At 59.7% G+C, this 56,761-nt stretch carries 54 protein-coding genes, 1 pseudogene and 1 other annotated feature (1 of these 56 cut by a window edge); of the genes and pseudogenes, 29 read left to right on the forward strand and 26 right to left on the reverse strand.

Features of this window, described 5'->3' with window-relative positions:
- Positions 1 to 41 precede the first annotated feature (41 nt).
- The 6 genes from PMI03_RS05240 to PMI03_RS05265 are packed head-to-tail and all read right to left on the reverse strand — an operon-like array spanning position 42 to position 5,908.
- Positions 42 to 1,250, reverse strand: coding sequence for an aspartate transaminase (locus PMI03_RS05240; RefSeq protein WP_007690616.1), 1,209 nt, complete (start codon positions 1,248 to 1,250; stop codon positions 42 to 44).
- A 42-nt stretch (positions 1,251 to 1,292) separates the two neighbouring features.
- Positions 1,293 to 2,036, reverse strand: a complete 744-nt coding sequence (locus tag PMI03_RS05245; protein ID WP_007690620.1) for an ABC transporter ATP-binding protein — start codon at positions 2,034 to 2,036, stop codon at positions 1,293 to 1,295.
- Positions 2,026 to 2,796 (reverse strand): ABC transporter ATP-binding protein, encoded by a 771-nt coding sequence (locus tag PMI03_RS05250; RefSeq protein ID WP_007690622.1) that lies wholly within the window; start codon positions 2,794 to 2,796, stop codon positions 2,026 to 2,028. The genes PMI03_RS05245 and PMI03_RS05250 overlap by 11 nt, the downstream gene beginning before the upstream one ends.
- Positions 2,793 to 3,779 (reverse strand): branched-chain amino acid ABC transporter permease, encoded by a 987-nt coding sequence (locus PMI03_RS05255; protein ID WP_007690624.1) that lies wholly within the window; start codon positions 3,777 to 3,779, stop codon positions 2,793 to 2,795. The genes PMI03_RS05250 and PMI03_RS05255 overlap by 4 nt, the downstream gene beginning before the upstream one ends.
- A 41-nt stretch (positions 3,780 to 3,820) precedes the next feature.
- The gene (locus tag PMI03_RS05260) at positions 3,821 to 4,693 is read right to left on the reverse strand and encodes a branched-chain amino acid ABC transporter permease (protein WP_007690626.1); all 873 of its coding nucleotides are present in this window, start codon (positions 4,691 to 4,693) and stop codon (positions 3,821 to 3,823) included.
- A 21-nt stretch (positions 4,694 to 4,714) separates the two neighbouring features.
- Positions 4,715 to 5,908, reverse strand: coding sequence for an ABC transporter substrate-binding protein (locus tag PMI03_RS05265; RefSeq protein ID WP_007690629.1), 1,194 nt, complete (start codon positions 5,906 to 5,908; stop codon positions 4,715 to 4,717).
- A 222-nt stretch (positions 5,909 to 6,130) separates the two neighbouring features.
- Between PMI03_RS05265 and PMI03_RS05270 the strand changes: the two genes are divergently transcribed.
- From PMI03_RS05270 to PMI03_RS05290, 5 genes are all read left to right on the forward strand, one after another.
- On the forward strand, positions 6,131 to 6,424 hold the full coding sequence (locus tag PMI03_RS05270; RefSeq protein WP_007690631.1) for a hypothetical protein: 294 nt from the start codon (positions 6,131 to 6,133) through the stop codon (positions 6,422 to 6,424).
- Positions 6,425 to 7,037: 613 nt separating this feature from the next.
- Positions 7,038 to 7,235, forward strand: coding sequence for a hypothetical protein (locus PMI03_RS05275; RefSeq protein ID WP_007690633.1), 198 nt, complete (start codon positions 7,038 to 7,040; stop codon positions 7,233 to 7,235).
- 13 nt (positions 7,236 to 7,248) lie between these two features.
- On the forward strand, positions 7,249 to 7,440 hold the full coding sequence (locus tag PMI03_RS05280; RefSeq protein ID WP_007690634.1) for a hypothetical protein: 192 nt from the start codon (positions 7,249 to 7,251) through the stop codon (positions 7,438 to 7,440).
- 87 nt (positions 7,441 to 7,527) lie between these two features.
- Entirely contained in the window at positions 7,528 to 8,403 is an 876-nt protein-coding gene (locus tag PMI03_RS05285; RefSeq protein ID WP_007690636.1) for a hypothetical protein, read from the forward strand.
- An 86-nt stretch (positions 8,404 to 8,489) separates the two neighbouring features.
- Positions 8,490 to 9,335: a VOC family protein gene (locus PMI03_RS05290; RefSeq protein ID WP_007690638.1), complete on the forward strand. Its 846-nt coding sequence runs from the start codon at positions 8,490 to 8,492 to the stop codon at positions 9,333 to 9,335.
- A 447-nt stretch (positions 9,336 to 9,782) separates the two neighbouring features.
- Here the strand turns inward: PMI03_RS05290 and PMI03_RS30890 are convergent, their stop codons facing one another.
- Complete coding sequence (locus PMI03_RS30890; RefSeq protein WP_007690640.1) at positions 9,783 to 9,929, reverse strand: DUF1127 domain-containing protein; 147 nt, start codon at positions 9,927 to 9,929, stop codon at positions 9,783 to 9,785.
- 285 nt (positions 9,930 to 10,214) lie between these two features.
- Positions 10,215 to 10,270 (forward strand) — a sequence feature (sul1 is cis-regulatory element that is thought to sense ions involved in sulfur or methionine metabolism; They are found in Alphaproteobacteria).
- Positions 10,271 to 10,340: 70 nt separating this feature from the next.
- Here PMI03_RS30890 and PMI03_RS05295 point away from each other — a divergent pair.
- Positions 10,341 to 11,807: a SulP family inorganic anion transporter gene (locus tag PMI03_RS05295; RefSeq protein WP_007690642.1), complete on the forward strand. Its 1,467-nt coding sequence runs from the start codon at positions 10,341 to 10,343 to the stop codon at positions 11,805 to 11,807.
- A gap of 193 nt (positions 11,808 to 12,000) precedes the next feature.
- Complete coding sequence (locus PMI03_RS05300; protein WP_007690644.1) at positions 12,001 to 12,771, forward strand: pyrroline-5-carboxylate reductase; 771 nt, start codon at positions 12,001 to 12,003, stop codon at positions 12,769 to 12,771.
- Positions 12,772 to 12,888: 117 nt separating this feature from the next.
- Here PMI03_RS05300 and PMI03_RS05305 read toward each other — a convergent pair whose 3' ends face one another.
- The 12 genes from PMI03_RS05305 to PMI03_RS05360 form a co-directional block, all read right to left on the reverse strand.
- Entirely contained in the window at positions 12,889 to 13,920 is a 1,032-nt protein-coding gene (locus PMI03_RS05305; RefSeq protein ID WP_007690645.1) for an ABC transporter substrate-binding protein, read from the reverse strand.
- Positions 13,921 to 13,951: 31 nt separating this feature from the next.
- Positions 13,952 to 14,719 (reverse strand): ABC transporter permease, encoded by a 768-nt coding sequence (locus tag PMI03_RS05310; protein ID WP_007690647.1) that lies wholly within the window; start codon positions 14,717 to 14,719, stop codon positions 13,952 to 13,954.
- Positions 14,716 to 15,579: an ABC transporter ATP-binding protein gene (locus PMI03_RS05315; RefSeq protein ID WP_052034259.1), complete on the reverse strand. Its 864-nt coding sequence runs from the start codon at positions 15,577 to 15,579 to the stop codon at positions 14,716 to 14,718. The genes PMI03_RS05310 and PMI03_RS05315 overlap by 4 nt, the downstream gene beginning before the upstream one ends.
- Positions 15,580 to 15,893: 314 nt before the next feature.
- The gene (locus tag PMI03_RS05320) at positions 15,894 to 16,760 is read right to left on the reverse strand and encodes a Pnap_2097 family protein (RefSeq protein WP_007690651.1); all 867 of its coding nucleotides are present in this window, start codon (positions 16,758 to 16,760) and stop codon (positions 15,894 to 15,896) included.
- Positions 16,757 to 18,025, reverse strand: coding sequence for an MSMEG_0569 family flavin-dependent oxidoreductase (locus tag PMI03_RS05325; RefSeq protein ID WP_007690657.1), 1,269 nt, complete (start codon positions 18,023 to 18,025; stop codon positions 16,757 to 16,759). The genes PMI03_RS05320 and PMI03_RS05325 overlap by 4 nt, the downstream gene beginning before the upstream one ends.
- An 11-nt stretch (positions 18,026 to 18,036) precedes the next feature.
- Positions 18,037 to 18,324, reverse strand: a complete 288-nt coding sequence (locus PMI03_RS05330) for an MSMEG_0570 family nitrogen starvation response protein (RefSeq protein ID WP_007690659.1) — start codon at positions 18,322 to 18,324, stop codon at positions 18,037 to 18,039.
- Positions 18,317 to 19,474 (reverse strand): MSMEG_0565 family glycosyltransferase, encoded by a 1,158-nt coding sequence (locus tag PMI03_RS05335; protein WP_007690661.1) that lies wholly within the window; start codon positions 19,472 to 19,474, stop codon positions 18,317 to 18,319. Before PMI03_RS05335 ends, PMI03_RS05330 begins: the two co-directional genes overlap by 8 nt.
- The gene (locus tag PMI03_RS05340) at positions 19,471 to 20,448 is read right to left on the reverse strand and encodes a sll0787 family AIR synthase-like protein (RefSeq protein ID WP_007690663.1); all 978 of its coding nucleotides are present in this window, start codon (positions 20,446 to 20,448) and stop codon (positions 19,471 to 19,473) included. Before PMI03_RS05340 ends, PMI03_RS05335 begins: the two co-directional genes overlap by 4 nt.
- Positions 20,448 to 20,990 (reverse strand): MSMEG_0567/Sll0786 family nitrogen starvation N-acetyltransferase, encoded by a 543-nt coding sequence (locus PMI03_RS05345; RefSeq protein WP_007690665.1) that lies wholly within the window; start codon positions 20,988 to 20,990, stop codon positions 20,448 to 20,450. Before PMI03_RS05345 ends, PMI03_RS05340 begins: the two co-directional genes overlap by 1 nt.
- Positions 20,987 to 22,105: an MSMEG_0568 family radical SAM protein gene (locus tag PMI03_RS05350; RefSeq protein ID WP_039973636.1), complete on the reverse strand. Its 1,119-nt coding sequence runs from the start codon at positions 22,103 to 22,105 to the stop codon at positions 20,987 to 20,989. The genes PMI03_RS05345 and PMI03_RS05350 overlap by 4 nt, the downstream gene beginning before the upstream one ends.
- A complete protein-coding gene (locus PMI03_RS05355; protein WP_007690672.1) occupies positions 22,032 to 23,084 on the reverse strand; it encodes a Nit6803 family nitrilase in 1,053 nt (350 codons plus the stop codon). Before PMI03_RS05355 ends, PMI03_RS05350 begins: the two co-directional genes overlap by 74 nt.
- Before the next feature lie 59 nt (positions 23,085 to 23,143).
- A complete protein-coding gene (locus PMI03_RS05360; RefSeq protein WP_007690674.1) occupies positions 23,144 to 23,626 on the reverse strand; it encodes an MSMEG_0572/Sll0783 family nitrogen starvation response protein in 483 nt (160 codons plus the stop codon).
- A 355-nt stretch (positions 23,627 to 23,981) separates the two neighbouring features.
- Here PMI03_RS05360 and PMI03_RS05365 point away from each other — a divergent pair, with 355 nt between their 5' ends.
- Together PMI03_RS05365 and PMI03_RS05370 are read left to right on the forward strand one after the other, a co-directional pair.
- Complete coding sequence (locus PMI03_RS05365) at positions 23,982 to 25,385, forward strand: PLP-dependent aminotransferase family protein (protein WP_007690677.1); 1,404 nt, start codon at positions 23,982 to 23,984, stop codon at positions 25,383 to 25,385.
- 159 nt (positions 25,386 to 25,544) lie between these two features.
- A complete protein-coding gene (locus PMI03_RS05370) occupies positions 25,545 to 25,928 on the forward strand; it encodes a DUF983 domain-containing protein (RefSeq protein ID WP_007690679.1) in 384 nt (127 codons plus the stop codon).
- A gap of 85 nt (positions 25,929 to 26,013) precedes the next feature.
- On the opposite strand, the gene PMI03_RS05375 is transcribed toward PMI03_RS05370, so the two are convergent.
- Complete coding sequence (locus PMI03_RS05375) at positions 26,014 to 26,793, reverse strand: SDR family NAD(P)-dependent oxidoreductase (protein WP_007690680.1); 780 nt, start codon at positions 26,791 to 26,793, stop codon at positions 26,014 to 26,016.
- A gap of 233 nt (positions 26,794 to 27,026) precedes the next feature.
- On the reverse strand, positions 27,027 to 28,034 hold the full coding sequence (locus PMI03_RS05380; protein ID WP_007690681.1) for a LacI family DNA-binding transcriptional regulator: 1,008 nt from the start codon (positions 28,032 to 28,034) through the stop codon (positions 27,027 to 27,029).
- A 204-nt stretch (positions 28,035 to 28,238) separates the two neighbouring features.
- Here PMI03_RS05380 and PMI03_RS05385 point away from each other — a divergent pair, with 204 nt between their 5' ends.
- The 7 genes from PMI03_RS05385 (at position 28,239) to fdhA (ending at position 36,130) form a co-directional block, all read left to right on the forward strand.
- Positions 28,239 to 29,561 (forward strand): alpha-L-fucosidase, encoded by a 1,323-nt coding sequence (locus tag PMI03_RS05385; RefSeq protein ID WP_007690682.1) that lies wholly within the window; start codon positions 28,239 to 28,241, stop codon positions 29,559 to 29,561.
- 22 nt (positions 29,562 to 29,583) lie between these two features.
- A complete protein-coding gene (locus PMI03_RS05390; RefSeq protein WP_007690683.1) occupies positions 29,584 to 30,369 on the forward strand; it encodes a DUF4037 domain-containing protein in 786 nt (261 codons plus the stop codon).
- 85 nt (positions 30,370 to 30,454) lie between these two features.
- Complete coding sequence (locus PMI03_RS05395) at positions 30,455 to 31,669, forward strand: sugar ABC transporter substrate-binding protein (RefSeq protein ID WP_007690684.1); 1,215 nt, start codon at positions 30,455 to 30,457, stop codon at positions 31,667 to 31,669.
- A 77-nt stretch (positions 31,670 to 31,746) separates the two neighbouring features.
- Entirely contained in the window at positions 31,747 to 32,673 is a 927-nt protein-coding gene (locus PMI03_RS05400; protein ID WP_007690686.1) for a carbohydrate ABC transporter permease, read from the forward strand.
- Positions 32,663 to 33,517, forward strand: coding sequence for a carbohydrate ABC transporter permease (locus PMI03_RS05405; protein ID WP_007690688.1), 855 nt, complete (start codon positions 32,663 to 32,665; stop codon positions 33,515 to 33,517). Before PMI03_RS05400 ends, PMI03_RS05405 begins: the two co-directional genes overlap by 11 nt.
- Positions 33,518 to 33,545: 28 nt before the next feature.
- Positions 33,546 to 34,613: an ABC transporter ATP-binding protein gene (locus PMI03_RS05410; RefSeq protein WP_007690690.1), complete on the forward strand. Its 1,068-nt coding sequence runs from the start codon at positions 33,546 to 33,548 to the stop codon at positions 34,611 to 34,613.
- Positions 34,614 to 34,939: 326 nt separating this feature from the next.
- Positions 34,940 to 36,130, forward strand: a complete 1,191-nt coding sequence (gene fdhA / locus PMI03_RS05415; RefSeq protein ID WP_007690696.1) for a formaldehyde dehydrogenase, glutathione-independent — start codon at positions 34,940 to 34,942, stop codon at positions 36,128 to 36,130.
- A gap of 104 nt (positions 36,131 to 36,234) precedes the next feature.
- On the opposite strand, the gene PMI03_RS05420 is transcribed toward fdhA, so the two are convergent.
- On the reverse strand, positions 36,235 to 37,572 hold the full coding sequence (locus PMI03_RS05420) for an MFS transporter (protein ID WP_007690697.1): 1,338 nt from the start codon (positions 37,570 to 37,572) through the stop codon (positions 36,235 to 36,237).
- A gap of 572 nt (positions 37,573 to 38,144) precedes the next feature.
- On the opposite strand from PMI03_RS05420, the gene PMI03_RS05425 reads away from it, so the two are divergent.
- The 6 genes from PMI03_RS05425 to rpsU all read left to right on the forward strand — a co-directional run bounded on the left by PMI03_RS05425 (position 38,145) and on the right by rpsU (position 44,733).
- On the forward strand, positions 38,145 to 39,026 hold the full coding sequence (locus PMI03_RS05425) for an AraC family transcriptional regulator (RefSeq protein WP_007690700.1): 882 nt from the start codon (positions 38,145 to 38,147) through the stop codon (positions 39,024 to 39,026).
- A gap of 172 nt (positions 39,027 to 39,198) precedes the next feature.
- Positions 39,199 to 41,382, forward strand: a complete 2,184-nt coding sequence (locus PMI03_RS05430; protein WP_007690702.1) for a TonB-dependent siderophore receptor — start codon at positions 39,199 to 39,201, stop codon at positions 41,380 to 41,382.
- Positions 41,383 to 41,496: 114 nt separating this feature from the next.
- The gene (locus PMI03_RS05435; RefSeq protein WP_007690707.1) at positions 41,497 to 42,546 is read left to right on the forward strand and encodes a siderophore-interacting protein; all 1,050 of its coding nucleotides are present in this window, start codon (positions 41,497 to 41,499) and stop codon (positions 42,544 to 42,546) included.
- A gap of 254 nt (positions 42,547 to 42,800) precedes the next feature.
- On the forward strand, positions 42,801 to 43,106 hold the full coding sequence (locus PMI03_RS05440; RefSeq protein WP_007690709.1) for a hypothetical protein: 306 nt from the start codon (positions 42,801 to 42,803) through the stop codon (positions 43,104 to 43,106).
- Positions 43,107 to 43,217: 111 nt separating this feature from the next.
- Positions 43,218 to 44,213 (forward strand): Tim44 domain-containing protein, encoded by a 996-nt coding sequence (locus PMI03_RS05445; protein WP_007690711.1) that lies wholly within the window; start codon positions 43,218 to 43,220, stop codon positions 44,211 to 44,213.
- A 274-nt stretch (positions 44,214 to 44,487) separates the two neighbouring features.
- Positions 44,488 to 44,733 (forward strand): 30S ribosomal protein S21, encoded by a 246-nt coding sequence (rpsU, locus tag PMI03_RS05450; protein ID WP_007690712.1) that lies wholly within the window; start codon positions 44,488 to 44,490, stop codon positions 44,731 to 44,733.
- 244 nt (positions 44,734 to 44,977) lie between these two features.
- On the opposite strand, the pseudogene PMI03_RS05455 reads toward rpsU, so the two are convergent.
- Positions 44,978 to 45,642: pseudogene (locus PMI03_RS05455) on the reverse strand (flavin reductase family protein).
- Positions 45,643 to 45,708: 66 nt separating this feature from the next.
- Positions 45,709 to 46,395 carry a GntR family transcriptional regulator gene (locus PMI03_RS05460; RefSeq protein WP_007690715.1) on the reverse strand — a complete coding sequence of 229 codons (687 nt, stop codon included), beginning with the start codon at positions 46,393 to 46,395 and terminating at the stop codon, positions 45,709 to 45,711.
- A gap of 264 nt (positions 46,396 to 46,659) precedes the next feature.
- On the opposite strand from PMI03_RS05460, the gene PMI03_RS05465 reads away from it, so the two are divergent.
- The 7 genes from PMI03_RS05465 (at position 46,660) to PMI03_RS05495 (ending at position 54,886) form a co-directional block, all read left to right on the forward strand.
- A complete protein-coding gene (locus tag PMI03_RS05465; protein ID WP_007690716.1) occupies positions 46,660 to 48,216 on the forward strand; it encodes an ABC transporter substrate-binding protein in 1,557 nt (518 codons plus the stop codon).
- An 87-nt stretch (positions 48,217 to 48,303) separates the two neighbouring features.
- Positions 48,304 to 49,269 (forward strand): ABC transporter permease, encoded by a 966-nt coding sequence (locus PMI03_RS05470; RefSeq protein WP_007690718.1) that lies wholly within the window; start codon positions 48,304 to 48,306, stop codon positions 49,267 to 49,269.
- A 16-nt stretch (positions 49,270 to 49,285) separates the two neighbouring features.
- Positions 49,286 to 50,245, forward strand: coding sequence for an ABC transporter permease (locus PMI03_RS05475; RefSeq protein ID WP_007690720.1), 960 nt, complete (start codon positions 49,286 to 49,288; stop codon positions 50,243 to 50,245).
- 9 nt (positions 50,246 to 50,254) lie between these two features.
- Positions 50,255 to 51,448: an amidohydrolase family protein gene (locus PMI03_RS05480; RefSeq protein ID WP_007690722.1), complete on the forward strand. Its 1,194-nt coding sequence runs from the start codon at positions 50,255 to 50,257 to the stop codon at positions 51,446 to 51,448.
- Positions 51,445 to 52,923 carry an amidohydrolase family protein gene (locus PMI03_RS05485; RefSeq protein ID WP_007690724.1) on the forward strand — a complete coding sequence of 493 codons (1,479 nt, stop codon included), beginning with the start codon at positions 51,445 to 51,447 and terminating at the stop codon, positions 52,921 to 52,923. The genes PMI03_RS05480 and PMI03_RS05485 overlap by 4 nt, the downstream gene beginning before the upstream one ends.
- Positions 52,920 to 53,924: an ABC transporter ATP-binding protein gene (locus PMI03_RS05490; protein WP_007690726.1), complete on the forward strand. Its 1,005-nt coding sequence runs from the start codon at positions 52,920 to 52,922 to the stop codon at positions 53,922 to 53,924. Before PMI03_RS05485 ends, PMI03_RS05490 begins: the two co-directional genes overlap by 4 nt.
- A complete protein-coding gene (locus PMI03_RS05495; protein WP_007690728.1) occupies positions 53,921 to 54,886 on the forward strand; it encodes an ABC transporter ATP-binding protein in 966 nt (321 codons plus the stop codon). Before PMI03_RS05490 ends, PMI03_RS05495 begins: the two co-directional genes overlap by 4 nt.
- Positions 54,887 to 55,065: 179 nt before the next feature.
- Here the strand turns inward: PMI03_RS05495 and PMI03_RS05500 are convergent, their stop codons facing one another.
- The gene (locus PMI03_RS05500) at positions 55,066 to 55,497 is read right to left on the reverse strand and encodes a hypothetical protein (RefSeq protein WP_007690730.1); all 432 of its coding nucleotides are present in this window, start codon (positions 55,495 to 55,497) and stop codon (positions 55,066 to 55,068) included.
- Between the two features lie 362 nt (positions 55,498 to 55,859).
- A protein-coding gene (locus tag PMI03_RS05505) for a LysR family transcriptional regulator (RefSeq protein WP_007690732.1) crosses the window boundary here: on the reverse strand, positions 55,860 to 56,761 show its 3' portion. Its footprint extends 79 nt past the window's final position; 902 of the gene's 981 nt are visible here — the last part of the coding sequence; its start codon lies off the right edge, out of view — the gene reads right to left on this strand; its stop codon occupies positions 55,860 to 55,862.

Here is a 56,761-nt window from a genome sequence, read left to right on the forward strand (position 1 = left end):
TGGCAGGAGCGGCAAAAGCCCCTCCTGCATGGTGCGAATTGTTACCGAAGAGCCGTCACCGCATTCTCGATGCGATCGCAGGCTGCCCTGATCGCATCCATCGATGTCGCGATGGACAGACGGAAATATGGCGACAGGCCATAGGCAGTGCCCTGGAGCGCGGCCACGCCAACACCATCCAATAGATAGAGCACGAAATCGAGATCGGTTTCGATCGTCTTCCCATCCGGCGTCTTCTTGCCGATGACACCGGCGCAATTCGGAAACAGATAGAAGGCTCCATCCGGCACAAGGCACGACAAGCCGGGGATGGCGTTCAATCGCGCGCAGGCATAGTCGCGACGCTCCTTGTAGACCTTCACGCTTTCGCTGACGAAGGACTGATCGGCTGTCAGTGCGTGTGCCGCAGCTGCCTGGCTCACCGAGGATGGGCAGGACGACATTTGCGACTGCAGCTTGTTGATCGCGGCAATGATCGGCGCCGGGCCGGCGGCATAGCCGATGCGCCAACCGGTCATCGCGTAGGATTTCGATACGCCATTGGCGAGCAGAACACGATCCTTCAGCGCCGGCACGGCCGCCACCAAAGTCGTCATCGGCTCATCACGGAACCAGACCTGATCATAGATGTCGTCGGAGAGAACGAAGACATGGGGATAACGCAGGAGCACCGCGCCGAGTGCCTCCAATTCGGCCCGTGTGTAAGCAGCGCCTGTCGGATTGGATGGAGCGTTCAGGATCAGCCAGAGCGTCTTCGGCGTGATGGCCGCTTCGAGCGCTTCGGGAGTCAGCTTGAAGCCCTGCTCCTGCGGGCATTGCACGATGACCGGTTTGCCATCATTGGCGATGACCATATCGGGATAGGAGACCCAGTAGGGCGCGGGAATGATGACCTCCGCATCGCCTTCGACGCTGGCCATCAGTGCCAGGAACAGGATCTGCTTTGCACCGCCGCCGACGCAGATCTCGTTATCGGCATAACGCAGGCCGAGACGACGTTCGAAGTCACTGATGATCGCCTTGCGAAGCGCCGGCGTGCCGTTCACGGCGGTGTATTTCGTCTCGCCGCGATCGATGGCCGCATGTGCGGCGGCCTTCACATTCTCCGGGGTATCGAAATCGGGCTCGCCCACCGTCATGTCGATGATATCGCGGCCGACTGCCTTCAGTTCGCGGGCGCGCGCCGCCGCCGCCGTGCTGGGCGACACTTTGATTCTCGACACGCGCGATGCAGGCACAAAAGTGCTCATGGGAGTTTCCTCAGTTCTGGTTGTGAGCTGTTCAACGCGGCATTAATGAACGGCGTCGGTTTCACCGCGCATCTTTCCGGTCAGGAAGAGTTCGCCAAGCTCATCATGCGTGATGTCCTTCGGCAGGCCGTCCCAGATGACTTTGCCGAGACGCAGGATAACGGCGCGCTCGGCGACCTCCATTGCCTTCTTCGTGTTCTGCTCGACAAGAAGGATCGTCTGGCCTGCGGCGTGAAGACGGAGAAGCTCATCGAACACCACGCCGATGGCCGCTGGCGACAGGCCGACGGAAGGCTCGTCGACCAAAAGAACTTTCGGCCGCTGGAGGACCGCCATGGCCACTTCAAGCAGTTGCTGTTCCCCACCCGACATGTTGCCGGCAAGCGTCGAGCGGCGCGTTTTCAGGATCGGAAACAGATCATAGACATAGTCCCGATCTGCCTTCACTTTGGCATCACGGATCGTATAGGCCGCCATCTGCAGGTTTTCGTCGACGGTCATCACCGGAAAGTTGCAGCGCCCCTGGGGCACAAAGGAAATACCCTCCCCCAGAATGGCGCGCGACTTGTAGCCGGCTATGTTCTTGCCGCGCCAGCCGATGCTGCCGCCCTTGATGGTGGTCATGCCGTAGAGCGTCTTGAGCAGCGTCGACTTGCCCGCTCCGTTTGGCCCCATCAGCGCGACGAACTGGCCGGCGGGTACATCGAGGTCGACGCCGTTGAGGATATCGAGATTGCCATAGCCTGCCTTCAGGCCCTGGATCGAAAGGTTGGAATCAGCCTCCAAGATAGGCCTCCCTGACGCGCTGGTCCTGAATGATGTCTTGCGGCAAGCCCTCGACGAGCTTCGTTCCCTGATCGAGAACGATCACGCGTTGGCAAATGCTGGTCACGACATCGATGTTGTGCTCAATCACCAGGAAGCTGACGCCGAGCGACTTGTTCGCATAGAGGATCGTCTCGACCACCCGCTCGATGATCTTCGGATTGATGCCGGCCATCGGCTCGTCGAGCAGAATGATCTTCGGTTCCGGCATCAGCATCGACGCGAACTGAATCAGCTTCTGCTGGCCGCCGGAGAGATTACCCGCCGGCTGGTGGCGCACATCCCACAGGCCCGCCATCTTGATGAGATCGCGTGCTCTTTCCCGCAGTCCGGCGATCCGCTGGCGCGACAGCCTGCCAAGCCCGAATGTCGACAGCAGCGACGGAAAGGTGAACATCTGGCCGGCAATGACGAGGTTCTCCTCCACATCGAGCGACTTGAACGTCACGGTCTTCTGAAACGAGCGGAGCATGCGGCCCTCGCGGGCAATGCGGTTCAGCGACCAGCCGGTAATGTCCTGACCATCGAGGATGACGGTTCCTGAATCTGGCTTGGCGAGGCCCGTGCTGCAGTCGAAGAAGGTCGACTTGCCGGAGCCGTTCGGCCCGATCAGCCCGGCGATCTCACCGCGGTCGATATGGATGCTGACGTCGTTGACGGCCTTGACCGCACCATAGGACTTGCTGAGGTTCTTGATCTCGAGAATGGGGAGATGGCTCACTTCGCACCTCCGATCGCATTCCAGAAGCGATTGATGAGTGGAGCAAAACCCTTCTTGAACCAGAAGACGAGCACCAGAAGACAAAGCCCGTAGGCGATCATCCGAAGTTCCGGCGTGACGCGCAGCGCTTCCGTCAGGCCGACGAAGAGGAGGCTACCGAAGACGGTTCCCGAGATCATCCCCGCGCCGCCGCCGAGCACGATGATCAGCATTGTCGTCGAATAATACATCTGGAACGTCAGCGGGCTGACGACGGTCAGATAGTGAGCGTAGAGACTGCCACCCACCCCGGCGAAAACGGCGCTGATCATGAAGACGATCAGCTTGTAACGCCACGTCGGAATACCGACGGACTCCGCAAGCGTTTCGTTCTCGCGGATGGCAATCATGTTACGGCCAGCCGGCGAGCGGACGATCGCCCAGACGACAAGGGTTGCGAGCGCACCGACGGCCAGAGCCAGATAATAGAAGTTCGTGGTCCCCGAGACAGTGAAGGACCACGGGCCGAGCGCGAAATGCGGCTTCGGTATTCCCGACAATCCCATGTCGCCGCGGGTCACGGAGATCCAGTTCTTGGCGATCGCCTGGCCGATGATGACGAAGCCGAGCGTACACATTACGAAGGATGTCGAACGCAAGCGTAACGCTGGAATACCAAGCGGAAGCGCAATCGCTCCGGCAACGAGCCCCGCGGCGACCGCGTTCACATAGAATGGCGTCCCATAGGTGACCGCGAGAAGTCCGGCTGTGTATGCGCCAATGCCGAAGAAGGCGGCCTGGGCGAGGGAAAGCAGTCCCGTATAGCCGACGAGCAGGTTCAGCCCATGAGCCGGAAGCATGAAGATGAGCGCGATGATCAGCGCGTGCGTGACGTAACGGCTGCCGATGAAGGGAGCAGCAAGCGCAAGCACGAGCAGGATGGCGGCAAGCGGAACACGAAAATCGCGCCGGCGCAGCTGTTCAGTCGTTTCCGCGAGAGACATATCGAGTCCTCAAAATTCGAGAAAGTTTCGGCGGGATGCGCTTAGAAGCGCGCCTGCGTCGAGAAGAGCCCATGCGGTCGCCACATCAGCATCAGAATGAGCGTTGCAAAGCCGACCGTGTCGCGGAATTGAAGCCCCACATAGGTCGCCACCAGGCTTTCCGCGATGCCCAGGATCATGGCCGCGAAGAATGTGCCGCGAACGTTTCCAAGGCCGCCCATGATGATGATCGGCAGCGTCTTGAACGTGATAAGTTCTCCCATGCCGCCATAGACGCTGACGTTGACCGGCGCGGTCAGCACGCCGGAGAGCGCGGCCAGTGCCGCCCCCAGGACGAAGGTCCGCAGCACCACCTGCGGCACGTCGATGCCGACGACTTCACAGCACTCGACATTCTGGGACACGGCGCGCATGGACTTGCCCATGCGGCTGTAGGTGACCATCAACTCAAGGCCGATGAAGACCAGCAGACAGACGACCAGAATGATGATGCGCTGCTCCGCCAGACTGAATCCGAGGATCGAGACCGGCTCGATATATCCGCCGGAAAAGAATTTGTATCCGCCGCCGAAGACGAGGATCACCGTGTTCTGCAGAACGAGTGCGATACCAAGCGTGGCAAGCACCCCGGACTCTGCCGGAGCGCCGACCATGCGTTGCATGACAAGCTTTCCCACGACATAAGCGACGACGATCGTCGAGAGGACGCCCACTATGATGGACGCTTCATAGGACAAGCCGAGATAGTCGATCGCGAACCATGCCCCGAAGGTCCCGAGCATGTAATATTCGCCATGGGCGAAATTGATAGCCCTGAGCACGCCGAAGATCATCGTCATACCAACAGCGACGATCGCATAGACCGAGCCCGTCACGATACCGTTGATGACCTGCTCGAGGATGGTCGAGAACATGGTGATATTCCTCGCGCTCGGTTATTGGGCAGGGTACTGGATGTCCGCCGTATAGGCGCCCTTGATGCTCGGCTTGCCGTTCTCGATCTGGAGAAGGATCATCGGCAGGCGCGCCTGGTTGTGATCGTCGAAGGTGACCTCACCGACGGGGCTGTTGTATTTTATCTTGGAGAGCGCCGCGCGCACCTTGTCCTGTTCGATGCTGCCCGCCTCGTGGATAGCCTCGGCAAGCAGATGAACGGTGTCCCAATGGACGTAGGCGTGGTTGTTGGGCGCTTCTTTATAGGTGGCGGTGAACTTTTCGACAAAGGCCTTGCTGGCCGGTGAATCCCATGCCGGTATCCAGGCGGCGGCCTCGACAGCACCTTCGAGCGCCGTCGGAGCGGATTTAATGGTCTTCTCGGTGTTGAACTCGCCGTTGCCGATCAGGGTTACCTTGCCAGCAAGACCAAGCTCGATCATCTGCCGCGCAATGATCGGCGTTGTATCGGCAAGGCCGTACAGGATGATCGCCTGCGCGCCATTGTCCCGGATCTTCGCCAGCACGCTGCGGAAGTCGACTTCGCCTTCCTTGTAATAATCCTCGCTAAGGATCTCACCCTTGAACTGCGGCAGGTATTTCTTGGTGAACTCGATGGCAGAGCGACCATAGTCGCTGTCGACGGAAAGGACTGCAAATTTGGTAAAGCCGCGCTGTTCGGCGGCATACTTCGCAACGATAAGCGCGCGGTTTTCATCCGTGGGGTAATTGCGGTAGGTCCACTTGAAACCGCCGACGCCCGCTCCGTATGTGATCTTCGGATTTGACGAGGCGGCGTTCAGCAGCAGGACTTCGGCGTCCTCCACGACGGGCTGCATCGCAAGCGTCACCGAGCTGGAGACGTCGCCAATGACGAAGCCGACTTCGTCTTCATCGATCAGGCGGCGAGTGGCAGAGACCCCTTCGACAGGCGTACCCTGGCTGTCGGCATTGTAGAGCTCGATCTTATGCCCGTCGACGCCGCCGGCATCGTTGATTTCCTTCACGGCGAGCTCCGCGCCATGCATCGAAAATGCACCATATCGGGCGTTCGGGCCGCTCATCGGCGCGACGATCCCGAGCTTGATGGGAGCGCCTTCGGCTCTCGCCGCGCTCGAAATATTCGGCGCGAGCGTCACCAGTGCCAGCAAGGCGGTAGAAATACAAAGTGCTCTGCGGGTTATCGTATGCATCATGTTCCCACTCCGTTTTCGGATGCGATCGCCCGGCTTTTGCCGTGACGTGCCTGGTGCCGCTTTTGCGGTTCTTCCTCGTCACAGTAGGTTCATAGACGCGTATCTGGCCAACACAACTCCATTCTGCCGCCATAGCGTTTCTTTATGGCGAAGCGCCATTTCCGACCGGCGGTTTTGTGCGCGAAGGCTGGAATTGCGACATTGCTCGTGTAGGATCACACGATGACGAACACCTCAGATCCGCATCATGACGATGCAGAAATCCACCTCAGCGCTGACGAGGCTATCGTGCTCTTCGAGCTTCTGTCTCGCTGGTGCGATTCGAAGGCAATTCATACCCCTACCCCCGACAGCAAGTGTTTCGAAAGCACGGCGGAATGCGCCGTGCTCCACGGCGTTCTCGCAAGTCTTGAGAAACAACTCGTCGCTCCGTTTAAGGAAGACTACCATCAGATCGTAAAAGAGGCGCGGCGGCGGCTGGTGGACCTTTGGGATTATCCGACCCTTAAAGGCTGATCGGCGGCAATGAGTGGAGACGTGGCGCTGTGACAAAGCTTTGAAAGTAGTTGTTGGCAGCCCATTCCGAAAGCGACCGCACCTGGCATTCGAGATTGAAATCGAACGCCAAATTATGTGTCCTTACATTGACACCTACACTACCGCACCTACCCGTTTGGGCGTCTATACGCAGGGTAGAGACGGTTGTATTGATAGGTCGTTCACTACCCGGTGAACCATACTGCGCCAGGCGTTAACGCCCCCAACCTACGCCTGGCGCCCCCTCCGCCAATGGATACTCCTCGCTGCGCCAGCATGATGGCGTCGGGATTTCAGGCAAGCTTCATCGTCCAAACACACGGGACATGAGCCGAGGGAACTATCAACAGCGCCAGGAATACGCCCCCACCAATATCGCAAACAACTCCGCCGGTTCGCTCGCAAGGTCACCTGCGCGCGCCCTGCATATTAGAAATCTTTTCTACGATCATGCGGGTTATTTGGCATCAACCGGAATGGTCATCCAGATGCTCGCGCCATATAGTCTATTAAATTAGTAGATTATAAACGCTGCCCCGCCGAATACACTCGGTAATCCAGTCGGCAGGGCAGATTTTAGCGGGTGATCGCAATGGCAAAACAAGTGATCGAATATGCCGGCGTGCCGGTGGGAATCGTCGTTCCGGACAGGGACCTGCTGAAGTTCATCGCCGTCAAGTTTCATGTGCATGATCTTGACGGCCAGCACTTTGCCTCCGCCTCCGACGTGCAGCGGGCAATCCACAAGCTGATCTCGGCCTCTGGCAACCGCGTCGATCGCGCCGCCTGATCGGAGGGATGTCATGGGCAGGCTGCGCCACTTCTTCCGTCTCTCCGCCCAGCGCGACGATCTTGAAACGAGGCTGCTTGCTCAGGAGTATCGCTTCCTGCTCCTGGACGATCATTTCGACGACGGCATCGACAGGGAACTGCAATCGAGATGCGACGAGCTCTCCGCTGAAATCTCGGCGCGCCGCTACCGGCATCATCGTTGACAGTCCGCCTCGCCTCCCTTTGCGACGATCGGCCTCTGCCATGATCGACAACAAAAGCACTGTAGCGCTCAACCAGGAACAGAATGCATGCCAAACGGATTTTTCGCCAAAAGAGCCCTCGTGTTGCGAACCACATTGAGAGCAGCAGTTCTCGCTGCCGTCATCCCGTTTGCCTTCCAGAATACGGCCCTTGCAGACCAAAAAGTGCTTCTGTCCTATGAGGCGACGCCTTCCGCAGGGTTCCATCTGCCACGGCTCGCCCAGGCGAGTTATGGCGACCGGGCGGCCTTCTCGGCCGAAGTGCCGAAAGACATCGTACCGAAGATCATAGTGGCCAATGGCATCGACCCCGGGACCCTGGAGACGGAGGTAACGCCCGGCGGGTATCTTCTGAAAACCAACGCCTCGCTTCAGACCGAAGGAGCACTTGATGATGCCGTGGCAGATCGCCTGGCCGGCTCTCTTGGTTATATCTTCCGCCAGTATAGCGTCCTCGTCTCTCGCCTGGACGACACAGCTGGCAGCACCGGTTTCGTTGTCGTGCGGTTCCCCAAGGATAGCCTCAACGCCGCCGTCGCGCAGAAATTCTTCGAGACGGCAGAGGCGTCGAAAAAGGGCTTGGGCGGCGGCTACACGGCATTCGGGGACGAGCAAATCTTCCTCAACGTCACGAATTCCGAAGGAAAACCCTATAGCGGCCTCGACGACACAACCTTCCTTGACGGCCTGAAGCAAGCTGCCGCATCGTTTGGCGCACCGGCGCCGGAAGTATCTGCCTCCGGCAGGGCAACGGCACGCTTTATCGGGAATGATTGGGACAAGTCCAAAGAAGGCGAAGACTATATCAACCGGCTCGGCGGGCCGGATTCCGAGCTGATGAAAAAACTGGACGAAATCAGCAAGGACTATGCATCCCTCGTCGCGAAGACAGCCGAAAGCAAAGGTTGGAACAAGGGTGAATGAGGGCTCGCACCCGGCACGAAAGCACGAGTCGGGTTCAGCGAGAACAGGCGATCCAATACTATAGCCAATATTCGAAGGCCCCATCCATGTCCGTTACAGTCCAGCCACTCGGTCTTGATCACGCTGTCATTGGCGTTCTCGACCAACTCGATGCCGCAGCGGCGGTTTACCGCAAGCTTGGCTTCACGCTGACCCGGCGGGGCTATCACACGCTCGGCTCCATCAACCATCTTGCCGTCTTCGGCGAGACCTATCTCGAGCTTCTGGGATTTCCGCCGGGGGACGATAAGAAACGGAGCGATCTCTGGTCCTATCCGGTCGGCCTGAATGGTCTTGCCTTTCGCACGACCGACGCTGCAACCTTGCGAGGCGAACTGGCCACCGCCGGCAAACCGGTAACCGACTGGAAAGACTTCTCCCGCCCCGTTGACGTGGATGGCGTACAGAAACCTGCCAGTTTCCGGACCTTCCAACTCGGCCAGGACGCGATTTCCAATGGCCGCTTCTTCTTTTGTCAGCACAATACGCCGGAGCTGGTGTGGCGCCCGGTCGATCAGGACCATCCGAACAGCGTTTTGGATATCAGTGACGTCTTTATCGTCAGCCGTAAGCCTCAAACGATTACCGAACTCTTCGACGGGCTCCCAGCGACGACGGCGCCCCGGATCGACAAGGATGGTATTGTCATCCAAGCTGGCGGCGTCACGATCCATATCCTTTCTGAGGACAAGGCCGTCGCCCGTTTCGGATCAGCCATTCCGCAGAGCTTTGAGGGCAATGAGCGAAAGGTCGCCCTCGGACTAAAAGTCCGCTCACTCAAGACCGCAGCAGATGCCCTCGCGCTCGGCGGTTTTTCGCCTCTAGCCTTCGAGAGCGGCTGGCTTGTCGATGCTGTCGCCGCCAATGGCGTCGCGCTTTGGTTCAGGGAATAGCAAGGACTCACACCGACATCATGAAGCTCGAGTCACGTCCCTCCAGGACGATTGGCTCGATCTGCGGTTCGGCCGTTAAGAGGAACACCGCCCAGAAACGAAAAAGCCTGCCGCGGGAGGAGGTGCGGCAGGCTTTTCGAAAAGAACCGAACAGCGACTGGGAGGAGGAGTGTCGCTGTTCCTACAGACGTCCCTGGGAGGAGGAGTGGGCCGTCTGAAATTCGAAGCTCTGCGGGAGGAGGTGCATCGCTTCGATGGTTTGAAGATACTCCGAATATAAATCATTACCATGCCTTATGCTGCACTGCAGCTATGCAAGAAATACATGCCGGAAAGAATTCGCGATGGAAGGCCCGCCTGACAGGCTTCGGCCATGGAAGACCGACGCAAAAACGCCCGCGTCATGCGCGGGCGTCGAGCAGTCTTGGAGGCGATAAGTCCGTGCGGTTAGCGCGCGACCGATGCGCGGGCAACGCTGCGGATGTCGGCGCGATCGATGCCGAGGTCCTGCAGTTCGCGGCTGGACATGCGGCCGAGTTCGTTAACGGTCTGACGGAACTTGCGCCAATTGTTGAAAGAGCGTGCTACGTTCATGATAATCCCCTTTCCTGAGGGCTGATGACGTCAGCAACCTTGCTCGGCTCCGGCGTCGTTTCGATGGTTGGAACATAGGCGTTTCAATCGGTTTAAAACAGACACAATCTCTCACGGCACCTATGCATGTAACGCAACGGTTTCGTGGATTCCACAAAGGATGATTGTTTTTTAGGCCTTGAAGAGATCGAAACCATCAACGGGTCGACATCCGGGTAGCCACGGACGACGGGCGATTTCATGTTGCGCCGCGGCAAACATGCGGATTATAAACGATGCACTCACCACGGACCCGGTGAAACTCCGGGTGGCTCTTCTGGCCGCCGATCCGCCAGATAACGCAAAACCTGCATGCCATCCAAACAACCGCTCAACAGAGCGTGTTCGCCATGCTTTGCGAGAACTCATCATATGCAGCTTTCATCCATCCGTCGGGATTGGTCTGCCAATCCCATGCGCGAAATGCTCGCTGGAGCCGTCGCAACATTCGCGCTGATCCCCGAGGTCATCGCCTTTTCCTTCGTTGCGGGTGTCGACCCGCAGGTCGGCCTGTTCTCGTCTTTCGTCATCGGCATCGTCATCGCCTTTACGGGCGGGCGCCCCGCGATGATCTCGGCGGCGGCTGGATCGGTCGCACTCGTTGCCGCCCCCCTGGTCCACGCACACGGGCTGCCTTACCTCTTCGCTGCCGGATTGCTGGCGGGCCTTTTTCAGATCCTGTTCGGGCTCTTGCGTCTCGGCGTCCTCATGCGGTTCGTTTCAAAGTCGGTCCGCACCGGTTTCGTCAACGCGCTGGCGATTCTGATCTTCGCGGCCCAGCTTCCGCATATCATCGGGGGAGACTGGATCGCCTACGCCATGCTGGCGGCCGGCCTAGCGATCATCTACCTGGCTCCGAGGATCACGACGGCGATCCCGTCGCCATTGATCTGCATTCTCATTCTGACCATCGCCTCGATGGGCCTCCAGCTTCCGGTCATGACCATCGCCGACCTCGGGAAACTACCGGACTCTCTTCCGGTCTTTGGCTGGCCCGCGGTTCCGCTGACCTTGGAAACGCTGAGGATCATCGCTGGCCCAGCGCTCGCCATCGCCATGGTGGGCCTGCTCGAATCCATGATGACGGCCAGCGTCGTTGACGATCTTACCGACACTCCGAGTTCGAAGAACAGGGAATGTACCGGCCTCGGCATCGCCAATGCGGCCGCGAGCCTGTTCGGCGGGATCGCCGGCTGCGGCATGATCGGCCAGACCGTCAGCAATGTGAAATACGGCGGACGCGGACGTCTCTCCACCCTGTTTGCAGGTGCCTTCCTGCTGGTTCTGATGGTCCTCTTGAAGCCATGGGTTTCTCAGGTTCCCGTAGCGGCACTCGTGGCCATCATGGTGATGGTGTCGATCGATACTTTCGACTGGTCGTCATTGCGCGCGGTCGTCATTCATCCCAAGATGTCGAGTGCAGTCATGGTCGCGACCGTTCTCGTTACGGTGTTCAGCGCCAATCTGGCGCTGGGCGTAACTGTGGGCGTCCTCCTGAGCGGCGTTTTCTTCACCTTCAAGGTCGCCCGCCTATTGCGGGTGGAAACCGAGACGGACGCTTCAGCCGGTCGTTTGACATATCGCGTCTCGGGCCAAGTCTTTTTCGCATCCGCCGATGTCTTCGTCGAGGCCTTCGACATTCAGGATGCGAGCGATATGGCGGTCCTCATCGACGTGTCGCAAGCACACTTCTGGGACATTACCGCTGTCGCGGCGCTGGAGAAGGTGGTGCAGCGGTTCAAGGCGCATGGCATTCCAGTGGATGTTGCGGGTCTCAATCAGGCCAGTTCCACGCTCATCAGAAGCCTCGACGGGTCGATGAAGCTGAAGGAGACCTGATTGAAATTGGCGGCCACCAGTTTCAGATGACCCCGTTCAACCATATAGGCCCGGAAAACAACATTGTTTCGGCATGTGGCGCTCCCCGGTCCGCGTGGTGTCTATCCGCCTTGCCGGCGAGGATCTCGTCGTGACATTGTCGAACCGCAGCACCATTGTCGCTCCGCGCGGCGGAATAATCAGGATATCAGCCATGAAAGTCGGATTTGTCGGAACGGGCGCGATCACCGAGGCGATGGTGACCGGTATGCTGACGGGGTCACCTCTTGCAAGCGAAGTCATCATCTCGCCTCGCAACGCCGATGTTGCGGCAAGACTGGCGGAAAAATTTCCGGCAGTGCGAATTGCCGCCGATAACCAGGCGGTCGTCGATGCCTGCGAGATTCTGTTCCTGGCGATCCGGCCACAGGTCGCCGAGGATGTCGTCAGGGGCCTCAACTTCCCCGAAGGCCAGGTTGTGGTGAGCGTGATCGCCGCCGTGGATCGCGGCACGCTCACCGAATGGATCGGTCAGAACGTTCGCCTGACGCAGGCGGTTCCCCTGCCGTTTGTTGCCCAGCGCGAAGGTGTGACCACAATCTATCCGCCGGACCGCGACGTCGCTTCGCTATTCTCTTCTTTGGGAACTGCCGTCGAATGCGACACCAAAGAGGAATATGACCTGCTGGCGGCGGCAAGCGCGATGATGGCTACATATTTTGGCATCATGGATCGCGCCACAGGCTGGCTCACTGATAAGGGAATGCCGGAACGCACGGCACGCGCTTACCTGGCTCCGCTTTTCGCCAGCCTCTCACAGACCGCGCTCAAGTCCAGCGAGATTCCATTCGAGGAGATGAGCCGCGAGTTTGCGACGAAGGGCGGTCTCAACGAGCAGGTCCTGTCCGACTTCGACCGCAACGGCGGCATGACAGCACTGACGGCAGCGCTCGACCGCGTGCTCATACGGATCACCAATGGCTGATGCCATGGAATGGTGTCCTCGGCGAGGTCGACATTCATCCATGATCCTTAAATGATTGCCCACTGAAACTCCGGCGCGAAACACTGAGCCGGAGCCAAAGTCGAGGGCATCATGACATCATAGCTTGGCCGCCTTGATGAAACGCGGATCGAAAGTCTTGTCGTAGGGCACGTCGGCATCGGCCAATTCCGGGTCAAGCGTCTTCAGGACGCTCATCATCGATTTGTAGCCTTCCTCGCTGATCATGCCGTCAGGTGAATACATTTCCTTCGAATTCTTGAAGGCCTGTATGTAAAGGTCGCGGTTTCCGAGAAGGTAGTCTTCAGGCACGGTATCTGCCACGTCTTCCGGCTTTGCCTGCTCGATCCATTTCAAGGCCTTCAGGAAGGCATTGGTCACCCGTTGCGTCGTCACCGGATTGGCCTCGGCGAAGCTGCGCTGGATATAGACCGTTGCGGCCGGGTTCGGGCCGCCGAACAGCGCGCGTGTTCCAGCCTCCGTCCGCGTATCGATCAGGACAGAAACCTGGTCCTCATACTGAAGCTGGGCGATTACCGGATCGAGATGCGACAGGCCATCGACCTCGCCGTTCTTGATCGCCGCAACGGCGCTTGCGCCGCCGCCTATGCCGATCAGTGCGACATCGGTGGGCGCCAGCCCGTTCTTCTGCAACGCATATTGCAGCATCAGCGCGGTCGATGAACCGGGCGCCGTCACCCCGATTTTGCGGCCCTTGAGGTCGGCCACGGACTTGATCTCGCCCGCGAGTTCCTTGCGTACGGCAATCACGATCCCGGGGAACCGGCCCAGGCCGCAGATGGCGACGATATCCTGCCCCTTGTTCTGCATGCGGATCGTGTGCTCGTAGGCGCCGGCGACGACATCGACCGAACCGCCGATCAGCGCCTGCAGCGATTTCGCGCCCCCGGCAAAATCGTTGATCGTGACGTTCAGCCCCTCTTCCTTGAAGAAGCCCTTCTTTTCGGCAATCGTCAGCGGCAGGTAATAGAGCAGCGGCTTGCCGCCGACGGCGAGCGTCAGATCCGGCTTTTCCGGCTTCGCGTCATCGGCGATGGCCGGCACGCTTGCCTGAAAGAAGGCGGCAGCACCGATGCTGGCTGTGCCGATCAAGAATGTCCTGCGTTCCATGTTTTCCTCCACTCATCGAAATTGAAATCGCTTAATGCCGCCACCGCAGCATGTGCCGCTCGACCTTCGTCATCAGCCAATCGACGATGAGGACGAAGGCCATCAGCACGAACATGCCGGCAAAGACGCCGGTCACATCGAACACGCCTTCGGCCTGCTGGATGAGATAGCCGAGGCCTGCGGCCGAACCCAGATATTCGCCGACCACCGCGCCGACGACGGCAAATCCCACCGAGGTATGGAGGCTCGAAAACATCCAGGACAAGGCCGAGGGAATATAGACGTGGCGCAGCAGCTGCCTCTCGTTCATGCCGAGCATGCGGGCATTGGCAAGCACGGTCGGGCTGACTTCCTTGACGCCCTGATAGACGTTGAAAAAGACGATGAAGAAAACGAGCGTGACGCCGAGCGCCACCTTCGACCAAATGCCGAGACCGAACCATAGGGCAAATATCGGTGCCAGGACGACGCGCGGCAAGGCATTGGCGGCCTTCACATAGGGGTCGAAGACAGCGGCCACCACGGGCCGCCGCGCAAACCAGAAACCGAAGGCCACCCCGCCGATCGCACCGATAAAAAATGCCAGAAGGGATTCCGACAGCGTTACCCAGAGATGATACCAGATCGATCCGTCGGCGAACCATTTCACGATGCGCGCGGCAACCTTGAGCGGATCGGCAAAGAAGAATGCGGCAGTTCGCGGGTTGCCGAAGACATGCGTTGCCGTTGCGAGATACCACGCACCGACGATGACGATCGCCACCAGCAATTGGCAGGCCAGGAGCTTCGTTCTGGTCATTGGGCGGCCACGTTGGTCTGCTGATAGGCGGTCATGACTTCTTCTCGCAGCGCATGCCAGATGCTTTTATGCAGTTCGGTAAAGGCTGGGTCGTGGCGGATTTCGGCGATATCGCGCGGCCGGGGGATCGAGACGCGGAAATCGCCGATGATCCGGGATTTCGGCCCAGCCGACATGATGACGATGCGATCCGCAAGCGCAATCGCCTCATCGAGATCATGTGTGACGAACATCACCGCCTTCTTGTCCTCCGACCAGAGGTTCAGGAGAAGGTCGCCCATGATGAGGCGGGTCTGTGCGTCGAGCGGACCGAACGGTTCGTCCATCAGCAACAGCTTCGGATTGCGGATGAGCACCTGGGCCAATCCGACCCGCTTGCGCTGACCACCTGACAACATGCGCGGATAACGATCGGCAAAGCCGCCGAGACCAACGCGCTCAAGCCATTCCATCGCCAATTTGCGCGCTTCATTCGCTGGCACGCCGGATACTTCCAGGCCGATGGCGACGTTTTCGAGCACGGTTTTCCATGGCATCAGCGAATCCTGCTGAAACAGGTAGCCGGCTTGCCTGTTCAGCCCCTTCAGAGGCCGCCCAAAAATCTCGACCGACCCGGATGCCGGTTCTAGCAGCCCAGCCGCCACGTTGAGAAGCGTGGATTTGCCGCAGCCGGTCGGCCCGACAATGGCTAGAAATTCGTCGCCCGCCACATCGAGATCGGTGTCAGCCACCGCATCGAAGCGCTTGCCGCCAGCAATCCCGAAAGAAATCGACACATTATTCAGGCGAACAGCCCGAGGAGCCGCAATCGTCACGGCTTCCGCTTTCGATTGAAATTTTTCCAACTCTCCCGAACCCATCATTCAACAAGCGACACCACAAAGAGCTAGGCCTATCGGACACCAGGCAATTGCGATCCAACCCATTGCATTATCATTCGGAGCGCACAAACTTGAGCGGCGGACCTATCCAATGCCGCTGAACTGCGTTCATCGATGAAATGACATAAGTTGCCTCGCCTCGCTGTCTCCTCCAGGCAGCGCTCCACCCGCCCAATCTGGCATCATGCAGCGTATTTTCCATAACATTTTCATTATGAAGCGGCCAGCATGTCGTTTGTCTTTTAATCTCAAGGGACCGTGATTGCTACCGACAAAAGCACTTCACACTGCGCTTAGTGCGCCGCCGTTAGAAACACGCGCCCAATGAGGTCGCCATCGGAGCGACGGAGGTTGCAAGCCACCGACATTGTTCGGCGGTCCATGGCCGTCAGCTCCACGCTGAGCGGTTCGCCGATGCCCGCATTGCCCAGGAAGAAGCTATCCCTTTGGGTTATGTTGCGGAATGCGCCGTCGGGAAACCAGCTTTCTAAGGCTCGCGCGACGAAAGCCTGGAAGTGGGCGAAATAGAGCAAGCCGGCTCCATTGAATTCCTGGGTTGTGGCAGGTTGAAAACGAAAATCCCGCAGAACATTCCGATCCGCCACCGCCATGCCGAGATGGGTTTCGCAACGACCGTTGCGGACGTCCGATGCAATCCGGGCAAGCGTGTTTTCCAGCCGCACCGGAAAACAATGTGTACCGGGCAACTCGACGCGAGCGATCGACACATTGTCGTTCTCGCGCGTCCGACGAACAAAGGCCGAGAGGAGCTCGACATCGCTGATTGGCTCTCCATCGACGAGAAGCCGGTGTCGTGAGGAAACCTGGGTCTTCGACACCGGTTCAAGCACGGACTGAATACACAGCACCTGATTGGCGCGCGCCCGATCGAGCTGCGCATTTGTCAGCGATGTCGCGCAGATCGCCGCATAGGTTTCGGTCCCGTCGGCGGTGCGAAAGTCCGCATCGTCCATGCCCATGCGCCTTGCCAACAGCAGCCAATGACGGTGTCCGAGTTCCTTCATCAGCCAGGTCTCGGAGAGGCCGAAGGGCGTCAGCTGTGGCATGCCGAGCAGAATATGCGGTTCGAGCGCTTGTTCCATCAGCGCGCGCCGGGAGGGCTGGCGGAACATCTCGACATTGCGGATCGCGAGGCTCATCCGTTCGCTGCCTGCTTGAGCACCGATCGGTCGTTGGCCAGCCGTTCCACAAGTTGACCCACCACATATTCCGCATCCTTTCCGACGCTGAGGAAGCGGCCGGAGCCCCATGTCCAAAGCCAGGGCATGCCAAGGACATAACTTCCTTCTACGCTGGTGACGCCACGCCGATGAACGGGATAACCGGTGCCGTCGAAAATCGGCAAGCCGACAAAGGACCAGTCCGGCCGGAAACCCGTCGCCCAGATGACCGCGCCGATACCTTCAGCCACAAGGTCGATTTCCGCAGGTTCGATCTCCGGCTCCCACAGCGGAACATAGGGCGAGCCAGCCGGTGCATCGATGTTGTTTGCGGCTATGTGCTTGTCGATCAGCGCGTTGATGCCATTATAAACCCGGTCGGCGTCGTCGAGATTGGCCCTGAGGTTCGGCTCGAACAGCATCTTGCCATTCGAGACGCCGGACATCCGGCCGTAAAGCGCCATGCCCTCCAGCGCGAATTTCCGCAGGTCGATATCCCGGCCGCCATCCCGACCTGTCAGATAATGGTTGGTGTCATGCTTCTTCTTGCCCATGCCGTCATGTTCGACCGTTATGTCATACTGGCCGACATCGGAAAGCCAGTCGACCACGTCGCGGCCTCGATAGAAGCGCGCGCAACGCGGTGCATTGCCGGTCGCCATATGCACCTTGCGACCGGCGAGATGCAGGTCCTCGGCAATCTGGCAACCGGACTGTCCGGAGCCGACGACGATGACCCCGCCCTCGGGCAGTTGATCGGAATTCCGATAATCGGCGGTATGAAGCTGCATGATGTTATCCGGCAGGCGCTCGGCGGCGCGCGGTATGGCCGGATCGCTATAGAGACTGGTGGCGAGGATCACGCTATCGGCGGTTACCGTTCCGGCTGAGGTTTCGATCCTATAGAGATCGCCAGCCTTTTCGAGCGCGGTCACCGCAGTATGTTCGAAGACCGGCGCGTCGACCTTGCGAATAAACCGGTCGACATAGCCAATGATCTCGTCCTTGACCATGAAGCCATGCGGATCGTTACCGTCATAGGGATGATCCGGCAACTGGCACTGCCAGTTGGGTGTGACCAGGCAGAAGGCATCCCAGCGCTGCTCCCGCCATTTGTGCGCCATGGTCTTCTTTTCGAACACGACATGATCAATGCCGTGCTCTCTCAGATAATGGCTCGCCGAAAGGCCGGCCTGGCCGCCGCCGATGACGACGGCACTGTAATGAGGCTCCAAAGTGGGCATAGCTTTTCCTTTTAGGGAATGAAGGTTTCACAGCGGACGCGGGCATCCGCGTCAGAGAGATAGGTGACGGCAGCGTGCTCGATGCGCGCAAGCTGGCCGCGCGCCAGAGAACAGGGATGGCCATATTTTGCCTCCACCCGGTCGCTGGCGATCGTCAGCGCCTTGCGGCTGCGGTCGAGAAAATCGGCAACGGGATAGCTTTCGCCCTCGGCCAGGAAATCGCGAATGACCAGCGAGGGCGAGTAACATTCCTCGCTGCGGCCGTCGGGCCAGGTGATGACAAAGCGCATCTCAGGCATGGGCATGCTCCAACAGACCGTGATAGACGGGAAGGTGGGCGGCGGCGACGCTGCTCCAGCTATGGCGCGCCGCGACCTCATACCCGCGCCTGCCGAGTGCCGTGTGAACGGCGGGCATCAGCGATACGACCATGGCATCGGCAACGGACGCAGGCTTGGCCGGATCGCACCAGACGACATCGTCCTCGCCGAGATATTCGTCGAAGGGAGCGATCGACGAGACGACCACAGGCACCCCGCTTGCCATGGCTTCCAGAACCACGAGCCCAAAACCTTCCTTTAAGGATGGAAACACCAGCGTACTGGCGAGACGATAGAGCGAGGGCATATCCTCGTCCGCGACGGTGCCGACCACATGAACGAAATTGGCCTCGCTCCCCATGGCGGCAAGCGCTTGCTGGAAGCGGCCGTGATAGCCGCGATGATCGAGCAGCGACGCACCGCCGGCGATGACGAGTTGCGCATCAGCATGCAGGACGCGCACCTGACGGAATGCCTCGAGAATGGCGATCGTGTTCTTGCGCGCCTCGACGCCACCAACCGAAAGAAAGATCGGCCCGTCCCGTAATCCAAGCCTCCGACGCAACGCGTCGGTCCTCTCTGCGGACACTTGCGTGAAACGTCCGGCGTCGACACCGTTTCCAACGTTAGTTGCAAGGATTGAACGGTCATTGCGCAGGGCCTTTTGCCATGTCGCGCTGACCGAGAAGTGCGCGTCGGCAAGATCGATCGAACGATCCTGCAATGCCATAAGACGCGGATCGGCGAAGCTATCGATGTGATGCACCGTGCGGGCAAAACGGGGGATCAATCCGCGTGCCTTGAGGGTTGCCAGCGCATTGCCTGAGATACCGTCATGGGCATGATAAACATCGAAGGATCGGGCAGCCGGATTTTCAAAATACCGCACATAGTCGGCAATCCGCTGCTCGACCATATCGGTCATGTCGGATAATGCAGCCTCGACCCGAATGCAGAGCGCCTCGCAGGACGGCGTGCGGAAAAACCCTTTGCCTGTCGCATCCGGCGCATGCAGCACGACCTCGTGGCCGAGACCGGTCAGCGCTTCGGCAAGCGACATGGAATGGACCACGCCGCCGCGCGGATTGGTGGAATGGGTCAGCATGGCAATGCGCAAGGACCGGCTCATGCGGGCACCTCCACACGGCCGAGCTGCAGCAGCGGTTCAGCCGCGTGATCTCGCACGACCGCGCGCGCGTTTTTGTCGACGATCGCCACTTCGCTTCCGGCCTTCACCCCGCCAATGGCGGCAGCGGCAATGCCGCGCGCGGTGAACCGTTCGATGACGGCATCGACCTTGTCAGGCGTCACCGACAGCAAATAGCCGTAGCTCGGGAAAGTGACGAGCCAGCGGTCGAGGCTTACGCCTTCCGGCAAGGGAATAGCCTTAACGTCGATGTCGATCCCGACCCCGGAACATTCCGCCAGCATGATCGCCGTGCCGATAATACCGCCTTGGCTGATATCCTTGGCCGCCAGCGCCAACCCCGCCCCCGCGATCTCCGGCAGGATGTCGAGGTCGCCGCGCAAACGTTCCGCGGGCGCCCCGATGGCCGCCTGAAAATTGCTGAACGGCTCGCGGTAAGCACCGCGATGATCGACGGCCGCCAACAGCACATCGCCCGGCTTTGCATCGAAACTGGTCAGCAGCTTTCTGGCGCGGCCAAGGATGGCGACCGAAAGCTGGCTCCGGTCGGTCCTGATATTGGTATGGCCACCGACGATCGGCACGCCGTATGTGCAGGCTGCGGCGCGCATGCCTTCGAGCACCGGTTTCGCGCCCGCTTCTCCATCGGCCCAGACCGCGTCGACGACAGCGATCGGCCAGCCGCCCATGGCGGCGATATCGGAAATGTTGACCATCACGCCACACCAGCCGGCAAACCAGGGGTCAATGGCGACAAACTCATTGATGAAGCCTTCGATGGCGAATAGCAGATAGCCGTCGCCATCGGCAATCGCGGCACAATCGTCACCGACAGCCACAGGCTGGCCGGCAAGCCCGAGGCTCGATGCCGCAAAGCCGATATCCTGCTTGGCTGCTATGCCCGAAGTCACAGCCAGCCGCGCGGCAAGAGCGGCGATGTCGAGGTCTCCGCTCATTACGCCGCCCTCTTCGGCAGCGCGACAAAGCCGGTTTCCGGCGTGCGGCAAGGCGGATAGTAGGAAAGATCGGCCTTCATCCTCAGATGCGGTTTGCCGTGGATTTCGAACTCGTCCAGAACCTCCCAATGCAGACGGCGAAACAGGAGGCCATTCTGGCTTTGCACATTGGCGAGAAATGTGTGGCAGCCAAAGGCATTGGCGGAGGAAACCGCAAGCTTGATCAGCGTCGTGCCCAGCGCGCCGATCGCCCGGAAATCCGAATGAACGGCAAGCCGCGAACCCCACCAGAGACCGGGTTCCTCCTCATGGATGCGGACCGTGCCCACCACGCGGTCGGCTGCGACCCCCATCATCGACAGGGCGACGATCGGGATCGCGTATTCGTCCATGCCGTCGCGATCATCGTCCCTGAATATCCCCTGCTCTTTGCAGAAAACATCGCGACGAAGCGCATAGGCCTCACGGCGCTCCCAGGCCGATGTGGTGAACTTCACCATGTATTCGCTGGCGTTGAACGCTGAGAACGGTTCGAAAATCATGGCGTCAACGTCCTCTCATAGGTGGAAAGGGCCGAGCAGGCGCCGCATTTGCCGCAACCGGCTTTGATGTCGACGGCCTTCAGACCGCTTGCGACCAACATCCGGGACAACGGGCCGAGGATCGAATGCATGAATTCCGGCTTCGGCGCAGGATGGCTTTCGAGCGGCGTGCCGGAGATCGGCACGAAGGGCACGACGAAGGGATAAACGCCGATTGCGATCAATTCCTCGCAAATTTCGAGGATCGCCTCGCGTGTATCGCCGAGCCCGGCAAGAATATAGGTCGAGACCTGACCGCGTCCGAAAACCTCGACGGCCGCCTTGAAGGACCGCATGTATTTCTCGATCCCGACCTGCGCCTTGCCCGGCATGATGCGGGCGCGGATCTCAGGGGTCACGACTTCGAGATGCATGCCGAGCGCATCGACGCCGGCATCCTTCATGCGCTGGAACCAGATATCGTCCTCCGGCGGCTCGCACTGGGCCTGGATCGGCAGATCAACGGCCGCCTTGATGGCCCTGGCGCTTTCGGCGAGCACAGCGGCGCCGCGATCGTCGCCCCTCGGCGTTCCGGTCGTCATCACCATATGCTTGACGCCATCCAGCTCGACCGCGGCTTTCGCCACTTCGGCCAGCTGCGCCGGCGTTTTGTGGGCGATCGTCCTCCCCGCCGCCAGCGACTGGCCGATGGCGCAGAATTGACAGGTCTTGGTGCGGCTCTGGTAGCGGATGCAGGTTTGCAGCACGGTTGTCGCCAGCACGTCCTTGCCGTGCAGGACCGCGATCTGCGAATAGGGAATGCCCTCTGCCGTCGAGCGCTCATAAAATCTCGGGCGGAGCGGAAAGGACACTTCGCCGATGACGGTGCCATCGCGACTGATCCGGCTCTTGCCCGTCTCGTCCGGCCTTTCGACCAGATAGGGGCTTTCGAAGGCCGGCGCCGTGTGCACCGGCACCATGACGGTCATGCCGTCGATGGTCAGCGCCTTGTGGTCGGACGGCCCTGCTCCGCCGCGCCGGCTTTCCTGGCCGGCCTTGGGATCAACCAGCCGGGCTCCGAAGGACTGCAATTCGTTGATCAGCGTTTCCGTCGAAAGACGCATCCTGTTCTCCATCGGTCATGTCGGTTGTCAATGTCTCGCCGGGGAAGGCGTCGGGTATGGTCGATGCCCTCATCGGCGCGGCCGGCCGCGCATCCATGACGAGGTGCAGCAACTCGGGCCGGGCATAGTGGCCGACCGAATCCATCATGCGCTTGCGCTTGAGAATGAGGCTCATGTCGAGATCGGCGACGAGGATACCCTCGCCTTCGGTGAGTGGCGGTACGAGATGCTTACCTTCGGGGGAAATGATCGCCGTCATGCAGCCGCCCCGCAGCGCCTTTTGCAGGCCCGCATCCGGCGTGATCGAAACGATCTGATCATCCGTCAGCCATCCCGTAGCATTGACGACAAAGCAGCCGCTTTCCAGCGCGTGATGGCGGATCGTCACCTCCATCTGATCGGCAAAGATCGGCCCAACCATGGAGCCCGGAAACTGGGCAATGTGGATTTCCTCGTGCTGCGCCATCAGCGCATAGCGGGCAAGCGGATTGTAGTGTTCCCAGCAGGCCAGCGCGCCGATGCGGCCAATGGCGCTGTCGACGACCTTCAGGCCCGAGGCATCGCCCTGGCCCCAGATCATCCGCTCGTGAAAGGTCGGGGTGATTTTGCGCCGCTTCAGGATCAGACTGCCATCGGCATCGAAAAGCAGTTGCGTATTGTAGAGCGTGCCATGATCGCGCTCGTTGACGCCGAGCGCCACGACGATGCCATGTTCGCGAGCTGCGGCCGCCACGCTTCTTGTGGTAGCACTCGGTACTGCCACCGCCTCTTCGTAGAGCCGCAGGTGCTCCTTGCCGGACAAGACCGGGGGCAACACGAACGAGAAATATGGATACCACGGTACAAAGGTCTCGGGAAAAACCACAAGCTCCGCGCCTTTGGCGGATGCCTGGGCGATCGCCTCGATCACGCGTGCCACCGTCTTTTCCCGCGATGTCAGATCCGGCGCAATCTGGACGGCTGCGACCCGGACGGTCGACTTTTTCTGCATGGCGAACTCCTTTGCGCATGTTTGACGGGAGGCGGCACAAGTGCCGCCTCCCGGCCCGGTCAGAGCGTCCACGTATCGAGGATGAAGGCACCGTCGCGGCGATGGATGAGGATCAGATCAAGCACGTCGAGCGGGCTGATCGGAATGATCCCCGGGATGAGCGCCTGCTCGCCATGGCCATAGAGCGCCTGAAGCGCGAAGCGGCAGGCATAGACCTTCCCGCCCTCTTCCATGAAACCCTTGATCTGGTTGTTGAAATTGAGATGGCCTGGAAAGGCTTCGCTGCCGAGTTTGGGAAACCCACGCTGCACGCCGAGCGTCACGCCCGGACCGTAGAGCAGCACGGCTGTTTCGAAACCCTTGCGCTTCAGCCGTTTGGCTTGCAGCAGGTTGACGAGGCCGATCGATCCCTCGAAGGCAACCGTGTGAAAGGTGATGAGGGCCTTGTCGCCGGCCTTGGCCTGGACGTCCTCGAAGACCTTTTCCTCATAATCAACGAAGAAATCGCCGTCGGCATGGGCTGGTGTTGTGACTGCGGGCATTGCTGGCTCCTGTTTCTGTCCCGATTTCGGTGTGGGGTACGAACAGGATGTTGCAATCACCGTGCCAAGTTGATGCTGCACAAATTACAGTCAAAATCGCCATTGATTCATTCAATTATACATTCAATTTTTAAATTGCAACTTGAGTCAGCATAATGAAGGAGCAATCGGGAGGGCAAAAACCGTGCAACATTGCACGATATGAATGCATTCAATATGCATTCAATTTAAAGCGCCTTTACTGTTTTGACGCCAACAGACTTCAAGATCTGCCTGATGCAGAGAAATTGCTGATGACAATGAAAATACGCAACAATATACAGTCAATATAAAAAGAGCATGGATTCTAAGCGCAATGAGAGACTGGCTTCCCGACCTGAGCCTGAGCAGTGGCCCACGCTATGCCGCAATCGCGGATATCATCGAAATAGACCTGAAAAGCGGTCGGCTGGTCATCGGCGACAGGTTGCCGCCGCAACGCGAACTGGCCAAGCGCCTCTCCATCGATTTCACCACGGTCGCCCGTGGCTATATCGAAGCCAGAAAACGCGGACTGGTGGATACGCAAGTGGGCCGCGGCACATTCGTCACCGGCGGCCAAGACAAGGACCGCCGCGGCTTTACCTCGGCCTTGGCGCCCGATCCACGCCGGACATCAATTGTCGATTTCTCGATGAACATGCCGCCGGAGACAGACGATCCCGAGCTGATTGCCCGCATGCAAGAGGGACTTTCCGCCGTTGCCGCCAACATGATCCCGCTACTGCGCTATCAGGGTTTTGGCGGCTCCAGCATGGACAAGGATGCCGCCGCCGCTTGGCTGAGCCGGCGCGGCCTCGTACCGTCACAGGAGCGGATCTTCGTTACGCCGGGCGCTCATCCCGCCTTGCTTGCCATCCTCGGGACGCTGGCCAAGCCCGGCGAAACAATTCTCTCCGAGAACATCACCTACCCCGGCATACGCTCGATATCAGCTCAATTGCGGCTCAATCTATCGGGCCTGCCAATGGACGCGCATGGCATCCTGCCCGATGCGCTGGCCGATGCCTGCCGACGGCTTGCGCCAAAGGCGCTCTATCTCAACCCGACCCTGCAGAACCCGACGACGGTGACGATCCCCGAAAAGCGCCGCGAGGAAATCTGTGCCATAGCCCGCAAGTATCATGTGCCGATCGTCGAGGATGATGCCTATGGCTTTATTCCGCTGCATGCGCCGCCGCCGCTGGCGACAATGGCGCCGGATCTCACCTGGCATATCGGCGGACTGGCAAAATGCATCGGTGCCGGGTTGCGTCTGGCCTATGTCGTGGCACCCGACACCAAAGCTGCCTGGCCATTCGCAAGCGCCATGCGCGCCAACAATGTCATGGCCTCGCCGCTGATGGCGGCACTTGCGACACGCTGGATCGACGACGGCACCGCAGACACCATCCTGCGCTTCATTCGCACGGAAGCCGCCGCTCGCCAGACGCTCGTCGCCTACCTGCTGCCCCCCGGCAGTTTCGAGGCCGATCCACTGAGCTTCAACATATGGCTGCCGCTGACCAATGGATGGACTCGCTCCACCTTCGGCAGCCACATGAACGCCGCCGGCCTCGGTGTCGTTGCCAGCGATGCATTCACCGTCGAAGGCCCGGCCCCGGAAGCAGTCCGTATCTGCCTCGGCGGTCCGATCAGCCGCGAAAAGCTGCGCAGCGCCATCGAATTCATGGCGCATGCGCTCGAAGGACCGCCCGAGATGACCGGATCGTTTTTCTAGCCTGCCCACACACCTGATTTTGAAAACGAAATGCGCCGCCCCTGTTGGCGGCCGGATGCGTCATTATGTCGAGTAGACATTCACTCCACTAAGGCGCACCTATATTGAATGCAATCAATTAAGACATTGAATGCATTCATTTCAACAGGAGTTACCGAGATGTCCGCCGACATGGATTGGCCGCCACTTTCACCCTTGCAGACCGGGCTGCGTGGGCGCTGCCCACGTTGCGGCCAGGGTCATCTGTTCAACGGATTTCTGACCATCGCCAGGGAATGCGAGGTCTGCGGGCTGGATTATTCCTTTGCCGATCCCGCCGATGGGCCGGCCTTCTTTGTCATCTGCTTTGCCTGTGTGCCGAGCGTGTTTCTCGCCGTCTGGCTCGAGGTTCAGTACAGCGCGCCGATCTGGGTGCATGCCTTGCTGACTTTACCGTTCATGCTGGCGACATGCATTCCGCCTCTGAGGCCGCTCAAAGGCTGGCTCGTGGCCAGCCAGTTCTTCTACAAGGCCGAAGAGGGTCGGGTCGTCAGATCTCAATAGATGTAAGCACGGATAGCCTCGCCGTCATCCGTCAATGGTAATCGGCGGATGACGGCGAAACTCAAAGGCATCAGAAAGGCTGGCTTCAAACTGTCGCCAGCATCCCGCCGTCCACATGGTAGGCCGAGCCGACGCTATAGGATGCGCGGGGAGAGCAGATGAAGACACAGAAGTCCGCAAGCTCTTCAACCGAACCGAAACGGCGGATATCGGCATGTTCGTCCGCGACGCTCTGCAGATAACCCTCCCAGCCGTCTCCTGCCAGTTCCCGGGCCGTCTTCTCCCAGTCGGGCGTACGGATAAGGCCGGGATTGACGACATTCACGCGGATATTGCGCTTGATCATCTCGACCGACAGGCACTTGCCGAACATCAGAAGTGCTGCTTTCGTGACATTGTAGATCGGTTCGTACCAGAGCGGCTGCACCGCGCAGATGGATGCATTCATGAGCATCGCGCCGCCGCCCTTGGCCTCCATCTGGTCGGCGAGCGCTCTGCTGAGCCGCACGGCCGCCATAAGGTGCAAATCCCAATAGGACTGCCACTTCTCATCGGGCGCATTTGCGATGGTCTCGTTGGAGCCGGTGCCGGCGTTCGAAACGAAGATGTCCGCGCCGCCAAGTTTTGCCGCGGCATCCACGATCGCCTGGCAACCCTCCGCGGAGGAAACGTCGGAAGCGACGGCGCGGGCCGTGACGCCGAATTCGCTTGCAATGCTTGCGGCCGCACCTTCGACTTCGGCAGCCGTACGCGCCGTGATCACGACATGGCAACCCTCGCGCGCGAAAGCCTTGGCGATCCCAAGGCCAATGCCCTTGGAGCCACCGGTGATGACTGCAACTTTATCCTTGAGATGAAGGTCCATTCGCTCTTCCCTTGTCCGCCATCGACGTTACGGCACTACAATGCCGCACAATCGAAACTCCCAGAGGCAAAGAAGCCCGCCATGCCGACGAAATGCTCTGCCACGTCCATTCTGCCATAAGAAACCGCTCCGCCAACCTTTTTTTCCGTCCAGCTTGCCTGCTTCCTTAGCCGGCGAATAAGGCAGCCTCTCCCCTTCCGATCCCGTCCCAATCTCGGCACCCGACATGGTCTCTAAATCCTGCGGCAGGAATTGCCGGGAACGAATTTCGGGGTCAGCACGAAATCCTGCGGCGGCTCGACGGCGCCTTGCGGGTTGGTGATCCGATGCATGAGGCGTCGGGCGATGATGCCGCCGAGCGCCAGCGTGTCCTGAACCACCATGGTGATGCGTGGGGTGATGACCGAACTCCACTGCACATTGTCGATCATGGCGAGCGAAATATCGTCGGGACAACGGAAGCCCAGTTCCTGCATGGCTTGCAGCGCGGAGAGTGCCACCGCGTTGTTGGCGCCGAGGATCGCGGTGGGGCGCTCAGGCTGGATGAGCAGGCGCATCGCCGCTTCGTAGCCAGCGGTACGGGTGAACTGTCCGTCAACGACGAAATTCGGGTTAACCTCGACCCCCGCATTCGCCATCGTATCCATAAAACCGCGATAGCGTTCGGTCGCAGTGTGCATATGGCTCGGGCCGGCAATGAAGGCGATACGCCTGTGGCCGAGCTGCAGGAGATGTTCGGTGAGCATCGCTCCGGCGAGGTGGTTGTCGGAGCCGATGAAGTCACGCTCGATGCCGGCAACCTTCTGGTCGAAACAGACGATCGGAACATTCAATCCGCCGATGAAGTCGACATAGTCCTGATCATGTCCCGATGGGGCAAGCGCCAGCCCCGCCGTCTTGAGACCGATCAAATGCTCGACCATGGCCTTTTCGCGCTCAGTCTTGCCGGAGGAGTCGGTCACGAGCACGAAATGGCTGTGATCGAGCGCGTAGTTCTCCAGTTCGCGCCGGATATCACCGAAAAACGGGTTTCCGACATTACCGACGACGAAGCCGACCATGCGGCTGCGTCCGCGCGCCAGGCTCTGCGCCAGCGGATCCGCAACGAAACCAACCGCGGCGACGGCATGGCGGATTTTTTCAAGAGTCTTCGGGCTGACGCGAGCCGGATTGCTCAAGGCCAGTGAGACCGTCGACACCGATACGTCTGCGAGTTTGGCAACATCGCGAATTGTGGCCATCAGATTTTCGAACCGCTTCTATCGCTTTCAGCCTATCCGGCGAAGGCACATTCTCATGCAACCCTTCGTCACATATCTAACATCTACAGGAATACAAGCAATATGCCGGCAGACGATTTCAACAGCGCGCTTGACATCCGGGACGAGAGAATCAATGATTAAATCGAACCGGTTCGATAAAGCTCAAAATCTTGGGAGGATGGCGTGAGCAACATAGCAACGATCAGTGGTGGCCGCGATGCAGGCGACGGCAAGGCGTGGTTTACGCAAGACAGATTCGGCATGTTCATCCATTTCGGGCTCTACGCGCTTGGCGCACGGCACGAATGGCTGAAGAACCGCGAGGAATTCACCACCGAGGCCTATCAGAAGTATTTCGACAATTTCGATCCGGACCTCTACGACGCCCGCGAATGGGCGCGCCGTGCCCGCGCCGCCGGCATGAAATATGTCGTACTGACCGCCAAACACCATGAAGGCTTCTGCCTCTGGGACAGCAAGGTCACCGACTACAAAGTCACCAATACACCCTACGGCAAGGATCTGATCCGGCCCTACGTCGAAGCCCTGCGGGCCGAGGGGCTCAAGGTCGGCTTCTACTATTCGCTGCTCGACTGGCATCACCCGGATTTCCCGATCGATACGCATCACCCGCAGCGCAACCATCCCGATGCGGCCAAGCTCAATGAGGGCCGTGACATCTCCCGCTATGCTCAATATATGCGCGACCAGGTGACCGAGCTTTTGACCGAATTCGGCAAGATCGACGTGATCTGGTTCGACTTCAGCTATCCCCGCCGCGTGCACAAGGGGCTTCCCGGCAAGGGCCGCGCCGATTGGGAAAGCGATCGCCTGATCAAACTGGTGCGCGAGCTGCAACCTGACATCATCATCGGCGACCGCCTCGACCTGCCACGCGACGCGGATCACATGCCCGATCTGGTGACACCGGAACAATATACGCCGCGCGTCGCGCCGACCGTCGCCGGGCTGCCGGTGCGCTGGGAAGCCTGCCACACCTTCAGCGGCTCCTGGGGCTATTATCGCGACGAGACGACCTGGAAGGATGCCGGCCAGCTCATCAATATCCTGATCGACACGGTCTCGCTTGGCGGCAACCTCTTGATGAATGTCGGCCCGACCGGACGCGGCACATTCGACGCCCGCGCCATCACCGCGCTCGATACCTATGGAGATTGGATGCGGCTCAACGGGCGCGCCATCTACGGAGCAGGCCCGTCCGCCTACAAGGCGCCGAACGGCTGCCGCTTTACCCAGAAGGGTAATCGGCTCTATCTGCATGTGCAGACCTGGCCGTTCCGGCATATCCATATCGAGGGACTGGGGCGCAAGGTGAAATACGCGCAGTTCCTGCACGACGCCAGCGAACTGCACTGGCTGGATCCGGACGCGGAGGTGGATTCCAACATCGGCGTTGCCGTCGGAGAGGGCATATTGACCCTCGAATTGCCGGTCCTGAAGCCCGATGTGGTGGTTCCGGTGATCGAACTGATCCTGAAGGATTGAGCATCCTCCGGTCGGTGCTGTCATGAGCCGCGAAGCCGAACTCATTGCCACGATGACGCCGTTGATCGCCGATCTGGCAGAAGACGGCAATGGCGCCGTCGCTTTGGCCGGCTCGCGCGGCAAGGGACGGTCGGATGCCCAATCGGATTTCGACTTCCGGGTCTATGCCGATGCTTATCGCGGGCCGGACCTTAGGCAGACCGGCTCATGGAGGCGCTTCGAGGAGGCCATGCGTGGCTGGCAGGCCGAGGGGATCCGGATGGACGGCATCTGGATGCGCCGCTATGCCGGCGTGCAACAAGATCTGGACACCTGGCTTGCCGGTGTTGCGGTGCCCAAGAACTTCGAGTGGACGATCTGGGGCTATCATCTGCCGACGGACCTTTCCAGCCAGCAGATCATCGCCGATCCACGCGGCCTGCTGGCGGGATGGAAGCAGCAGCTGGCGCAATATCCCGAGGCACTCAGGGCCTCGGTTCTGCGCCAGCACATGGACATTCTGCGCTATTGGGCCAAGGACTATCACTATGAAAGCAAGGTCGTTCGCCGTGACCTCGTCTTTCTGGTGGGACTAACGGGGAAATTGGCCAATGCCATTCTGCAGACCGTTTTTGCCTTCAACCGGGCCTATTATCCGGGTGATGGCTGGAACCTGCCCATGGCGGCCGAACTCGACCTGCTGCCACCCGATTTCCTGTCGCGGATGACCGCTATTCTGGAACCGGGAGACGATCCGGACGCCTGGCGGCGCCAGCGAACGGAACTGATCGGAATGATCGCCGATCTGGAGGCACTGATCGCAGCCTGAGGAGACTGCAGGACCAAACCGGAGGAGAGGTCCGGACACTGACGACCGTCATCGCAACCATAGTCCTTGAGGAGGAGGAACCATCATGAAACGCTCATTGGTCTTTGCGGCCGCCCTGGCCGCGAGTTTCCTGCCCAGCATCGGCGCTGAGGCGCAGAATGCGTCGGTCACCGTCACATGGCAGATGTGGGGTGAACCCAACGACGCACAGCTCTGGCAGCAGTTGGCCGATCTCGTGACGCAGCAATATCCCGATATCAAGGTCAAGCTGCAGCTTTCCGGCTGGACGGACTACTGGACGCGTCTGCCGGTTCTAGCCGCATCGGGCCAGGTCGCCGATATCGTCTCGATGCAGTCCATGCGTATGCCGAACTTCTATTCGATCCTTGATCCGCTCGATGACTATGTGAAGAAAAGCGATGTGAAGGTTGCGGACTTCGAAACCTCGATCATGTCGGGCCTTTCGCATGACGGCAAACTCTATGCGTTGCCCTATGACGTCGGTCCGTGGATGGTGTTCTACAATCGCGACAAGTTCGCAGCGGCCGGCCTGAAAGAGCCGGCCAAGGATTGGACATTCGACGACTTCAAGGCCACGGCCAAGGCACTGACCAAGGACGGGACTTACGGCTATGGAACGCAGGCCTTCGACTTCATCGCCGGCCCGGTTGCGCTCGGCGCGGAATACTTCAATGCCGACAACGAATTCGACCTGACCAATGCAGGCTTTGTCGAAGCCTTCAGCAAATATGCCGATCTCACCGCCAAGGATAAGCTGTCTCCCGTCTTTGCCTCCGCGTCAGACGCATCGGCGGCCAGCGGCCGTTTCGCATCCGGCAGCGTCGCCATGTATATCGATGGTCCGTGGACGCTGATTACGGCGCAGGCCAACGTCAACTTCAAGATCGGCATTGCGCCACTCCCGCGTGGCAGCGGCCCCTCGCGCTTCATCACCGCCGGTTCAGGCTGGGGTATTTCGGCGGCAAGCCAACACAAGGATGCCGCCTTCAAGGCGTTGCAGGTGCTGAGCGGTCCGAAAGCGGCGGAAATCCTGGGCTCAGCCGGCCGTGCACTCCCGGCGCGACTTGCCCAGCAGACCTACTGGTATGACGGGGCGGCCAAGAATGTCGCCGGCACCCGCGACACACTGCAATATATGTTCGCCCACACGACCCCCTTCCGCATCAACGAGAAATGGAACCAATTCGAGAACCTGGTGATGCAGTATGTACCGGTGGCGTTGACGGGAGATTCGACGCCTGAAGGCGTGCTTTCCGACATTCAGAGCCAGCTTCCGTAACCCTCGGCGCCTGGCGGGCCTGCGGCCGGGTGCATCGGCCCGAGCGCAGGCCGCTTGCCGGAAAGGAGAGGCCCATAATGCTGGCCAAACACACCGCCCTCAATGCGAGACCAAGGCCACGTTCCAGAAAGTGGTTCAGGGGAGAAGGATGGACAGCCCTGTTCTTCCTGTTGCCCGGCCTTATCGGCATTTTCCTGTTTCTCGTGCTGCCGATCCTTGCTTCGATCGCGCTCAGCTTCACCAACTGGCAATTGCTCGGCACGCCGCGTTTCGTCGGCTTCTCCAATTATACGCGGCTGTTCACGACCGATCCACAATTCTGGACGGTCATGCGCAACACTATCTTCTTCACCGCCGAGTATCTGGTCCTCAACATCATCATATCGCTGGGATTGGCGACATGGATCTCCAGTTTGAAGATCGGCCAGCGATGGTTCCGGGTGGTCTTCTTTCTCCCCACCTTCACGCCGCTGATTGCGGTTGCCATCGTCTGGATGCTGATCTTCACAAGCGGCGGTCTCTTCGACAGCCTCATGGCGCAGCTCTCGCTGCCGTTTTCGGGTGTGCTCAACAACCGGGCGTTCGCCATGCAGGCGGTAATCATCACCTCGCTCTGGGCCGGCATCGGATACAACACGGTGCTGTTCAACGCAGCACTCGACATGGTGCCGGCAACCTATCTGGAAGCCGCGCGGATCGATGGCGCGACGGCCTGGGACCGCTTCTGGAAAATCCGGCTGCCACTGATCTCTCCTACCCTGTTCTTCGGTACGGTGATGACGGCGATCACCTCGTTGCAGGTCTTCGACCAGATCTACGTCATGACCAAGGGCGGGCCTGGCTCATCGACCGCGACTCTTGGCTATGCCATCTACCAGCGCGGCTTCCAGAACTTCCAGATGGGCTACGCCTCAGCCATCGCCTGGGTGATGTTCGCGCTGATCATGGCGCTGACAGCCCTGCAATTCTGGCTCCAGCGCAAATGGGTGCACTATGACGCTTAAGTCCAAGGCCAGGGCGCGCCGAAAGCTGGCGCTCGACATCTTCAATCACGCCGCGCTGCTTCTGGTCGCGCTTGCCTTCCTGTTCCCGTTCTTCTGGATGGTCTCGAATGCGGTGCGCTCTAACGCCGAGGTGATGGCGATACCGGTGCGTCTTCTGCCTGAGGTCTTCGAATGGGGCAACTTCGCAGCCGCCTGGACCAGATTGCCCTTCGGCCGTTTCTTCCTCAACAGCGCCATCATCGCCATCTGCGTCACGGCGATCACCGTCGTGGTGTCCTGCCTTTCGGGTTATGCCTTCGCGCGGCTGAAATTCAGGGGACGCGAGATGCTGCTGCTCGGCTATATCGGCACGCTCATGGTGCCGCCGCTGATGCTCATCATTCCGCTGTTTCTGATCGTCAACAGGCTCGGCCTGGTCAACACCTTTCCGGGCGTGATCCTACCGGTCGCCTTCGGCACTTTCGGCGCGTTCCTGATGCGGCAGTTCTTTCTCTCCATTCCGATGGAACTTGAAGAAGCGGCACGGATAGACGGCGCCTCGCGGCTGCGCATCCTGGTCAGCATCATCGTGCCACTGTCGATGCCGGCCATCGGGCTTTTGTCGCTGTTCACCTTCATGGGGCAGTGGAGCAATTTTCTCTGGCCGCTGATCGTCATGACCGGAGCCGACAATGCTACCCTGCCGGTGGGGCTCACCCTGTTCCAGACGCAACAGGGGACGCAGTGGAACTATCTGATGGCGGGCGCCGCCCTTTCCATGCTTCCGGGGATTTTCCTCGCGATCATCCTCCAGAAGCTCATCTACAACAGTATCGCCCTCAATGCGGGCATGGGTGGGCGCTAGGCGCCTGCAGACTCTTGGGAGCGAAGACATGGCGAAACTGACAATCCGCAATGCCGTCAAACGCTACGGTGCACTCGAAGTTTTGCACGGCGTATCCGTCGCGGCAGAGGACGGAGAATTCGTCGTGCTCGTCGGCCCTTCGGGCTGCGGCAAATCCACCCTGCTGCGGATGATTGCCGGGCTTGAAAGCATCAGCGATGGCGAGATCGAAATCGGCGACCGTGTCGTCAACGACCTCGAGCCCAATGAGCGTGACATCGCCATGGTGTTTCAATCCTACGCGCTCTATCCGCATATGACCGTTCGCGACAACATGGCGTTTTCGCTGAAACTGGCGCGCCGCAGCCGGCAGGAGATCGAACAAAAGGTCAATGACGCCGCCGGCATTCTTGATATCACCGCGCTCCTCGACCGTTACCCGCGGCAATTGTCCGGCGGGCAGCGCCAGCGCGTGGCCATGGGGCGCGCCATCGTCCGCAATCCGGCGGTGTTCCTGTTCGACGAACCGCTCTCCAATCTCGACGCCAAGTTACGTGTTCAAATGCGGACGGAAATCAAGACTTTGCACCAACGCTTGGGCACCACCATGGTCTACGTGACCCATGACCAGATGGAAGCCATGACCATGGCCGACCGCATCGTGGTCATGCGCGGCGGCCATATCGAACAGGTCGGCTCGCCGCTCGAAATCTACGATAGACCCGCGAACAGTTTCGTCGCCGGATTTATCGGATCGCCGTCGATGAATTTCATTGAGGGTCAGGTCGTCGAGCGGAACGGAACGGCGGAACTGGCAGCAGCGGAGGGTGTGCATTGGCCGCTGCCGGATCATGCACGCGCCCACATCGGACAGTCCGTTCAATTGGGCATCCGGCCCGAACATATTGCCGTCGACACGGACGGAGTGCAGGCGAAGGTCACCATCATCGAGCCGACAGGTTCCGACACGCACCTGCAATTGCAGGCCGGCTCCCAATCGATCATCGCGTCCGTCAGGGACCGTCCGTCTGTATCGGCTGGACAGTCCGTCCCGCTCAGGATCGATGCGCAGAAGGTACATCTGTTCGACCCGGCGAGCGGCAAGCGGCTATATTGAACGGGTAATCAGGGACGCTTCGCCGTCATCAGCCAATCACCAACCTCTTCCACATCGCCTCACCTGATAAGTTTGCAGTACCGTCGCCGCACTTAATCCGCGGGCTGTCGTCTTTGCACCGCGCTCATGTCGTTTTCACTGCCTCTGTCCGCCGTCCATCGTGGTCTGCTCATGGTGTTCAAGCGGCCGCTTCGGTCCGCGTTTAGGCGTCGTTCGGAAGCGCCGTGGTTGGCCGGTCTGCAGAGGAGGCAGGTCGGTTGGGAGAGCTTGTCACCGGTCTTGCCGGCGGCGGGATCCATGCATCGAAACCCATAGGAGGAGTGAGTATGAGCAGGAACAGAGGCGTCGTCTATATGCGGCCCGGCAAGGTGGAAGTCCGCGACATTGACGATCCGAAGCTTGAGGCGCCGGACGGCCGCCGCATCGAGCACGGGGTTATCCTGAAGGTGATCTCGACTAATATCTGCGGCTCCGACCAGCATATGGTACGCGGCCGCACCACTGCCATGCCCGGCCTCATCCTTGGACACGAGATCACTGGCGAGGTGATCGAGAAGGGCATCGATGTCGAGATGCTGGAAATCGGCGACATCGTCTCGGTTCCGTTCAACGTTGCCTGCGGCCGCTGCCGCTGCTGCAAATCGCAGGATACCGGCGTTTGCCTGACCGTGAACCCGTCGCGCGCCGGCGGCGCCTACGGCTATGTCGACATGGGCGGCTGGATCGGCGGACAGGCCCGTTACGTCACCATTCCCTATGCCGATTTCAATCTGCTGAAATTCCCGGATCGCGACAAGGCCATGGCGAAGATCCGCGATCTCACCATGCTCTCCGATATCCTGCCAACCGGCTTTCATGGGGCCGTTCGCGCTGGCGTCGGCGTCGGCTCGACCGTCTATGTCGCAGGCGCCGGTCCGGTCGGCCTCGCCGCTGCCGCCTCTGCCCGCATCCTCGGGGCCGCCGTCGTCATGGTCGGCGACTTCAACAAGGATCGTCTCGCCCATGCGGCGAGAGTAGGCTTTGAGCCGATCGATCTTTCGGCGGGCGACCGTCTCGGCGACATGATCGCTCAAGTCGTCGGCACGAACGAAGTCGATAGCGCCATTGACGCCGTCGGCTTTGAGGCACGCGGACATTCCGGCGGTGAACAGCCGGCCATCGTGCTCAACCAGATGATGGAAATCACGCGGGCGGCGGGATCGATCGGGATTCCCGGCCTCTATGTCACCGATGATCCGGGCGCCGTCGACAGTGCAGCCAAGCAAGGCAATCTCTCGCTCCGCTTCGGTCTCGGCTGGGCCAAGGCGCAGTCGTTCCATACTGGCCAGACGCCGGTCATCAAATATAACCGCCAGCTCATGCAGGCGATCCTGCACGACCGGCTACCGATCGCCGACATCGTCAATGCGAAGATCATCTCGCTGGATGATGCTGCCCAAGGCTATGAAAGCTTCGATCAGGGTGCGGCGACGAAATATGTCCTCGATCCGCATGGCGACCTTCTGAGGGCGGCCTGATACCTGATACAAGAGACTAAGATCTGGCTTCATAGAAAATGGCCGGGGCGAAAGCCCCGGCCATTTTCGTATCAAAGGAAGTGTCCGATCAGCGCCGTTTTCGCTTACCGAGATGCCAGGCTCAAAGCGCCTTCCGGCGAACGAGGCTGTCTGATGGAAAAGACGAGGATAGCCGATAGCAACATGAACGCTCCGACAATGAACATCGGCAACTGATAGAAGCCGGTCATGTCCTTGACGGCGCCGGTGATGTATGGCGCGGCAAAGCCGGCCAGATTCCCGATCGTATTGATCAAGGCGATGCCCGCGGCAGCCCCGGCACCGGTCAGGAATTTGCTCGGCAGCGCCCAGAAGTTCGGCAGGGCGGAGAAGATCGCGCAGGCCGTTATGGCAATCACAGCAATCGTTGCTTCAGGCGAGGACATATAGAGAGCCAGCGGTATGCTGGCTGCGCCGACCAGGGCGGGAATGCCAACGTGCCAGGTGCGTACCCCACGCTTCGAGGCGTCGTTGCTCCAGAAGTACAGGGCAACTGCCGCCGGCAGGTAAGGAATGGCGGTAATCAGCCCCTTGTCGAACACGTCGAACTTTGTGGCAAATTTCGCTTCAAAGCCGGCGATAATCGTCGGCAGGAAAAAGGCGAGCGCATAAAGGCCGTAGATCATTCCGAAATAGACCAAAGCAAGCAGCCAAACCCGACCGCTCGTCAGCGCCTTGCCGACCATGCTGCCGTGCGACTTGCTGATTGCCTTTTCCTCATTTGCAAGCTCACCGACCAGCCAATCCTTCTCCGCCTTGGTCAACCACTTTGCATCCTTTGGTGTATCGGGGAGGTAAAACCAGGTGATGATGCCGACGATGATGGCAGGAACGGCAACGCCGAAGAACATGATGCGCCAGCCTTCCAGCCCGAACGCGCCGTGCGCCTGAATGAGCAGGGATGCGACAGGCGCCCCGATGACGGTCGTCAGCGGCTGGGCGAGATAGAACAGCGCCAGGATCTTTGCGCGATGGCGGGAGGGTACCCAGCCGCTTAGAAAGAGGATGGCGCCTGGAAAGAAGCCGGCTTCGGCGACACCGAGAAGGAAACGCAGCGTGTAGAGCTCCGTTGCGCTGCTCACCCAGGTGAACAGCAGCGCGACGATACCCCACGTCACCATGATACGCGCCAGCCAACGCCGCGCGCCGTATTTGTGGAGTGCCAGATTGCTTGGAATTTCGAGAACGATGTAGCCCAGGAAAAAGATCCCGGCGGCAAAGCCGAATTGCGCGGCGGTCAGGCCGAGGTCGGTCGTCATGCCATTGGGACCGGCAAACGAGATGGCCGTCCGATCCAGAAAATTGATGAAGAACATGAGCCCGATGAAGGGCGCCAATCGCCATGAAATCTTTCTAAGCGCCGATTGCTCCGCAGGGGCAATGCCAGTTTGCACGTCACTCATGATATCCGATTTCCTCCCTATACGGCTTTGCCTCCCAACGATCCCCGATCGCGGCGCGTAACACAGCCTCGTTTCAGATGGTCAATATGGTTGCTTGCGTGCCGGCTAAGGGTGACTTGCGCGCATCCCGGACTTGCATCGAAAGATCCAGCGCATGCCGCTTGCCTGCGAAGGACGCGGGAACGGCTCTCTCAGTGCTGCCTCTGCCTCGTCAGCGAAGATCGCGAGCATCGAGGATGAGTGACATGGCAGGTCAGGATCAGCCGCACTTGCCTCGACTTTTCAAGCCGCGATGTGATCCCCTCAGATCGCCAGGGAGCCAATGCCCCTCTTATCGGCGGCATAAAAAAGCATGGTCCTCATCACCCCAACCCTCCCCAATTTGAAGGAGTGATAATTCATCTGGTATAATGAGTCAATCATCATGTCGTTATAAAAATTGTAACGAACCACCAGAGCTTCGCCCCAACTGACCCTTTACGCACCGCGTTGCCATGGCGATTTTGTTGCTATAATAACTTGAGTATATGAAGAAGGATTATTGCCTGCGGCAAAGCTTAGAGCTGGGGACGATGTTTCAGCCAAGGATGCAAAACAGGATTGACGGCTTTTCCGTTGTCGGCGGCGTCCACCGGCGGCAATGGAACGGCATCGTCGCCGATGTCTGGAACGTCAATTGTGCGGCCCGCGCCGGCGGCTATTATGTCGCCGAGGATCCACGCCTCTTTATCTTGCTCGACCAGCGCGGCTCCGGCACGAATGGCGTCAGGCTTTCGCCCCGCGCCCAAAGCCGGTCGCAGGACTATGATCACGAGAGAATGTCCTACATTCCCGCCGGTATGGAGCTTTGGGCGGATCTTGCCGGCATCGATTTCGTACGTCATCTCGATATTCATTTCGATGCCGACATCATCGGCCAAAGGTTGATGGAGGATATCGATCCGTCGCGTCTCGACAATCCGCGCCTGCATTTCTCCGATCCACGGCTGATGGCGCTGGCCGAGCTGATCGCGACCGAATGCGAAAATCCGGAGCCGCTGCACGATCTCTACGGCGACGGCCTGACGCTGTCGCTGCTGATCAATGTGCTGCAGCTGCGGGGTCCGCAACCGCGCCGGCGCAGCGAACTCGCCACCTGGCAATTGCGGCGCGCGGTCGATTACATCGAGGCAAATTGCCTGCGCACGATCCGGCTGGAAGAGCTGGCATCGCTGACTGGCCTGTCGCAATCGCATTTCAGCCACGCTTTCAAGGCCTCGACCGGCCTCCCGCCGCATCAATGGCAGACCAAGGCGCGGCTCGAACGAGCCAAGCAATTGCTGCTGAAAGGCGACACGCCGCTCACCAATGTCGCCGTCGAGACCGGCTTTGCCGATCAGGCGCATTTCACCCGCGTCTTCCGCAAGAATGTTGGTACCACCCCGGCAAGCTGGAAGAGGAGCCAGATTGCCTAAATGCCACACCTCTCGAGCAATTGCTGACATCGCGGAGAATTGCCCAAAAATATTCAATTTCCCCAGGATCAGACAAGCCGCGCCAATAAATATGAGTTAATTGCTCATCTTATTTAAGGGGCTGGCCACTTGGCCGAGCCGATAGGGCGCGAAGTTGGGACTGATGACGAACATGCAGGGATTGAGCAAAGACGTATCGATGTGGCGGCTGATGATGGGCGTGGCCATCGCGACGATCCTTTCGAGCGCGCAGGTTGTGGCGCAAGAGAGCCCGACGGTGTTGCAGCCACTGGTCATCCAGGGCGGGCAGAAGGACAGCGAAAAGAACGGCACCGCCCCGGTCAAGGGCTATGTCGCCACCAAGACGACAGCCGGTTCGAAAGCTGACACGCCGATCACCGAGGTGCCGCAATCGGTCTCCGTCATTGGCCGGCAGGAAATGCAGGATCGCGGCATCACCAACAAGGTCGACGAGGTGCTGCGCTACACGCCGGGCGTCACCACGCAGCCCTTCGGCAATGACGGCGATACCGACTGGTTTTATATTCGCGGCTTCGACGCCACCCAGACCGGCGTCTTCATGAATGGCCTGACGCTCTACAGCTATGGCTTCGGCGGCTTCCAGATCGATCCCTTCATGCTTGAGCGCGTGGAAGTGTTGAAAGGCCCCTCCTCCGTGCTCTATGGCGGATCCAATCCGGGCGGTCTCGTCAACATGGTGCGCAAGGAGCCGACCGACGATCCCTCTTACTACACCGAGATCGGCATCAACAATCTCGGCAACGCCTTTGTCGGCTTCGACTTTTCCGACAAGCTCTCGGCCGACGGCGTCTATCGCTACCGGCTGACCGGTAAGGTCGCCGGCGGCGATACCTATAGTGACGGTACCCACGATCTGCGCGGCTTCATCATGCCGCAGATCACCGTCTCTCCGGACGACTCCACTAAGCTCACCGTCTACGGCATGCTGAGCGGCCTTGACGAGATTCACAGCGGCAACGGCTTCTTTCCCTATGTTGGCACCGTGGTCGATGCGCCCTATGGCAAGATCAAGCGCGATGCCTTCTATGGCGAGCGCAGTATCGACAATCTGAAGTACACCCAGCAGATGCTCGGCTACGAATTTTCGCACGATTTCGACGGCGGCTGGACCGTGTCGCAGAATGCGCGCTATGGCCATCTCTACAAGCGCGAGGAAGGCCCCTATCTCAACGGTTATGTCGACGGCAATCCGCTCGATCCGTCCTATGACGATCCGAACTATATGCTGAGCCGCATCGGCTTCTTCGAACGCTCGAAGGTGGATACTTTCTCGGTCGACACCCGCGCTGAGAACAAGTTCGATACCGGCCCCATCAGCCATGATTTCCTGATCGGCACCGATTACTCGATCTACCGGCTCGACCAGGTCCAGGCGTGCTGCGGCTCCAACCCGATCAGCGCCACCAACCCGGTTTACGGCACCGCGCAGGGCGCAAACTTCGTCTACCTTGATCAAGTCCTGACGCAGCAGCAGCTCGGCGTCTACGCGCAGGATCAGATGCGCTTCGGTGGCGGCTGGCTGCTGACGCTCAATGGCCGCTATGACTTCGTCGACACCAACTCCGACGCAACAGTCGGCACCACCTACAGCTCGAACGAAAATGCGCCGAGCGGCCGAGCGGGCCTGGCCTACGAGTTCTCCAACGGCATAACCCCCTATGTCAGTGCCGGCACCTTCTTCAGGCCCCTGGTCGGCACCAGTGTCACCGGCGGCGGCCTGACACCGGAGAAGGGCGAGCAGTATGAGGCCGGCATCAAATATGAGCCCGACTTCATCGACGGCCTGTTCACAGCATCCGTCTTCCAGATCGACCGCAAGAACATGGCGCTGACCGACCCCGTCACCTTCCTGCAGCGGCAGATCGGCGAGGTTCGCTCGCGCGGCCTCGAATTCGAAGGCAAGGTCAATCTCGACGACAACTGGAAGCTGCTCGGCTCCTATTCCTATACGGATCTCGAAATTACCAAGGACATCGATTCCTCCGTCGTCGGCAATTCGCCCTATCTCGTGCCGAACTCCACAGCCTCTCTCTGGCTCGACTACGCCTTCACCAGCGATGCGCTTGACGGTCTCAGCATCGGCGCCGGCGTGCGCTATCAGGGCAAATCCTGGGCGGACGAGGCCAATACCCTGCGTGTGCCTTCCGCGACACTCTTCGACGCCGGCATCCGCTACGAGAAGAAGGGCTGGGGCGCTTCGCTCAACGTCGCCAACCTCTTCGACAAGACCTATGTCGCGGGTTGCGCCGGGGAAAATGTCTGCGGCTACGGCGAGGCGAGGACCATTACCTTCAAGCTCAGCAAGAAGTGGTAAGTGGAGAATAAAGGTATACTTTAATCCTCCACTATGGCAGACAACCGAGGATCGCCCGACGGCGATCCTCGTCCTCGTTTGAAACACAAAGGCGATGCAAAAGGAGGCTATCCAATGATGCATGCGAGAGATTTCACCGCCTCGGGCACCGCCATCCATGCCGATGCCGGGCGCCTGCTCGATCAACTCTGCGAGCACCTGGCAGAGCATGTGACGGTGACGCGAAGTGCCGAAGGCGCGCGGCTGGAAACCGTTATCGGCAGCGCCGATATCGCCGTGTCGGAAAACCGCCTCGACATCAAACTGCGCTGCCCGACCGCCTCCAAGCTGTTCACGGTCCGCAGCATGGTTGCCGAACGCCTCTTTGCATCATCCGGCGAGACGCTCGACCTCACCTGGGCCGACGGGCCACAGGCCGCCGTCATTCCCGATTTCCGCGAGATCACCGTTATTCGTGCAAGCAACATCACCCCGCATATGCGCCGCGTGACCGTCGCAACCGAGGACGCCAAACACTTCCTGGACGGCGGCCTGCATGTGCGCCTGCTGATCCCGCCGAAGGACCGCGCAGCGGTCTGGCCGCATACCGAACCGGACGGCCGCATTCATTGGCCTCGGGGCGAGGATGCGCTGACCATCCGCGCCTATACGATCCGCAGCATCGATCTTGCCAAGGGTGAGATGGATATCGATTTCGTGCTGCACGATGGCGACAATGTTCCCGGCGCATCATGGGCCTTGAATGCCCGTCCCGGCGACCGGGCAGGCCTCATTGGTCCCGGCGGCGGCGGCGTGCCCGCTGCCCGCAAGCTCATCCTCGCCGGTGACGAAACCGCCCTGCCTGCCATCGCCCGCATCGCGGCCACTGTGCCTGCGGAAGCCGAGCTGCGGATTTTCCTGGAAGTGGCAGACAGGCACGAGGAACAATCGCTGCCTTCGGCCGCATCGCTCAATGTCACATGGCTTCATCGCAACCAGGCAGCCGCGGGAAGCACCCGCGTGCTGGAACGGATCCTGCGCGATCTCGTACCCACCTCCGATCCCGAAACCTTCGTCTGGGTTGCCTGCGAGCAGACCGAAGCCCGCGCCATCCGCAACTTCATGAAAACCGAGATGGCCGCCGACCGTTCCCGCTTCAGCGTCGCGGCATATTGGCAACGATGAGCACCTGAGAGACGGTGAAGTACATTTTTGCCGCCAGTCGTGTCGATACGGCTAACATCGGTTGAGCGAAAGCCTTCGCGCTCCCAAAATGCACGACCACGCGAATTGGCTTCGATGACCGCGAGATACAGCCGCGTCGCTCATCGAGAGCGTCTAGCTAGACAATCAACAGAAATGGGTTGTGCAAAGTTTGAGTTGACCACTTTCAATGGCGAGGCGACATTCGCAACCGGTAGCAAGCTGGAGGAAAAGCGATGGACGAGGCAGACCGTTGGCGCCATATGACAAGTGCACCGAAAGACGGTAGTCGGATTCTGGTCACGATCCGACCATCTGAGCAGGGGCCGGCGGAAGTTGACCTCGCATATTGGTCGAATGGCGATCAGTTTGCGGGAGAAGGGTGGCGTGCGTCCGATTCCTCACCCGGGCAGATCATCGAATATGCCGAACCGGAATTGAAATGTTGGATGCCGATGCCCTCGGCTAACCTCCGTCGCGCCTCGATGCCTCCGCCATGGGAAGGCGACGACGACAAGAACCTTGACGGGTCAGGCATTTAAGAACTCGCGCCTGCCTCGCCCAAAAGGAAGTTCTCCCGCGAACTTACAATCGCAAGATTGCATTCCTATATAGGCTGAAAATCGCTTTTCTGCCCAAGGACAGGAGAACCAATGTTCCGCGCAATTCCACGTTTCGCTCAGGTCGCAGCCATCGTCGTCCTCGCCGCCGCCACCTCCATTGTGAGCTTTGACGATGCCGACGCACGTCGCGCCGGATCCAGCGGGTTTGGCAGCCGTGGAACGCGAACCTTCGACACACCGGCCGTAACGCGGACAGCCCCGACGCAGGCCGCGCCGATCGAACGGACAATGACGCCCCAGCAGCAGACCGCGACGCCGTCAGTGGCCGGTGCCGCCGCTGCGCAGCCGCGTCGCGGCCTCTTTGGCGGCTTCGGCGGCTCGATGATTGGCGGACTGATCGCCGGCGGTCTTCTCGGCATGCTGATCGGCCATGGATTTGGCGGCGGCTTCGGCTTCCTCGGCCTGCTGCTGCAAGCCGCGCTGATCTTCATGGCTATCCGCTTCGCCATGCGGTTTTTCGCAAACCGCCAACAACCTCAATATGCACCTTCCGGAGCGAATGCGTCGTTCAATATGAATGCATCCAAGCCCTCCTCCTTTCCCATCCCGCCGATCGGCGGCGGGATAGCAGGCACCGCGCAGAAAAAGCCGGCTCAAGCCAATGACGAGATCGGGTTGCAGCAAGCCGACCTCGACCGCTTCGAAAAGCTTCTGACCGAAGTCCAGTCAGCCTACGGTGCCGAGGATTATGCCACGCTGCGCCGGCTGACCACGCCGGAGGCGATGTCCTATCTTGCCGAGGAGCTTGGCGAGAACGCCACCAAGGGCGTCCGCAACAGCGTCACCGATATCCGCCTGCTGCAGGGCGACATTGCTGAATCCTGGCGCGAGGACAATGCCGAATACGCCACCCTGGCGATGCGCTATTCGAGCGTCGACGCACTGCTCGATCGCAGGACGGGCCGGCTTGTCGACGGCGACGATCGCAATGCCTCGGAAACGACCGAGATCTGGACCTTCATGCGCAAACCCGGTTCGGACTGGATCCTGTCCGCTATCCAGGGAACGGAAGTCCACCACGCTTGAATCTGCCTTCGGGCCGGTTGTGGTATATAGACAACGAATGCCGGGATATGCGCTCCCGGCATCTGCCTTGCGAACAGAAGGAAAGCTGACACTGTAACGCTAACCGCGCGTCGGTGGCTCGCTATTCCATTGCATCAACGCACTTTCCCGCAGAAATCGTAACTCTTATGTTCTCAAATCACTGCAGAAGGGGCGGAGTATCATTGCCAAGCCCTCCGCTCTGAGCGTATGGATCTCTCCGAACAAATGAACATGGTTATATCAGGGGAAAAGCTTGCAAGTCCTTGTTAGAGACAACAATGTCGATCAGGCGCTACGCTTTCTGAAGAAGAAGTTGCAGCAAGAGGGTGTTTTTCGGGAAATGCGTCTTCGCGAGTCCTATGAAAAGCCTTCCGAAAAGCGCGCTCGCGAGAAGGCCGAGGGGATCCGCCGTACGCGGAAGCTCGCGCAAAAGAAACTGAACCGCGAGCTCGGCATAAGTACCGCCAAAAAGCCCAAGCCGGCCTCCCGCTCCAAATAGCTATCACCTGCTCTCCATCAAAGGCACCCTCAGTTTCGAAGTTACCCCGAGGCTGATCCAACTACTGTGAGGAGCGACAGCCTTTCGCTCCTCATGACTCAATCCGGCGCCTTCCGGAGGAAATGAACCGGTCGGCTGGCAGTCAAGCAGGCCCTGCCAATGACTTTTCGACATGCCGGCGCTCAGTTCGGTCGGCAAGATCGGCGTCGCCAAGCCTAAGACCGGCAGGGCGAAGAACGCTTCCTCAACTGATCCCCGCAGTCCACTCATCCAGCGACATCGTTGGCAGATCGAACGTTTCGCCCGTTCTGACATAGCCGTGGCCACCCATTCGGCCGAGGGCGTTCAAGCCTTTCGGGTCGATATGCAGACGCTCGTTGACGAGGTTCGACCTGATGTGCAGTGCGAGCACCTCACCTATGACGATCTCTCGCGAGCCGCCAACCTGCAAGGTCACATGGCGACGGCACTCGAAAGCCGCCGGCGCCTCCGCGATATAGGGCGAGCGAACATGAGTGCCTGGCAAAGCCGTAGGCCCTGCGCGTTCCAGCTCGTCAACGCCGGCGGGAAATGGGACGGCAGTCACATTCATGGCATCCAGGTTTTCGGCTCCGACGATGTTCACGGTGAACTCGCCGGTATGGCGGATATTGTGCCCGGTATCCTTGAAGCTCAGATCGCCGTGATTTTCGACGCCAATCGCCAGGATCGGCGGATCGGCAGACAGGACGCCAAAAAAGCTGAACGGCGCAGCGTTGACGCGATTTTCAGTATCGACCGTGGTCACCCAAGGATGGGACGCGGCACGACAGTGCCGATCAGCAATTTGTAACACTCACGCGGCGTAAGCGAACCAAAATCGAACCGCGTAAAATCAGCCGCACTGGGCAGGCTCTTGGGCACCGTCATTGTCATATTTTCCTTGTCGTCTCCGGCATGGCCCACTCTTACAACGATGCCGGGATGTCTTTGTCGTTAGTCGGAAACAGCCAGGTAGCGGCTCAATATCTCCCCGACATCCGGCGCATCATCCTCATCGACACGCGCGCGGTCTTCGACGGCGTGGAGGTGGTGATCCATGATTTCCGTCGCGCGCTCGCGATCGAGCTGCTTCAGAGCCTCAATAAGCTGGATGTGCTCATCGATGCCGCATTCAGCGGAATGGGGTCGGCCGAACCGGGCAAGAATGAGTGAGGAGCGGGACACGACCCGGCTGATGAAGTCGATCAACAGCTTCGAATCGGTCAGTTCGGCCAGCAGAATGTGAAACTCCCCGGCCAGCCGGATTGACCGCGGCGAGGACGACCGCAGCGCGCGCTCCTCTTCGCGGACATGCGATATCAGCGCATCGATCCCGTCTTTCGGCATGCGCGTGCAGAGCCGCTCGATGACTTCTCGCTCCAGGCAGCGGCGTAGCGCGAAGACCTCATGTGCTTCCTCCAACGTCGGCATGGCGACCGAGGCACCCCGGTTGGGCTTGATCTCGACCAGACCGTCGGAAACCAGGCGCACAAGCGCATTGCGAGCGCTCGTACGGCTGACGCCGAAGGTGTCGCCGATGGAATCCTCCGGCAACTTAACCCCAGGCTTCAGCGCCTGCTCAAGGATCGCCCGTCTCAGTGAAGCGTAAATGGCATCACTGCGCGTCTGGTTCGTGGACATAGAGCTCTCCATCGCGTGGTTTGGCGGTGCTTTTCATTGCGCCTCTATATGCACAATTTTTGTCTGCCATAAACGGATAAAAATCGCATGCAATTTATGTTGATATTGCATACGATCTAGAATACGAATTTTGATACGCTCTGCAAGCGAATTAAGATTGCCGCTAGAATACCGGCGCCGATTTTGGCGCGATCACGCCATTTTCGTTAGAAAATCGCTGATTTTGAGCAGAAATTGCATACAATATAAAGATCGGGGAACAATATGATCAAAATTGGAAAATTACTTCTCGCCGGAGCCTTACTGCTCGGCCTGGCCCTGCCAGCCGGAGCAGAGACATTCCGCTGGGGCGCATCACGCGATCTGGGTTCGCTTGATCCCGATTCCTATGGCGACAGTTTTACGCTCGGAGTGCTCAATCACGTATACGAAGGCTTGGTGCGGTACGATCGCAACCTGAAGATCGAGCCTGCACTTGCCACATCCTGGGAAGTTGTTTCGCCGACGACCTGGCGCTTCAAGCTCCGCGAAGGCGTCAAATTTCACAACGGCGCCGATTTTACGGCGGAAGACGTGCAGGCGTCGCTGGTGCGCGCCAGCGATCCGAAATCACCGCTCAAGGGCAACATTCCTGCCTATAAAGGATCGCGGGTCATCGACGCCCATACGATCGAAATCGATGTCACGCCGAACTACCCTCTCCTTCTCAATGATCTGACAACGATCTACATCTTCGATGCCGGCTGGCTGAAGGACAACAATACCGAGGCCCCGACCGACGTCGGATCGGGCGTCGAAGGCTACGCGACCTATCATGCCAACGGCACCGGTCCCTTCAAAATCGAGAGCCGCCAGCCCGACGCCAAGACCGTTTTCGTCAAGTTCGATGGCTGGTGGGACAAGCCGCAGCACAATATCGACCGGATCGAGTTCACACCGATTGCGTCCGACGCGACACGCGTGGCGGCGCTGTTGGCCGGCGATATCGACTTCACGGACAAAGCGCCCGTTCAGGACATCCCTCGCCTGCAGGCTTCGCCGAACGTCAAGCTTCTCGAGGGCACCGACCTGCGCACGGTCATGATCGGCTTCAGCCAGCGCGACACGCTCCTTTCCGGCGCTCCCAACCCGATGAAAGACGTGCGCGTTCGTCAGGCGATGCAGCTCGCGATCGACCTTGACCTCATCAAGAAGAAGGTCATGCGTGGAAAGTCTCGTAATGCCGGCACGCTCGTCGCACCGCAGATTCCGGGCTACGACGCTGCGCTCGATACACCGCTGCAGGCCGACTTGGAAAAGGCAAAGGCGCTCCTGAAGGAGGCCGGCGCTGCGGATTTCGCCTTCGACTTCAACTGCACCGACACGCTCGTCAACGAAGAGCAGATCTGCCAGGCCGTGGCTTCCATGTGGTCGCGCATCGGGCTGAAGCCGAAGCTTGACCAGGGACCCCGCGCAGTCCAGACGCCGAAGCGCTCGAATGGGCAGGTCGATGTCTACACGCTCGGCTGGGCGACCCTCCCGATGCTCGACACCTACAGCCTCACCTCGCAGGTCCTCCACACGAAGGGCGGCACATATGGCATCTTCAACTGGGGCGGCTGGTCGGACAGCGAATTCGACAGACTGACGGAAGCCTCGGCGGTCGAACTCGATCAAACCAAGCGCCTGGCACTGGAGGCGGCATCCCTCAAGGTTGCCAAGGAGCATGTGCTGATGATCCCGTTGCACCAGCAACCTTTGACCTGGGCGACGGCGAACAAGGTCGCGGACCTGCCGCTCTTTGCCGACAACCTTCCCCGCCTATGGCTTGTGAAGAAGTAACGATGCAATTTGGCTCGCCGCACCCTACGGCGGCGGGCCTCCCTCACGAAAAATCGGGCTCGATCAAAACCAGGGACGTAAAGCGCAATGATCGCCTTCCTCGTAAAGCGCATCGGCAATGCGATCCTCGTGATGTTGACCGTCACCTTCATCGCTTTCATGATTTTCCGTTTCGTCGGCGATCCCGTCGAAATGATGATGAACGAAAGTGCCACGCAGGCCGAACATGACGAACTGCGCACCAGACTCGGCTTGAACGACGGATTCCTGACGCAATATGTCCGCTTCGTCGTCAAGGCGGCCCAGGGCGAATTCGGGCTTTCCTATCGAAACCAGCAGGATGTCATCAAGCTGATCGGCGAGCGGTTTCCGGCGACATTCGAGCTTGTGCTCATCGCTACGATCATCTCGCTCGTCGTCGGCATTCCGCTTGGTGTCTTCACCGCCATCGGGCGCGGAAGATGGTGGGCGGAAGGACTTCAATTCACCTCCGTGATCGGAATCTCCCTGCCGAGCTTTCTTGTCGGCATTCTGTTGATCCTGGTGTTTTCCGTGTCTCTTGGATGGTTACCCGGCTATGGGCGCGGCGATATCGTCCAGATCGGCTGGTGGTCAACGGGGCTGCTTACCTCTTCCGGGCGCGCCGCGCTGGTGCTGCCGGCACTCTCACTATCGCTCTTCCAGATCACGCTTGTCATGCGGCTTGTTCGCGCCGAGATGCTGGAAACCCTGCGTTCGGACTTCATCAAGTTCGCCCGCGCCCGCGGCGTTCGGCGCCGATCGCTGTGGTTTCGTCATGCGCTGAAAAACTGTCTGATGCCGGTCATTACTTTGACGGCAATGCAGATTGGCAATCTCATCGCCTTTGCCCTGGTCACCGAGACCGTGTTCCAGTGGCCCGGCATGGGCATGCTGTTCATGCAGGCAGTCACCTTCGTCGATATCCCTGTGATGGCCGCCTATCTCTGCATCGTGGCCTTCATCTTTGTCGTCCTGAACACCTTCGTCGATGTCGCCTATGCCGTCGTCGATCCGCGTCTGCGCAAAGCCTGACCGAGAGGAGCACCCCATGAGCGGCATCGAAACGGCCAATCCGACGAAAGCGGCGTCCCCGCGCCCCTCCCTCCGTCGCCGCATCGCCGATACGGATCTGTGGTGGAGCTTCAAGAAGCATCCCTCCGCCATCATCGCCACCATTGTCCTGGCTTTGCTGCTGGCATCGGCATTTCTGGCACCATGGATCGCACCGCAAAATCCGTATGATCTGGCATCTCTCGATCTGCTAAACGCCCAGTTGCCACCGATCTGGAGCGCAGATGGTCAGTGGCCCTACCTGTTGGGCACCGATCTTCAGGGCCGCGATGTGCTTTCGGCTATCCTCTATGGATCTCGCGCTTCGATCGTGATCGGCGCAGCCTCTGTCGCCGTCTCGCTGGCGGTCGGGGCCACGCTTGGCCTCATCGCCGGCTATTATGGAAAGTGGGCCGACGGTTTGCTGATGCGGGCGGGCGACGTCCTTCTTTCGATGCCGACGATGCTGATCGCCATCCTCGTGTCGGCCATGGCGCGCCAGATGCTGCCGCCCGGACTGCGCGACGCCGGCGCATCGTCAGTGATCGTGTTTGCCATCTCGCTTTCGGCCTGGGTGCAATATGCCCGCACCGTGCGCGCTCTGACGATGGTCGAGCGCAACAAGGAGTATGTGCAGGCGGCCCGGTTGATCCGCGTGCCGGCGCGGCGGATCATGCTGAGGCACATCCTTCCGAATACGACCACGCCGCTGCTGGTGACCGCAACGCTCAATTTCGGCTTCGGGATTCTCATCGAGGCGACACTTTCCTTCCTCGGTGTCGGCATGCCCGTCGAGCAGCCATCGCTCGGCACCTTGATCCGCATCGGCAACGAATACCTGTTTTCGGGACTGTGGTGGATCGTCCTGTTCCCGGCCATTCAGCTCTGCCTGCTGGTTGTCTCGATCAATATCCTGGGGGATTGGCTGCGCGATGCACTCAACCCCAAACTGCGCTGAGGACGTCACATGAACAAGCTTCTCATCACCAACACGCGCCCCATGGGCAAGGACCTCGCCGATATCCTGATCGTGGACGGCCGTATTGCCGCTGTCGGCCAGAACATCGCAGCCGAGGGTATAACGGTCGAAGATGCCGGCGGACGCATCGCCATTCCTGGCCTCGTCGATGCCCATACCCATCTCGACAAGTCGCTGCTCGGCTATCCCTGGTATGTCAACGAAGTCGGGCCGCGGCTCATCGACAAGATCGACAACGAGCGCCAGGTCAAACGTGATCTCGGGCTGGATGCCCACATCCAGTCCATGCGCCAGTCGCTGCAGTCCGTCGGCTACGGCACCACTCTGATCCGGACTCATGTCGATATCGACACCGACCAGGGCCTCATTGCGCTGGAAGGTGTCATGGAGACCCGCAGGCAGCTTGCCGGCATTGTGGAAATCGAGATCGTTGCGTTTCCCCAATCAGGGCTCATGCGCCGGCAAGGCACGGATGAGCTCCTGGATCGGGCGATAGCAATGGGTGCGGACCTTGTCGGCGGCCTTGACCCCTGCGGCATGGACAAGGACCCCAAGGGCCATCTCGACGCGATCTTCGCCATCGCGGAAAGGCACGGCAAGGGCATCGACATTCATCTGCACGAGTCCGGCGAACTGGGCGCTTTTTCCATGGAGATGATTTTCGAACGCGTCCGCGCGCTGGGGCTGCAGGGCAAGGTCGCCGTCAGCCACGCCTTCTGCCTCGGCCACCCGGATTGGAACATGACGCAAGGGCTGATCGATACATGCGCCGAACTCGACATCCCGATCCTGACAACGGCGCCGCCATCCCGCGAGACGCCATCCCTGAAGCGGCTTCTGGCGGCAGGCGTCCGCTTTGGCGCTGGCGTCGACGGCTTTCGCGACACCTGGGGTCCATATGGCAACGGCGACATGTTCGAACGCGCCATGCTTCTCGGCATGAAAAACAATCTGCGCCGCGATGACGAGCTTCCGCTGGCCTTGCATGTCTGCACAACCGGTGGTGCCGTTGTGATGGAGAGGACCGGCCATGAAATCGCCCTGGGCGGACGTGGCGACATCGTGCTGGTCGAAGGGGAAACGCTTGCCGAGGCAATCGTCACCCATGCTCCGCGAAAGCTGGTCGTCACCGCCGGAAACGTCGTCGCCCGTGATGGCAAAAGCCTGCGAGAACGCCCATGAGCTGGTCGGATCTTCCGCTCGGGCACCGTCCGCAAGGACGCTGGGCGCTAGCAGCGCGATTTATCATTGCGGACACCCCGGATGGACGGCGGCTGATCGAGAACGGCGAAATCGTCATCGAGCAGGATCGCATCGTCTGGGTCGGACATCGCTTCGCCGGTGAGCTTGCAGCCAGATATGACATGGGGGAGGCCCTCATTGGCCCCGGCTTCGTGGATCTCGACGCGCTTTCCGACCTCGATACCACCGTGCTTGCCATGGACAACCAGCCGGGCTGGAAGAAAGGGCGGGTCTGGCCCGCCGATTATGCGGCGCAATCCCGCGAGATGTACACAGCCGAAGAGCTGGCGTTCCAGAAACGCTATGCCTTCGCGCAACTTTTGCTGAACGGGATCACATCGGCGCTGCCGATCGCATCGCTTTTCTACCGGGCCTGGGGAGAGACCGTCGCCGAATTCGAAGCCGCCGCTCAGGCAGCCGACGATCTCGGGCTGCGCGTCTGGCTGGGGCCGGCCTATCGCAGCGGCGGCGTGGTCCTCGACGAAGCTGGCACCATGCAGACGGTCTTCGACGAAGCCCGAGGCCTTGCGGAACTCACTGAAGCCACAGACTTTGCCCGCCGCATCCACGGCCATGCGGATGGTCTCATCTCAGGCATGTTTGCACCCGACAGGGTCGAGACGTGCACGGAGAGTTTGCTCAGGCAGACCTTCGCCCGAGCGGACGACCTAGACTTGCCGGTACGGCTGCATATGGCCCAGGGCGAAATGGAACTCCAGACCGTGCGAAGACTGCACGGCGTCACGGCACCACGCTGGCTCGCCGATCTCGGATTGCTTTCCCCTCGCCTCATCGCGCCGCATGCAACGGTCGCAACGGACGAGGATCTCGCCCTCTATGCCGACAGTGGCGTAACGGTCGCGCACTGTCCGCTTGTATCGGCACGCCACGGATCGGCGCTCAAATCCTATTCGCGCCTCAAGGCGATGGGCATCCGTATCGGCATGGGCACCGACACGGCCCCGCCGGACATGGTCTTGAACCTTGCTGTCGGCCTGATGGCCAATCGCATCACCGAGGGCAAAGGTGACGCTGCATCCGCATCCGAATTCTATGACTCGGCAACAATTGCCGGCGCCGATGCGCTAAGGCGCCCCGATCTCGGCCGAATTGCACCCGGCGCAAAGGCCGATATCGCCGTTTTCGACATGAGCGATGCCATGATCGCGCCCCGCATCGATCCGGTTCAGACGCTGATCTATGGGGCGACCGGCCGCATCACCAGGGCAACGATCGTCGACGGGCGCATCTCGATGCGCGATGGCGCCGTTGCCGGAATCGATCTGGCGACTGCGCGTGCCAGAGCGCAGGCGCAATTCGACAGACTGGTTTCCCTCTATCCGGAGCGAACCTATCGACACCCGCCGGTCAGTTCGATTTTCCCACCAAGCTACCCAGCCCTGGAGCAGCAATGACGCAAACGGCCCAGATCCAAACGGCTTATGAACCAGCACTTGTGGTATCCGGCCTCTCGGTCGAATTTCCGACCCGGCGGGGAACGCTTGCCGCTTTGTCCGATGTCTCGTTGACGATCGCTCCGGGAGAAATCTTGGGCGTCGTCGGCGAATCCGGTGCAGGCAAGTCAATGACAGGGATGGCCGTGCTGGGCCTGCTGGAACCGCCGGGTCGCGTCATCGCCGGCGAAATCAGCATTGCCGGTCAGCGCACCGATAGCCTGAACGAGAGACAGATGGAGAAGGTTCGAGGACGCAAGGTGGGAGCCATCTTCCAGGACCCGCTGACGTCGCTCAACCCTCTCTTTTCCGTCGGACAGCAGCTCGTCGAAACCGTTCGATTGCACTCCGATATCGACAAAGCTGCTGCTCGGCTTCGGGCTATAGAACTGCTGAAACATGTCGGCATTCCCGGCGCGGAAGAGCGGGTGGACCACTATCCGCATCAGTTTTCGGGCGGAATGCGCCAGCGCGTTGTCATTGCACTGGCTCTGGCGGGCAACCCTCGACTGATCATCGCCGACGAGCCGACAACGGCGCTGGACGTTTCGATCCAGGCCCAGATCACGGCATTGCTGCGTCGCCTTTGCGTCGAACAGGGGGTGGGGGTCATGTTAATCACCCATGATATGGGCGTCATTGCGGAGACCGCCGACCGCGTTGCGGTGATGTACGCCGGTCGCGTCGTTGAGATCGGTCCCGTGGCGGAAGTCCTCGCACGTCCCAAGCATCCCTATACGCGTGGGCTTATGGCGTCGATCCCGGCGCTTGGCGCGCGGCTTGATACACTTGCGCAGATCGATGGCGCCATGCCGCGCCTGAACGCCATGCCTTCCGGATGTGCGTTCAATCCGCGCTGTCGGGATGTGATGCCGCGCTGTCGCGTCGAACGACCATCGCTCACTCAGGCGGACGAGCATGGTGCCGCCGCCTGCTGGCTGATCGAAGGAGGTGTCCGATGAGAGATATCGAAAACGCTCTCGAAGTCGACCAGCTGACCCGTGTCTTCGAGGTCTCGGCACCATGGCTGAACCGGGTGATCGAGCGCAAGCCCAGGCGATATCTGCAGGCCGTTCAAGACGTGACCTTCACCGTGAAAAAGGGCAAGTGCCTCGCGCTTGTCGGCGAATCCGGTTGCGGCAAATCGACTGTCGCGCGTCTGGTGACAGGACTGCATGAGCCGACTGAAGGTGCGATTGTCTTCGGCAGCTCCGCCAGCGGCAAGCCAATGGAAGCGCAGATGATCTTCCAGGATCCCCATGCGAGCCTCAATCCCCGATGGCGCGTGGGCGATATCATCGCCGAGCCGATCCGCGAGTTCAAACTGAGAACGTCGCCTGCCGAGATTGCGGAAAGAGTATCGCAGCTGCTGCGCGTCGTCGGGCTGTCGCCCGATGACGCCAGGCGGTATCCACGCGAGTTTTCGGGCGGCCAGCGACAGAGAATTTCGATTGCCCGCGCATTGGCCGGCGAGCCGGAATTCCTCGTCTGCGACGAGCCCACTTCCGCGCTGGACGTTTCTGTCCAGGCGCAAATTCTCAATCTAATGCGCCGGCTTCAGGACGAACTCGGACTGACCTATCTTTTCATCAGCCACAACCTTGCCGTCGTGCGTCACATGGCCGACAGGATTGCCGTGATGTATCTGGGCCGTATTGTCGAGGAGGCGGAAACGGAAGCGCTCTTTGCCAATCCACAACATCCCTACACGCAGCTTCTCCTTCAGACGATACCCGATGTGCTGGCGCCAAACAGGGCGCGCACGCTGATGGGGGGCGAGCCTCCCAGTCCCCTCAACCCACCGGCGGGGTGCACATTTCATCCGCGCTGTCCCATGGCGCAGGATATTTGCAAAACTGCTGCCCCAACGCCACGCCAACGCATGGGTGGCGGAAAAGTCCTGTGCCATTTCGCGGGCGTGTGAATCGGCCGCGAGCACTGTCCCCAGTGGATTTGGCATTGAACGCCTGGTGGCGCTGTTCGCGCATACACCGGCTTTCAAAGTCGCTCTGAAAAATCATCACTCGGTGTTCGCTGCCGCTTCACAAATCCTGAAGATTGCGATTGCAATCGACAAAGAGCCTCCATTCTCCCATCTGGTACTCAGTCGATGATTTTGGGGGCAGACCGCTCAATGCGAACATCCAGGCGGATGACGCGGGTTCCGAAGATGTCGGGGCCGGTTAACGTCTCGAAGACAGGCACGAAGACCGGGCGAACGATCGTCAGTTTCGTCGCGAAGTGCCCGATACTGTCGCTGGCATTCGTCATCTCGCCACGTTCATCGGCACCGACAATAAGAAGATTGCCAGCAAACGGCGAGCCGTGGCCTTTCAAGTCCGTTACGCTGTGAACCCCGTCGGTCAGGCTATTTGCCCCTGCGTAGAGGAGATGAGAGCCCTCGATGCGAACGACATCGATCTGGCTGCTTCCGATCAATTTGGAGATATGCGCAAGCTGATCTGCTGCGGGAATCATCACGGTCCGGATCGTTTCGGCAGCTGCGTTCAGAAGGTAGGCTTTGACTTCAGACATATGATTTTAATTCACCAACCGTGATCTCCGTCTGAGAGGTTTGTGGAGGCCTCCGGAGGCGTGCTTACCGCCTTGCCGCCCCGAGCATTAGAACCAAACGATACCGTCTCCATAGACATAGGTCGGCACAACTTTTACAAGCACCAAAATTCGTCCGGTGCGTTTCCTTTTCTTCAACAGGAAGCCTTCGCCATCATCTTACGGTTGAGTACGCGAGCGACAATATCGCGGATACTCCGATCGCTGCATTTGATGTGGGAACACTTCACAAGGATACGCGGGATCTTGCCAATGGCGCGAAACCTCACGCCAAACTGCTTGGAACATAAGTGCTCGTTACGACGCAATGGCTGAAACTGCAGTCACTCGGCGCCGGATCGCTCGTTGTCTGAACTCGATTGCTCCAACGAACGGTGAAGCGCTTCGTCCGCTTGAAGTGCGAGCTCATCGAAATATTCCTCAAAATACCTCCGCGCGATGATGGAGGTCATGGAGAGGCTGCGCCGTGGGTCGACGATCAGCGACAGCACCATCGGTGGCAAACCACGATCAGCTATGCGGGAGCAATGTATTCCCTCATCATCCTTCAAGGGCATGCCCTTAGCCACGGCCGTCACACCGAAACCGCACCCCTCGCGAACCATGGAACGCATGAGCGATAAGCTATTGGTCGTCAAGACGGGCTGCAACCTCGCACCGATACGTGCGGCGGCAATGTCGACAACATCACGCAAGTGACTACTGGCATCAGGGACGATCGTCGGCTTTTGGAAGAATTCTTCGATAGACATGCTATCCGGCTGCTTCACACCGGGACTTGCCGGCAACATGGCCATCAGGTGAAAGTCAGCCGAACGCGTGACAACGACCCCCGGTAGAGGCGGGGGACTGAACGTCAGTCCGAAGTCTACGCTTCCGTCCCTGACCAGTTGACGCACACGGTCCGAATCCGCCACCGTGATCGAGTTGCGAATGCGAAGATGATCCTTCATGAACCGCGCGATCGCCGCGGGCAGAAAGTCGGGCACAGTTTCCTGCGAGGCGGCAATTTTCACTTCGCCACGGCGAAGCCCCTTCAATTCCTCGATCTCGAATTTGATCCGGGAAAGGTCCTTATTCCATTCTCTATAACCGTTAATGAGCAATTCACCCGCGGAGGTCAGCCGCATGCCTCGTGGCAGACGCTCAAATAAGGCAACACCGAACTCCTCCTCGGCACCGATGAGCTGCTTATTGATCGCGGAAGCCGAGACATTCAGTTTCT

The sequence above is a fragment of the Rhizobium sp. AP16 genome, from assembly GCF_000281735.1.
Taxonomy (GTDB): domain Bacteria; phylum Pseudomonadota; class Alphaproteobacteria; order Rhizobiales; family Rhizobiaceae; genus Rhizobium; species Rhizobium rhizogenes.

Bases quoted from the DNA above. Each gene is read 5' to 3' on its own strand.
- fdhA (WP_007690696.1), top strand. From the start codon at position 34,940: ATGAGCAGGAACAGAGGCGTCGTCTATATGCGGCCCGGCAAGGTGGAA.
- PMI03_RS05350 (WP_039973636.1), bottom strand. From the start codon at position 22,105: ATGGAGAACAGGATGCGTCTTTCGACGGAAACGCTGATCAACGAATTG.
- PMI03_RS05285 (WP_007690636.1), top strand. From the start codon at position 7,528: ATGCCAAACGGATTTTTCGCCAAAAGAGCCCTCGTGTTGCGAACCACA.
- PMI03_RS05325 (WP_007690657.1), bottom strand. From the start codon at position 18,025: ATGCCCACTTTGGAGCCTCATTACAGTGCCGTCGTCATCGGCGGCGGC.
- PMI03_RS05470 (WP_007690718.1), top strand. From the start codon at position 48,304: ATGATCGCCTTCCTCGTAAAGCGCATCGGCAATGCGATCCTCGTGATG.
- PMI03_RS05290 (WP_007690638.1), top strand. From the start codon at position 8,490: ATGTCCGTTACAGTCCAGCCACTCGGTCTTGATCACGCTGTCATTGGC.
- PMI03_RS05375 (WP_007690680.1), bottom strand. From the start codon at position 26,793: ATGGACCTTCATCTCAAGGATAAAGTTGCAGTCATCACCGGTGGCTCC.
- PMI03_RS05255 (WP_007690624.1), bottom strand. From the start codon at position 3,779: ATGTCTCTCGCGGAAACGACTGAACAGCTGCGCCGGCGCGATTTTCGT.
- PMI03_RS05355 (WP_007690672.1), bottom strand. From the start codon at position 23,084: ATGCAGAAAAAGTCGACCGTCCGGGTCGCAGCCGTCCAGATTGCGCCG.
- PMI03_RS05270 (WP_007690631.1), top strand. From the start codon at position 6,131: ATGACGAACACCTCAGATCCGCATCATGACGATGCAGAAATCCACCTC.
- PMI03_RS05500 (WP_007690730.1), bottom strand. From the start codon at position 55,497: ATGTCTGAAGTCAAAGCCTACCTTCTGAACGCAGCTGCCGAAACGATC.
- PMI03_RS05300 (WP_007690644.1), top strand. From the start codon at position 12,001: ATGAAAGTCGGATTTGTCGGAACGGGCGCGATCACCGAGGCGATGGTG.
- PMI03_RS05485 (WP_007690724.1), top strand. From the start codon at position 51,445: ATGAGCTGGTCGGATCTTCCGCTCGGGCACCGTCCGCAAGGACGCTGG.
- PMI03_RS05495 (WP_007690728.1), top strand. From the start codon at position 53,921: ATGAGAGATATCGAAAACGCTCTCGAAGTCGACCAGCTGACCCGTGTC.
- PMI03_RS05410 (WP_007690690.1), top strand. From the start codon at position 33,546: ATGGCGAAACTGACAATCCGCAATGCCGTCAAACGCTACGGTGCACTC.
- PMI03_RS05265 (WP_007690629.1), bottom strand. From the start codon at position 5,908: ATGATGCATACGATAACCCGCAGAGCACTTTGTATTTCTACCGCCTTG.
- PMI03_RS05400 (WP_007690686.1), top strand. From the start codon at position 31,747: ATGCTGGCCAAACACACCGCCCTCAATGCGAGACCAAGGCCACGTTCC.
- PMI03_RS05395 (WP_007690684.1), top strand. From the start codon at position 30,455: ATGAAACGCTCATTGGTCTTTGCGGCCGCCCTGGCCGCGAGTTTCCTG.
- PMI03_RS05490 (WP_007690726.1), top strand. From the start codon at position 52,920: ATGACGCAAACGGCCCAGATCCAAACGGCTTATGAACCAGCACTTGTG.
- PMI03_RS05280 (WP_007690634.1), top strand. From the start codon at position 7,249: ATGGGCAGGCTGCGCCACTTCTTCCGTCTCTCCGCCCAGCGCGACGAT.
- PMI03_RS05435 (WP_007690707.1), top strand. From the start codon at position 41,497: ATGATGCATGCGAGAGATTTCACCGCCTCGGGCACCGCCATCCATGCC.
- PMI03_RS05240 (WP_007690616.1), bottom strand. From the start codon at position 1,250: ATGAGCACTTTTGTGCCTGCATCGCGCGTGTCGAGAATCAAAGTGTCG.
- PMI03_RS05315 (WP_052034259.1), bottom strand. From the start codon at position 15,579: ATGGGTTCGGGAGAGTTGGAAAAATTTCAATCGAAAGCGGAAGCCGTG.
- PMI03_RS05440 (WP_007690709.1), top strand. From the start codon at position 42,801: ATGGACGAGGCAGACCGTTGGCGCCATATGACAAGTGCACCGAAAGAC.
- PMI03_RS05420 (WP_007690697.1), bottom strand. From the start codon at position 37,572: ATGAGTGACGTGCAAACTGGCATTGCCCCTGCGGAGCAATCGGCGCTT.
- PMI03_RS05260 (WP_007690626.1), bottom strand. From the start codon at position 4,693: ATGTTCTCGACCATCCTCGAGCAGGTCATCAACGGTATCGTGACGGGC.
- PMI03_RS05475 (WP_007690720.1), top strand. From the start codon at position 49,286: ATGAGCGGCATCGAAACGGCCAATCCGACGAAAGCGGCGTCCCCGCGC.
- PMI03_RS05370 (WP_007690679.1), top strand. From the start codon at position 25,545: ATGTCCGCCGACATGGATTGGCCGCCACTTTCACCCTTGCAGACCGGG.
- PMI03_RS05480 (WP_007690722.1), top strand. From the start codon at position 50,255: ATGAACAAGCTTCTCATCACCAACACGCGCCCCATGGGCAAGGACCTC.
- PMI03_RS05340 (WP_007690663.1), bottom strand. From the start codon at position 20,448: ATGAGCGGAGACCTCGACATCGCCGCTCTTGCCGCGCGGCTGGCTGTG.
- PMI03_RS05460 (WP_007690715.1), bottom strand. From the start codon at position 46,395: ATGTCCACGAACCAGACGCGCAGTGATGCCATTTACGCTTCACTGAGA.
- PMI03_RS05295 (WP_007690642.1), top strand. From the start codon at position 10,341: ATGCAGCTTTCATCCATCCGTCGGGATTGGTCTGCCAATCCCATGCGC.
- PMI03_RS05360 (WP_007690674.1), bottom strand. From the start codon at position 23,626: ATGCCCGCAGTCACAACACCAGCCCATGCCGACGGCGATTTCTTCGTT.
- PMI03_RS05310 (WP_007690647.1), bottom strand. From the start codon at position 14,719: ATGACCAGAACGAAGCTCCTGGCCTGCCAATTGCTGGTGGCGATCGTC.
- PMI03_RS05320 (WP_007690651.1), bottom strand. From the start codon at position 16,760: ATGAGCCTCGCGATCCGCAATGTCGAGATGTTCCGCCAGCCCTCCCGG.
- PMI03_RS05330 (WP_007690659.1), bottom strand. From the start codon at position 18,324: ATGCCTGAGATGCGCTTTGTCATCACCTGGCCCGACGGCCGCAGCGAG.
- PMI03_RS05405 (WP_007690688.1), top strand. From the start codon at position 32,663: ATGACGCTTAAGTCCAAGGCCAGGGCGCGCCGAAAGCTGGCGCTCGAC.
- PMI03_RS05430 (WP_007690702.1), top strand. From the start codon at position 39,199: ATGCAGGGATTGAGCAAAGACGTATCGATGTGGCGGCTGATGATGGGC.
- PMI03_RS05445 (WP_007690711.1), top strand. From the start codon at position 43,218: ATGTTCCGCGCAATTCCACGTTTCGCTCAGGTCGCAGCCATCGTCGTC.
- PMI03_RS05275 (WP_007690633.1), top strand. From the start codon at position 7,038: ATGGCAAAACAAGTGATCGAATATGCCGGCGTGCCGGTGGGAATCGTC.
- PMI03_RS05425 (WP_007690700.1), top strand. From the start codon at position 38,145: ATGTTTCAGCCAAGGATGCAAAACAGGATTGACGGCTTTTCCGTTGTC.
- PMI03_RS05305 (WP_007690645.1), bottom strand. From the start codon at position 13,920: ATGGAACGCAGGACATTCTTGATCGGCACAGCCAGCATCGGTGCTGCC.
- PMI03_RS05390 (WP_007690683.1), top strand. From the start codon at position 29,584: ATGAGCCGCGAAGCCGAACTCATTGCCACGATGACGCCGTTGATCGCC.
- PMI03_RS05380 (WP_007690681.1), bottom strand. From the start codon at position 28,034: ATGGCCACAATTCGCGATGTTGCCAAACTCGCAGACGTATCGGTGTCG.
- PMI03_RS05335 (WP_007690661.1), bottom strand. From the start codon at position 19,474: ATGAGCCGGTCCTTGCGCATTGCCATGCTGACCCATTCCACCAATCCG.
- PMI03_RS05345 (WP_007690665.1), bottom strand. From the start codon at position 20,990: ATGATTTTCGAACCGTTCTCAGCGTTCAACGCCAGCGAATACATGGTG.
- PMI03_RS30890 (WP_007690640.1), bottom strand. From the start codon at position 9,929: ATGAACGTAGCACGCTCTTTCAACAATTGGCGCAAGTTCCGTCAGACC.
- PMI03_RS05465 (WP_007690716.1), top strand. From the start codon at position 46,660: ATGATCAAAATTGGAAAATTACTTCTCGCCGGAGCCTTACTGCTCGGC.
- PMI03_RS05365 (WP_007690677.1), top strand. From the start codon at position 23,982: ATGAGAGACTGGCTTCCCGACCTGAGCCTGAGCAGTGGCCCACGCTAT.